General features: G+C 64.4%; 54 protein-coding genes (1 of these 54 running past the window's edge). 30 read left to right on the forward strand and 24 right to left on the reverse strand.

The genetic code is table 11. The features are described from left to right. The 3 genes from lpxA to gloA form a co-directional block, all read left to right on the forward strand. A protein-coding gene (lpxA, locus tag ACFOD4_RS06615; RefSeq protein WP_379595141.1) for an acyl-ACP--UDP-N-acetylglucosamine O-acyltransferase crosses the window boundary here: on the forward strand, positions 1-664 show its 3' portion. It extends 215 nt beyond the left edge of the window; the window shows 664 of its 879 coding nt (coding positions 216-879); its start codon lies beyond the left edge, outside the window; its stop codon occupies positions 662-664. A 63-nt stretch (positions 665-727) separates the two neighbouring features. After that, on the forward strand, positions 728-1,561 hold the full coding sequence (locus ACFOD4_RS06620; protein ID WP_379595271.1) for an LpxI family protein: 834 nt from the start codon (positions 728-730) through the stop codon (positions 1,559-1,561). Positions 1,562-1,573: 12 nt separating this feature from the next. Beyond that, positions 1,574-1,987, forward strand: coding sequence for a lactoylglutathione lyase (gloA, locus tag ACFOD4_RS06625; RefSeq protein ID WP_379595142.1), 414 nt, complete (start codon positions 1,574-1,576; stop codon positions 1,985-1,987). 236 nt (positions 1,988-2,223) lie between these two features. On the opposite strand, the gene ACFOD4_RS06630 is transcribed toward gloA, so the two are convergent. Further along, on the reverse strand, positions 2,224-2,655 hold the full coding sequence (locus tag ACFOD4_RS06630; RefSeq protein ID WP_379595143.1) for an acyl-CoA thioesterase: 432 nt from the start codon (positions 2,653-2,655) through the stop codon (positions 2,224-2,226). Positions 2,656-2,843: 188 nt separating this feature from the next. Between ACFOD4_RS06630 and minC the strand changes: the two genes are divergently transcribed. From minC to minE, 3 genes are read left to right on the forward strand one after another with little or no spacing between them, the layout of a single operon-like run. Next, the gene (gene minC / locus ACFOD4_RS06635; protein ID WP_379595144.1) at positions 2,844-3,608 is read left to right on the forward strand and encodes a septum site-determining protein MinC; all 765 of its coding nucleotides are present in this window, start codon (positions 2,844-2,846) and stop codon (positions 3,606-3,608) included. Positions 3,609-3,654: 46 nt separating this feature from the next. Further along, the gene (gene minD / locus ACFOD4_RS06640; protein ID WP_379595145.1) at positions 3,655-4,473 is read left to right on the forward strand and encodes a septum site-determining protein MinD; all 819 of its coding nucleotides are present in this window, start codon (positions 3,655-3,657) and stop codon (positions 4,471-4,473) included. Further along, a complete protein-coding gene (minE, locus tag ACFOD4_RS06645) occupies positions 4,470-4,778 on the forward strand; it encodes a cell division topological specificity factor MinE (RefSeq protein ID WP_379595146.1) in 309 nt (102 codons plus the stop codon). Before minD ends, minE begins: the two co-directional genes overlap by 4 nt. Before the next feature lie 94 nt (positions 4,779-4,872). On the opposite strand, the gene ACFOD4_RS06650 is transcribed toward minE, so the two are convergent. From ACFOD4_RS06650 to ACFOD4_RS06660, 3 genes are all read right to left on the reverse strand, one after another. After that, the gene (locus ACFOD4_RS06650) at positions 4,873-5,061 is read right to left on the reverse strand and encodes a hypothetical protein (protein WP_379595147.1); all 189 of its coding nucleotides are present in this window, start codon (positions 5,059-5,061) and stop codon (positions 4,873-4,875) included. Positions 5,062-5,129: 68 nt separating this feature from the next. Next, entirely contained in the window at positions 5,130-8,888 is a 3,759-nt protein-coding gene (locus ACFOD4_RS06655; protein ID WP_379595148.1) for a translocation/assembly module TamB domain-containing protein, read from the reverse strand. Continuing rightward, on the reverse strand, positions 8,888-10,834 hold the full coding sequence (locus tag ACFOD4_RS06660) for an autotransporter assembly complex protein TamA (RefSeq protein ID WP_379595149.1): 1,947 nt from the start codon (positions 10,832-10,834) through the stop codon (positions 8,888-8,890). Before ACFOD4_RS06660 ends, ACFOD4_RS06655 begins: the two co-directional genes overlap by 1 nt. Positions 10,835-10,859: 25 nt before the next feature. Here ACFOD4_RS06660 and ACFOD4_RS06665 point away from each other — a divergent pair, with 25 nt between their 5' ends. Further along, positions 10,860-12,014: an amidohydrolase gene (locus ACFOD4_RS06665; protein WP_379595150.1), complete on the forward strand. Its 1,155-nt coding sequence runs from the start codon at positions 10,860-10,862 to the stop codon at positions 12,012-12,014. A gap of 103 nt (positions 12,015-12,117) precedes the next feature. Next, entirely contained in the window at positions 12,118-12,948 is an 831-nt protein-coding gene (locus ACFOD4_RS06670) for an aldo/keto reductase (RefSeq protein WP_379595151.1), read from the forward strand. A 12-nt stretch (positions 12,949-12,960) separates the two neighbouring features. Here the strand turns inward: ACFOD4_RS06670 and dnaQ are convergent, their stop codons facing one another. The 3 genes from dnaQ to ACFOD4_RS06685 are packed head-to-tail and all read right to left on the reverse strand — an operon-like array spanning position 12,961 to position 15,094. Next, positions 12,961-13,674 carry a DNA polymerase III subunit epsilon gene (gene dnaQ, locus ACFOD4_RS06675; protein WP_379595152.1) on the reverse strand — a complete coding sequence of 238 codons (714 nt, stop codon included), beginning with the start codon at positions 13,672-13,674 and terminating at the stop codon, positions 12,961-12,963. Further along, a complete protein-coding gene (gene coaE / locus ACFOD4_RS06680; protein ID WP_379595153.1) occupies positions 13,671-14,255 on the reverse strand; it encodes a dephospho-CoA kinase in 585 nt (194 codons plus the stop codon). The genes dnaQ and coaE overlap by 4 nt, the downstream gene beginning before the upstream one ends. After that, positions 14,252-15,094 (reverse strand): shikimate dehydrogenase, encoded by an 843-nt coding sequence (locus tag ACFOD4_RS06685; protein ID WP_456316878.1) that lies wholly within the window; start codon positions 15,092-15,094, stop codon positions 14,252-14,254. Before ACFOD4_RS06685 ends, coaE begins: the two co-directional genes overlap by 4 nt. 174 nt (positions 15,095-15,268) lie before the next feature. Here ACFOD4_RS06685 and gshB point away from each other — a divergent pair, with 174 nt between their 5' ends. Then, positions 15,269-16,213 carry a glutathione synthase gene (gshB, locus tag ACFOD4_RS06690; protein WP_379595154.1) on the forward strand — a complete coding sequence of 315 codons (945 nt, stop codon included), beginning with the start codon at positions 15,269-15,271 and terminating at the stop codon, positions 16,211-16,213. Between the two features lie 34 nt (positions 16,214-16,247). Here the strand turns inward: gshB and ACFOD4_RS06695 are convergent, their stop codons facing one another. Next, positions 16,248-17,279, reverse strand: a complete 1,032-nt coding sequence (locus ACFOD4_RS06695; RefSeq protein WP_379595155.1) for a YeiH family protein — start codon at positions 17,277-17,279, stop codon at positions 16,248-16,250. A 77-nt stretch (positions 17,280-17,356) separates the two neighbouring features. Here ACFOD4_RS06695 and ACFOD4_RS06700 point away from each other — a divergent pair, with 77 nt between their 5' ends. Beyond that, positions 17,357-18,235: a LysR family transcriptional regulator gene (locus ACFOD4_RS06700; RefSeq protein ID WP_379595156.1), complete on the forward strand. Its 879-nt coding sequence runs from the start codon at positions 17,357-17,359 to the stop codon at positions 18,233-18,235. Positions 18,236-18,239: 4 nt separating this feature from the next. Here ACFOD4_RS06700 and ACFOD4_RS06705 read toward each other — a convergent pair whose 3' ends face one another. From ACFOD4_RS06705 to ACFOD4_RS06740, 8 genes are all read right to left on the reverse strand, one after another. After that, entirely contained in the window at positions 18,240-18,563 is a 324-nt protein-coding gene (locus ACFOD4_RS06705; protein ID WP_379595157.1) for an FtsB family cell division protein, read from the reverse strand. Positions 18,564-18,708: 145 nt separating this feature from the next. Further along, a complete protein-coding gene (gene eno / locus ACFOD4_RS06710) occupies positions 18,709-19,986 on the reverse strand; it encodes a phosphopyruvate hydratase (protein WP_379595158.1) in 1,278 nt (425 codons plus the stop codon). 135 nt (positions 19,987-20,121) lie between these two features. Next, positions 20,122-21,684 carry a diguanylate cyclase domain-containing protein gene (locus tag ACFOD4_RS06715; RefSeq protein WP_379595159.1) on the reverse strand — a complete coding sequence of 521 codons (1,563 nt, stop codon included), beginning with the start codon at positions 21,682-21,684 and terminating at the stop codon, positions 20,122-20,124. A 113-nt stretch (positions 21,685-21,797) separates the two neighbouring features. Continuing rightward, the gene (locus ACFOD4_RS06720) at positions 21,798-23,426 is read right to left on the reverse strand and encodes a CTP synthase (protein ID WP_379595160.1); all 1,629 of its coding nucleotides are present in this window, start codon (positions 23,424-23,426) and stop codon (positions 21,798-21,800) included. A 164-nt stretch (positions 23,427-23,590) separates the two neighbouring features. After that, positions 23,591-23,980, reverse strand: coding sequence for a preprotein translocase subunit SecG (secG, locus tag ACFOD4_RS06725; RefSeq protein ID WP_379595161.1), 390 nt, complete (start codon positions 23,978-23,980; stop codon positions 23,591-23,593). Between the two features lie 88 nt (positions 23,981-24,068). Beyond that, a complete protein-coding gene (locus ACFOD4_RS06730) occupies positions 24,069-24,569 on the reverse strand; it encodes a CinA family protein (protein ID WP_379595162.1) in 501 nt (166 codons plus the stop codon). Further along, entirely contained in the window at positions 24,566-25,045 is a 480-nt protein-coding gene (locus tag ACFOD4_RS06735) for a phosphatidylglycerophosphatase A family protein (protein WP_379595163.1), read from the reverse strand. The genes ACFOD4_RS06730 and ACFOD4_RS06735 overlap by 4 nt, the downstream gene beginning before the upstream one ends. Beyond that, positions 25,046-26,995 (reverse strand): lytic transglycosylase domain-containing protein, encoded by a 1,950-nt coding sequence (locus ACFOD4_RS06740; protein ID WP_379595164.1) that lies wholly within the window; start codon positions 26,993-26,995, stop codon positions 25,046-25,048. It abuts the gene before it with no gap. A 272-nt stretch (positions 26,996-27,267) separates the two neighbouring features. Here ACFOD4_RS06740 and dapA point away from each other — a divergent pair, with 272 nt between their 5' ends. Next, complete coding sequence (dapA, locus tag ACFOD4_RS06745) at positions 27,268-28,146, forward strand: 4-hydroxy-tetrahydrodipicolinate synthase (RefSeq protein ID WP_379595165.1); 879 nt, start codon at positions 27,268-27,270, stop codon at positions 28,144-28,146. Between the two features lie 65 nt (positions 28,147-28,211). Then, positions 28,212-28,697 (forward strand): SsrA-binding protein SmpB, encoded by a 486-nt coding sequence (gene smpB, locus ACFOD4_RS06750; RefSeq protein ID WP_379595166.1) that lies wholly within the window; start codon positions 28,212-28,214, stop codon positions 28,695-28,697. A gap of 7 nt (positions 28,698-28,704) precedes the next feature. On the opposite strand, the gene ACFOD4_RS06755 is transcribed toward smpB, so the two are convergent. The 3 genes from ACFOD4_RS06755 to ACFOD4_RS06765 all read right to left on the reverse strand — a co-directional run bounded on the left by ACFOD4_RS06755 (position 28,705) and on the right by ACFOD4_RS06765 (position 32,581). Continuing rightward, positions 28,705-29,643 (reverse strand): alpha/beta hydrolase, encoded by a 939-nt coding sequence (locus ACFOD4_RS06755; RefSeq protein WP_379595167.1) that lies wholly within the window; start codon positions 29,641-29,643, stop codon positions 28,705-28,707. A gap of 50 nt (positions 29,644-29,693) precedes the next feature. Next, complete coding sequence (locus ACFOD4_RS06760) at positions 29,694-30,980, reverse strand: AmpG family muropeptide MFS transporter (RefSeq protein WP_379595168.1); 1,287 nt, start codon at positions 30,978-30,980, stop codon at positions 29,694-29,696. An 89-nt stretch (positions 30,981-31,069) separates the two neighbouring features. Next, positions 31,070-32,581, reverse strand: a complete 1,512-nt coding sequence (locus ACFOD4_RS06765) for an aldehyde dehydrogenase family protein (RefSeq protein WP_379595169.1) — start codon at positions 32,579-32,581, stop codon at positions 31,070-31,072. A gap of 174 nt (positions 32,582-32,755) precedes the next feature. On the opposite strand from ACFOD4_RS06765, the gene ACFOD4_RS06770 reads away from it, so the two are divergent. The 6 genes from ACFOD4_RS06770 (at position 32,756) to ACFOD4_RS06795 (ending at position 40,010) form a co-directional block, all read left to right on the forward strand. Then, positions 32,756-33,385: a GntR family transcriptional regulator gene (locus tag ACFOD4_RS06770; RefSeq protein ID WP_379595170.1), complete on the forward strand. Its 630-nt coding sequence runs from the start codon at positions 32,756-32,758 to the stop codon at positions 33,383-33,385. Between the two features lie 119 nt (positions 33,386-33,504). After that, positions 33,505-35,007: a malonyl-CoA decarboxylase gene (locus ACFOD4_RS06775; RefSeq protein WP_379595171.1), complete on the forward strand. Its 1,503-nt coding sequence runs from the start codon at positions 33,505-33,507 to the stop codon at positions 35,005-35,007. Positions 35,008-35,114: 107 nt separating this feature from the next. Continuing rightward, entirely contained in the window at positions 35,115-36,431 is a 1,317-nt protein-coding gene (locus ACFOD4_RS06780; protein ID WP_379595172.1) for an SLC13 family permease, read from the forward strand. Positions 36,432-36,465: 34 nt separating this feature from the next. After that, on the forward strand, positions 36,466-37,668 hold the full coding sequence (locus ACFOD4_RS06785) for a CaiB/BaiF CoA transferase family protein (RefSeq protein ID WP_379595173.1): 1,203 nt from the start codon (positions 36,466-36,468) through the stop codon (positions 37,666-37,668). 261 nt (positions 37,669-37,929) lie between these two features. Beyond that, on the forward strand, positions 37,930-38,952 hold the full coding sequence (locus tag ACFOD4_RS06790; protein WP_379595174.1) for an alpha/beta hydrolase: 1,023 nt from the start codon (positions 37,930-37,932) through the stop codon (positions 38,950-38,952). A 110-nt stretch (positions 38,953-39,062) separates the two neighbouring features. Beyond that, positions 39,063-40,010, forward strand: a complete 948-nt coding sequence (locus ACFOD4_RS06795; protein ID WP_379595175.1) for an aldo/keto reductase — start codon at positions 39,063-39,065, stop codon at positions 40,008-40,010. A 38-nt stretch (positions 40,011-40,048) separates the two neighbouring features. Here the strand turns inward: ACFOD4_RS06795 and hemB are convergent, their stop codons facing one another. Continuing rightward, positions 40,049-41,047 (reverse strand): porphobilinogen synthase, encoded by a 999-nt coding sequence (hemB, locus tag ACFOD4_RS06800; RefSeq protein WP_379595273.1) that lies wholly within the window; start codon positions 41,045-41,047, stop codon positions 40,049-40,051. A gap of 293 nt (positions 41,048-41,340) precedes the next feature. Between hemB and rpiB the strand changes: the two genes are divergently transcribed. The 9 genes from rpiB to thiL all read left to right on the forward strand — a co-directional run bounded on the left by rpiB (position 41,341) and on the right by thiL (position 48,766). After that, positions 41,341-41,802 (forward strand): ribose 5-phosphate isomerase B, encoded by a 462-nt coding sequence (rpiB, locus tag ACFOD4_RS06805; protein ID WP_379595176.1) that lies wholly within the window; start codon positions 41,341-41,343, stop codon positions 41,800-41,802. A gap of 8 nt (positions 41,803-41,810) precedes the next feature. Further along, positions 41,811-43,094: a serine hydroxymethyltransferase gene (glyA, locus tag ACFOD4_RS06810; protein WP_379595177.1), complete on the forward strand. Its 1,284-nt coding sequence runs from the start codon at positions 41,811-41,813 to the stop codon at positions 43,092-43,094. Positions 43,095-43,118: 24 nt separating this feature from the next. After that, positions 43,119-43,580 (forward strand): transcriptional regulator NrdR, encoded by a 462-nt coding sequence (gene nrdR / locus ACFOD4_RS06815; RefSeq protein WP_379595178.1) that lies wholly within the window; start codon positions 43,119-43,121, stop codon positions 43,578-43,580. A 216-nt stretch (positions 43,581-43,796) separates the two neighbouring features. Continuing rightward, positions 43,797-44,969, forward strand: coding sequence for a bifunctional diaminohydroxyphosphoribosylaminopyrimidine deaminase/5-amino-6-(5-phosphoribosylamino)uracil reductase RibD (gene ribD, locus ACFOD4_RS06820; protein WP_456316879.1), 1,173 nt, complete (start codon positions 43,797-43,799; stop codon positions 44,967-44,969). Beyond that, on the forward strand, positions 44,970-45,587 hold the full coding sequence (locus tag ACFOD4_RS06825; RefSeq protein WP_379595180.1) for a riboflavin synthase: 618 nt from the start codon (positions 44,970-44,972) through the stop codon (positions 45,585-45,587). Then, a complete protein-coding gene (gene ribB, locus ACFOD4_RS06830) occupies positions 45,584-46,711 on the forward strand; it encodes a 3,4-dihydroxy-2-butanone-4-phosphate synthase (RefSeq protein ID WP_379595181.1) in 1,128 nt (375 codons plus the stop codon). The genes ACFOD4_RS06825 and ribB overlap by 4 nt, the downstream gene beginning before the upstream one ends. 24 nt (positions 46,712-46,735) lie before the next feature. Further along, the gene (gene ribH, locus ACFOD4_RS06835) at positions 46,736-47,230 is read left to right on the forward strand and encodes a 6,7-dimethyl-8-ribityllumazine synthase (RefSeq protein WP_379595182.1); all 495 of its coding nucleotides are present in this window, start codon (positions 46,736-46,738) and stop codon (positions 47,228-47,230) included. Further along, the gene (gene nusB / locus ACFOD4_RS06840; protein WP_379595183.1) at positions 47,227-47,727 is read left to right on the forward strand and encodes a transcription antitermination factor NusB; all 501 of its coding nucleotides are present in this window, start codon (positions 47,227-47,229) and stop codon (positions 47,725-47,727) included. Before ribH ends, nusB begins: the two co-directional genes overlap by 4 nt. 73 nt (positions 47,728-47,800) lie before the next feature. Further along, positions 47,801-48,766, forward strand: coding sequence for a thiamine-phosphate kinase (thiL, locus tag ACFOD4_RS06845; protein WP_379595184.1), 966 nt, complete (start codon positions 47,801-47,803; stop codon positions 48,764-48,766). Between the two features lie 63 nt (positions 48,767-48,829). Here thiL and ACFOD4_RS06850 read toward each other — a convergent pair whose 3' ends face one another. Beyond that, entirely contained in the window at positions 48,830-49,288 is a 459-nt protein-coding gene (locus ACFOD4_RS06850) for an outer membrane protein assembly factor BamE (protein ID WP_379595185.1), read from the reverse strand. 229 nt (positions 49,289-49,517) lie between these two features. Between ACFOD4_RS06850 and ACFOD4_RS06855 the strand changes: the two genes are divergently transcribed. The 3 genes from ACFOD4_RS06855 to ACFOD4_RS06865 all read left to right on the forward strand — a co-directional run bounded on the left by ACFOD4_RS06855 (position 49,518) and on the right by ACFOD4_RS06865 (position 51,419). Next, positions 49,518-50,069, forward strand: a complete 552-nt coding sequence (locus tag ACFOD4_RS06855) for a ubiquinol-cytochrome C chaperone family protein (RefSeq protein ID WP_379595186.1) — start codon at positions 49,518-49,520, stop codon at positions 50,067-50,069. Then, positions 50,066-50,590 carry a YceD family protein gene (locus tag ACFOD4_RS06860; protein ID WP_379595187.1) on the forward strand — a complete coding sequence of 175 codons (525 nt, stop codon included), beginning with the start codon at positions 50,066-50,068 and terminating at the stop codon, positions 50,588-50,590. Before ACFOD4_RS06855 ends, ACFOD4_RS06860 begins: the two co-directional genes overlap by 4 nt. Before the next feature lie 250 nt (positions 50,591-50,840). Beyond that, the gene (locus tag ACFOD4_RS06865; RefSeq protein ID WP_379595188.1) at positions 50,841-51,419 is read left to right on the forward strand and encodes a YcbK family protein; all 579 of its coding nucleotides are present in this window, start codon (positions 50,841-50,843) and stop codon (positions 51,417-51,419) included. 125 nt (positions 51,420-51,544) lie between these two features. Here the strand turns inward: ACFOD4_RS06865 and ACFOD4_RS06870 are convergent, their stop codons facing one another. The 3 genes from ACFOD4_RS06870 to ACFOD4_RS06880 form a co-directional block, all read right to left on the reverse strand. Beyond that, the gene (locus ACFOD4_RS06870) at positions 51,545-52,825 is read right to left on the reverse strand and encodes a M20 family metallo-hydrolase (protein WP_379595189.1); all 1,281 of its coding nucleotides are present in this window, start codon (positions 52,823-52,825) and stop codon (positions 51,545-51,547) included. Positions 52,826-52,941: 116 nt separating this feature from the next. Beyond that, on the reverse strand, positions 52,942-54,660 hold the full coding sequence (locus tag ACFOD4_RS06875) for a dihydroxy-acid dehydratase (RefSeq protein WP_379595190.1): 1,719 nt from the start codon (positions 54,658-54,660) through the stop codon (positions 52,942-52,944). Positions 54,661-54,695: 35 nt separating this feature from the next. Then, complete coding sequence (locus ACFOD4_RS06880) at positions 54,696-55,361, reverse strand: GntR family transcriptional regulator (RefSeq protein WP_379595191.1); 666 nt, start codon at positions 55,359-55,361, stop codon at positions 54,696-54,698. Positions 55,362-55,415: the final 54 nt, after the last annotated feature.

Here is a 55,415-nt window from a genome sequence, read left to right on the forward strand (position 1 = left end):
CGTCAGGATCAGCCCCGGCGCCTCGGTAGGCCTGCCGCCGCAAGACCTCAAGTACAAGGGCGAGCCAACACGGGTCGTGGTCGGTGCGCGCACCTTGATCCGCGAGCATGCCACCATCCATCGCGGCAGCGTTGGCGGGCATGGTGTGACCACGGTTGGCGCCGACTGCCTGATCATGGTCAATGCCCACATCGGCCATGATTGCACGCTGGATCATCATGTGATCCTGGCCAACAACGTGATGCTGGGCGGACATGTGCAGATCGCCGATACGGTGTTTGTCGGTGGCGGCGCGGCCTTGCACCAGTTCGTGCGGATCGGTCGGCAGTCGGTGATCGGCGGCATGAGCGGCGTGGAAGCCGACGTGATCCCGTTTGGCGCCGTGCTCGGTAACCGCGCACGGCTGACGGGCCTGAACCTGATTGGGCTCAAGCGGCGCGGTTTTTCTCGGGCCGAGATTCACCAGCTCCGTGCCGTTTACCGAGCCCTCTTCCGGAGTGCAGGGAACCTACAGGAGCGGGTTCAGCACGTCGCGCGCGAGCATGGCGATCATCCGGCCGTCCAGGAAATCCTCGCCTTCATCCGCGGTGACAGCAAGCGCGGGCTTTGCCGGGCCCGGCGTGTGGCTCCGCTGGAGGAGGATGAGGGCGAGGCTCAGGGCTAGGCCGTGAGCCTGTCCACCGCCTTGCCGGCCCGGCTGCAGGGCGCGGCCGGCCAGCCACTCGGCATGATTGTCGGGGCAGGAGACATGCCGCGGCGCGCCGCCGCCGCCGCCGCCGCAGCAGGCCGGTTGCCGCATGTCGTGGTGCTTGAAGGCTTCGGAGAGCCCGCCTCCTACGCATCCTATCCGCACATCGTGTGCCGGCTCGGCGCCGCCGGCCGGATGCTGGAATGGTTGCGGGGAGCGGGAGTGCGGGAAGTTGTTCTGGCCGGACGCGTGACGCGGCCGAGCTTTCTTTCGCTTCGGCCCGATGCCGGCGCTGCCCGTCTATTACCGCGCGTGGGCATGAAGGCGTTCGGCGGCGACGATTCCTTGCTGAAGGCCGTTCTGCGCGTGCTGCAGGAAGAGGGCTTCGAGCCTGTTCCGGCGCAGGCCGTGTTGGCGGAATTCCTGGTGGCGGGCCCGGAACACCTTTCCTCCGTAGAGCCGGATGAAACAGCGCGGCGAGACATCGCGCGGGGCATTGCGGTGGTGCGCGCGCTGGGCTCGGTGGATGTGGGACAGGGCTGCGTGGTGCAGCAAGGGCTTGTTCTGGCTGTTGAAGCCATTGAAGGCACGGATGCCATGCTCGCCCGGGCAGGGGAGCAGAGGCGGGAAGGCCCCGGCGGCGTACTGGTGAAAATCCTGAAGCCAGGTCAGGACCGCCGGATCGACCTACCGGCCATCGGTGATGCCACCATCCGGGCCGCTGCGGCGGCAGGGCTGCGCGGCATCGCCATTGAGGCCAATGGGACCATTGTGGTGAACCGTGCCTCAACCGTGGCGGCGGCTGAGGCCGCCGGCTTGTTTCTGGTTGCTGTTGATCCCGGCGATCCCATCTGGTCCATACCAGTTTCCTGAGGAGAGAATGCCATGAGCAGCTTCCTGCACACCATGATCCGCGTGGGCGACCTGGAACGCAGCGTCGATTTCTACACCCGCCTGCTTGGCATGAAGGAGCTTCGCCGCAATGACGTTCCGGACGGCAAGTACACGCTCGTCTTTGTCGGATACGCACCGGAAAGCAGTGGCGCCGGCGTGATCGAGCTGACCTACAATTATGGGGTGGAGAAGTACGAACTCGGCAACGCGTTCGGACATTTGGCCATCGGCGTGCCGGATGTCTATGCAACCTGCGAGACGCTGAGGCAGGCGGGCGCCAAGATCACCCGCGAGCCCGGCCCGGTGAAGTTCGGCACCACGGTGATCGCCTTCGTCGAGGACCCGGACGGCTACAAGATCGAGCTGATCGAGCGCAAATCCGCCGAGGCTGGCACCCGCGGCTGACATCAGTAGGTAGGTCGGCTCCTCCACATAGGTGTCTGTTTGTTGGCGCAGCGCATGGCGGCGCCACCGGAGCTCAGAGGCCGGGATGCAAAGCTTCGGCCTCTGGCTGCCGGCAGGCTGCTGGGAGCGACCTCTCAAGCGACTATAGGGCCTGAGGCCGGCTGCACCTTGGCCCGCACCCACCGTGCGCCCACACCTCAATTCAGGCTGTGGCTTGAGGCCGAAGACGTAGCTGGTTAGGTTGTCAGCAGCGGGACAAGGGCATTTCGAAGCCTCTCAGGAATAGCCCGCGTGCGGTGCTGGTCGGCCAGATCGACCTGGACGTGGATGAAATGCCCGTCTGCGCAGGCCGATATGTGGCCAGGGCGAAAGATGCCGATCTCGTAGCGCACCGAACTGGTGCCGATGCGGCCAGCGCGCAATGCTGCGGTCAAGGTCTCAGGGAAGAAGGCGGGCGTATGGTGGCGGCACATGGTTTCCACAACCACGCCGATCCCATCCTGTTCCGGAGCCAGGGCAAGCGAGCCAAGGAACGAGGCAACCAGAGTATCGAAGTAGGTGTAATAGACAGCGTTATTGACGTGTCTATAGGCATCCTGATCAGCCCACCGCGTCGGGATTTCCAGGAAGTACCGATAATCCTCACGTGTGGGGATGATCTTGGCCATCGGTAGGCGTATCCTCTTCGGGGGCAGCGCGGCTTCGGCTTTTACGCGAAGCCGCGGCTTCTGTAAGACGCTGCGCTTCTGTATATGTTGCGAATCGCCGCGTGCCTGCGGACATATTCGAACCGTCTGTGCCGCAACCCGGATCAGCCGAGACGTCGTCTCTTCAGCCAGGATCGCATCCGCACCCGATGTCCGTACCCGCCGCCCATGCCCGCCTAGAGCCGTTTCGGTTGCGCGGCGCGAACTTCAATCTTCTTGTGCTGCGCCTGCTCGATCCGCGGCCAGAAGCCGTGATTCCGGCCTTGGCGGATCAATTTCGCAGGGCACCGGGCTTCTTGCGTTTCGCGCCGCTGGTGATTGGCCTGGATGATCTGGAAGGAGGAGGCCAGGGCGTGGATTTCGTCACCTTGGCCGCCGAGCTCCGCCGCATCGAGATCACACCGATTGGCACGGTGGGCGGTTCACCAGAGCTTCGTGCGGCCGCGCAAGGTGCGGGGCTTCCTCCGTTGCGCACAGCCGGCGGCAAGGAGGAAGCGGTTCCGCTTGCCCCGGCGCAGAATGCTCCTCCACCGCCGGTGACCGAGCCTGCCCTTTCGGCATCGCATGCCCCTGTGGAAGGCGCACGGCCTACCATGGTGATCGACCATGCCGTGCGGGCGGGCCAGAGGATCTGGGCGCAAGGTGCCGATCTGATCGTCAATGGCACGGTGAATCCCGGTGCCGAAGTCATTGCGGACGGCAACCTTCATGTCTACGGCCACTTGCGCGGGCGGGCGATTGCCGGCGGAGCAGACAACCTGGATGCACGGGTCTTTGCTCTTAACTTCGACCCGGAATTGGTGTCCATCGCCGGTTACTACGCGGTGCGGGATGGGCTGGCGGATGCGCCGATCGGCAAGGCCGTGCAGGTGCGGCTTGTCGGCGAGAATATGAGATTTGACCGGCTGGGCTGACCCGGCTTTCTGAGGCAAGGCCGCAGCGGCGGAGAGGAGATTTTCAATGGCGCAAGTGATCGTGGTGACGTCGGGCAAGGGAGGGGTCGGCAAGACCACAAGCTCGGCTGCCTTCGCCACGGGTCTGGCGCAAGCCGGCAAGAAAACGGTTGTCATCGACTTCGATGTTGGACTGCGCAACCTTGACCTGATCATGGGCGTGGAGCGCCGCGTGGTGTTTGACATCGTCAACGTCATCACCGGCGAGGCAAAGCTCAACCAGGCTTTGATTCGTGACAAGCGAGTGGACACCCTGTCCATCCTTCCCGCCAGCCAAACACGTGACAAGGACGCCCTGACCAAGGAGGGCGTTGCGACGATCATCGAGGAATTGGCGAAGGAGTTCGACTACATCCTATGTGACAGCCCTGCCGGCATCGAGAAGGGTGCGTTGCTGGCGCTGTATTTCGCCGACCAGGCCATCATCGTGACCAATCCTGAAGTGTCCTCGGTGCGCGATTCGGATCGCATCCTCGGCGTGTTGCAGTCACGCTCGAAGCGGGCCGAGGAAAAGCGCGAGCCCGTGAAGGAGCATCTGGTGGTCACCCGCTATGATGCCGCGCGGGTCGAGAAAGGCGAGATGCTGAAGCTGGAGGATATCCGGGAGATCCTGGCCATCCCATTGCTCGGCGTAATTCCCGAGAGCGAAAGCGTGCTCAAGGCTTCCAACACCGGTAGCCCCGTGATCCTCGACGAGGGCAGCACGGCAGGTCAGGCCTACAAGGACGCCGTCGCCCGCTTTCTGGGCGAAGAACGACCGCATCGCTTCATTGAGCCCGAAAAGCGTGGTTTCCTGGCGCGCCTGTTTGGGGGGAGGGCCGCATGAGCTGGCTTGACGTCTTTCGCGGCAAAAGCAAACCGCCGCCGAGCAGCGCTGGTGCGGCCAAGGAAAGGCTGCAAATTGTCCTGGCGCATGAGCGGATCAGCCGGACCGGCAGCGACTTCCTGCCGCGGCTGCAAAAGGAACTGATCGAAGTGGTGGCGCGCTATGTCGCCATCGATCCCAAGGCAGTCAACGTCTCGCTCGATCGAGGGGGAGATATGAGCACCCTGGCGATCGAGGTAGAGCTTCCGCCACCCAACAAGCACGCCGGTTCGGAGCCGGCAGAGCCGGAAGCGCGCGCGTCCTGAGCCAGGGCGCGTAACTGTCCCGAAAGCGGGACGGGCCTGACCGCGATGCGTGCCAGGCGACGGATCGCCTGGCGTGGCCGCACAAAGTCTCAGGTCACTTCCGTGGCGCGAGTTCTGTTTCCAACGCTTTGATCTTGGCCGTAAGCGAGGCGCGGAGGCTGGCGGCCGCCTGCGGCTTTAGGGCCGCAAGTGCATCCTTAAGTTCACGCAATTGGCGCTTCTTTTCCTCGGTCGAACGAGAGATCGGTCGATTGCCGGAAATCTGCCCTTCGAAAGCACGCATACTGATCGATTCTCCTCAACGCCTGACGAAGTGACACACAGGCGGAACGGAGTGAAGCGGTTCCGGCATCAGTATTCAAACTCGTAGGACAAACCTACCCTTTCGCCGTTCTCCCCGCCCGTGCTGCTCTCCACCTTCAGCCGGGGTGTGACTTCCAGTTCCACACCTACGCGCGGTCCGCCTTCCGCGCCTTGTTCGACCCCGACATACACGCCCTGTCCGACATAACCGCCAGCCTGCACTGTCGGATTGATGTTGCCGCTGTCGGCATTGTTGCTGCCGTTATTCCCGCCACCGCCGCCAACGCCCAGTCGGTCCAGGCCCAGGCGATCGGCAATGCCACCCAGAAAGCCGCGCGACCCTCCAGGTCCTGCGCCGGCCAAGGTCGCGGCGCCACCAGCCAGCTGGGCAATCTCGAACGGAGACAGTCGATCCAATGGTCGGTTGAAGAGAAGGCGTGCCAGCACCTCGTCCTGCGGCAATTCGGGGCTGGATGTGAAGCTGATCTGCGGATCGTTGGGCGGGCCGGTAATGCTGATGGTGATGGCCAGGCTCTGCGCCCTGGTGGTGGCGTTGAAGTTCAGCGTGGGCAGCATGTTGCCGTCAAAGGAGAGGCTGCTGCCGCGGTCGAACTGGATGCGCCGGTCTATGAGCTGGAAGGTGCCACGCCGCAGAGTGAAGGCGCCGTCCGGCTGCGGATCGCTGGCGGTGCCACCGACATGAAGCTGTCCACCCAATTCCGCGTCCAAGCCACGGCCGCGAATCAAAATGGATTGGGGCGCTTGGACGGTGATATCCAATGCCACCGGAGGCGCGGCAGGGCCAGGCGGCGGGGGGGCGGGTGCGTTGGCGCCGCGCTCCCGCACGTCTCCCAGCGTGGCGACGCCGCCTCCAGGCAGCGTGTTCGGGATGTTCACGGCCACTCGCCGCATCCGAACGGTACCACCGAGGGCAGGGCTGGTCTGAAGCGGGCCGGTGAAGCGAAGATCGGCATCCAGCAGCGCGGTCAGCAACTCGCTCTGGATCGGCGTGGCATCGCGGGCCGCGATGTCGATCTGCAAGGGAATGCCCGCAGCGAAGGGCTGTGCCTGCCCTTGCATGGTGATGCGGCCATTCCCGGCCAGGGCTACGAAATTCTCCAGCAGCACTTGCTCACCCGCGGCCCGAACGCGGCCTTGGATGTTGCGCAGCCGCAGCCCATAGACCGGATTACGCACCTCGCCGCCGCTGAGCGTCGCGGTGCCGTTGAGAATGGGCTGCGCCAGGGTGCCCGAGGCTCCGCCATCCAGAACAATGCGGCCGGTGACCTGATTGGCACCCCCGCCGAGGCTGGGTGACAGCAGCGGCTGCAGGTTGGTGTTGCCCGTGACACGGGCGGAGACCGGAGCCTCGCTTCCTGGACCCTGTGGCAGCGATGCCTCGGCATCCAGGGTGAGCATGTTGCCCATTCGCAGCGCGGCGTTGGCCCGCACTGCACCGGCGCCGGTCCGCGCCGCCTGCACCTGCAGCGAAGCTGCTGGCCAGCCACGGGACCAAGGGGCATCCACCCGCAGCCCGGTGCCGTTCAGCGTCGCATTCACCTCCGGCGCGGAAGTTGGTCCGGTGATGCGGGCTTCCCCCACCACTGTGCCGGATAGCCGCGGCTCAGGTGCGAACATGTTGACCAGGGAGGCGGGAAGTGCCGCCAGCGCGACCCGCAAATCGGCATTCTGCGGTCCCCACCTGCCACTGACAGTGAAGTTGCCGGCAGGTCGGGCAGCAAGACGCATACCAGGGATCTCAATAGCACCGGAGGGTGGCATCAGGACGGCGGCCGGAGCAGCCAACCGGATCCCAAGGTCTCCCTGCATGGCGCTGAAGGCGGCAATATCCACGCGCATGCCCTGGTCCGGGCGCTGGCTGAAACGTCCACGGCCGTCAATCCGCGCCTGCGGCAATGTGGCATCCAGGCGCCACTCAGCATCCGCCTCATTCCCGGAGAAGCTTGCATCCAGCGCGTAGTCCTGGCCCGCATACCGCAGGCGCTGGGTCCGCGCCCGCATGTCGAAAACCTGCCCGCCCTCGGGCGTGGCGGTGGCCTTCGCCTCGATCCGCAGTCCGCCAGCGACAGGCTGGCCGATCAAGGGCGCGAGGGGTGCCAAGTTCTCGGATCGCAGCACGGCCTGCCCGTCAAAGCGCGTCGTGGCCATGTTGAAGGTGCCACCGGCATCGGCATGCACAGGTCCGAACTCGGCACGGGCTTCGGCCAGCCTGACCAGATCGCCTTCACGTGCTGCGGTCAGTGCCACGGAGACAGGCTGCCCTTCGGCACGCCCGGTTAGGCGCAGCTGGCCGGCCATGCCGCTGATATTGGGCGCTTCGGCGTGCAGCATCAGTGCCTCGATCCGACGCCCTGCGGCGTTCACTCCCGGGCTTTGCACCTCCAGCGCGAAGCCGGGATCGGCCCTCGGGCCAAAGATGCGGACGTGGGCGGAAAGCGGGCCTTCCACCTCCGGGCGCGCTGCCTTCAGGTCCGGAACTTCGAGATCAGCGAGCAGGGCCAGACTCTCCCCTACGTCGCCGCTCAAGCGCAGCTTGGCGCCCGCGCCCTCAACCAGAAGTTCCTCCACATGCTGCGCTGTGCCCCGGAAGGTGATGACGGGGTCGGGCCCAACCACGCCGCCCATGGGCTCAGGGCCTGTCAGGCCACGTGGCAGAACCCGCACATCGAGTCGCTCGGCGTCATGCACGGAGCCGGCCAGGGTGATCTCCTGCCAACCGACGATCTCCGGCACAAGCGCTCCCAGCGTGGCCGAGGGTGCGATTCGCGCCTGAAGGTCGAGTTTCTGCTGATTGCCGCTGGCTTCCACCGTTCCGGCTGCGGCAGCGACCCGGAGGTGGCGAAGCTGCGGATCGCCACCCGCGGGCACGCTGGCATCAACATCGAACTCGATGGAACGAACCGGCTCCGGCGCCAGCGCCGCCGGCGGCTGGAGGCGCCCCTTGAGGGCCATGGCAAAGGCGCCACCGGCGGTCAGCGCCACTCGACCATCCGCCGTCATGCCGGCCTGGCCACCAAAATCACTTCGCAGGGTCAGGTCAGCACCTTCGGGCGGACCATCCAGGGTCAGGTCCAATTCAGCCGGTGCATCAGCGATGCCGAGAGCGGTGGCCATCAAGCCGCCCGGTGGCTCCTGGGCCCGCAGCCGCCCGGCTAGCCGGCTGGACGGGTCCAGGCCGAGATCCAGCTCGAACTGGCCAGGCGCATCCAGGCGCTGCACGGACAACCGGGCCTGGAGGATGGCCTCCACAAAGCTCGCATCGCCCTCGAGCGAGAGCACCAGCCCGTTCGGGTCGCCGGACGGCAGGGTGACGACCTGATTCGCAACCTCGATGCGATCAATCGCAAGGCGGTCGAGGTGGATGGAGATGGGCAGCTCTGGAAGCTGCGGCACAACACTGCCAGGTTCCTCGGCAGGCTGCGGCTCTTGCGGCGTTTCCCCGGGTGGTGGGATGCGAAGAAGGGCAACGCGCCTCGCCGCCAGTTCCTCGATACGTAGCTCGCGACCCAGCAGCGCCATGTAGTCGAAGCTCAGCCGGGCATCCTCAATTTCAAGCCAGGGGCCATTACCGTCCGACATGCTGAGGCGTGCGAAGCCGGGGCCGCCAGGGATCGGGCCGTGCAGGCCTTCGATCGACAGGCCCGGCACGAAGCGCTCGGCGGTGGAGGCAAGCAGCCTCTGGCCAGGTCCGGTGTTCACGCCGATGACGATCCCCGCAATCAGCAGAACGGGAAGCAGGATCAGGACCGCGAGTGCGATCCCTGCCCATTTCAGAAAGCGTCCCATCAGAAAGCCTGCCCGATGCCGATATAAAAGCCGAAGGCCGCGTCGCCTTCCTCCTTGTTGAGGGGAATGGCGATGTCGGCACGGATGGGGCCGATGCCCGTCTGGTATCGTACGCCAAGCCCGGCCCCGACCTTGAGATTGTCGAAGGTGGGCGTCGGGTCCTCGGTGACGGCGCCGGCATCCACAAAGGCCGCCATGCCCCAGGGTCCGCTAACGCGCTGCCGCAGTTCCACCGAACCCTCCACCAGGGAAAGACCGCCGCGGGGCTCGTCGTTCAGAGTACGCGGTCCAATCGATTGGTAGTCGTAGCCGCGCACCGATCCGCCGCCGCCGGAATAGAAACGCTTGTCAGGCGGCACGGATCCAACCGAAGCACCGACAATGCTGCCGACGACCCCCCGCAGCGCCAGAATGCTGCCTTTGTCGCCAAGAATATCGAGGTACGTGCTGCCCTGGGCCCGCAGCCGGGTGAAGGTGTTGCTCTCGCCCAGGCTGTAGATGGGGTTGACCAGTCCGGAAACGCGGACGCCGCGGCTCGGGTTCAGCGGGTTGTCCGTTGTGTCCCAGCGCAGCTGACCCAGCAGGCCAAGCAGCTGATACTCGTTCGTGACACCATCTTGCGTCACCCGGCTGAACTCGATCTGAGGCCCAAGGCCAATGGTCAGCCGCCGGGAAATCTCGCGTTCCAGAATCGCGCTGGCGGTGAAGGCGTCGCGGTCATAGGCGTCCGGCCGCTCGCGCAGCGCCGCAATATCAAAGGTCACGGTCTGGTTGCGGCCCAGGAACCAGGGAGTTGCAAGGCTGACGCCCACCCGGCCACCCGTGTCGCTGGTGTCGCCGGTGGTGCCGAGACGGTTGACCTCGCCCTCCACCCGAAAGCGCTCGGCACCGCCGAACAGGTTCCGGTGCTCCCAATAGGCGTTGAAGGTGGGGCCGTACCGCGTCTCGTAGGCGGCGCCGAAGCCGATGGCCCGCAATGGACGCTCGATAACGGTGAAGGTGACAGGAAGGTGGCCTTCCTGGTCCAGCCGCTCGCCGGCACGTGCGCGCACCGTTGAAAAAACCCCGAGGGCCAGCAGGTCGCGGCGCGTCTCGTCCAGCGTGGCCTGATTGTAGCGCTGGTCGGCCAGCGGGGCGACCACGGTCTGAACCAGGCTGTCCCTCGTGCGCTGCTGCCCCTCCACCCGTGGCATGGCGAAGTCGGCGCGCGGGCCAGGGGCAACAATGAAAGTGACTTCCATCTGCCGGGTGTCATGATCCACCGTGACCCTTCGGCGAACGGCGGCAAAGGGATGACCGGCCTCCTTGAGAGCGGCGGCAAGGCGGCCCTCCGCGTCGAGCACTGGCTGGGCACGGGCCGGTGCGCCGGTTTCCAGCCCTGTCTCCCCCGCATCGTCAATCGGAATGCCGGCCGGTTCAGCCTGCAGGCGCACGGGCGCGAGCCTGTACTGCGCTCCCGGCTCCACCGCCACGGTCACGGCAACAGGTGTTTCCCCATCACGGGCATCGGCAGGCGGGCGCGCCCGCGATTGAAGGCGCTCGGCCAGTCCGGGCGTGTCGGGCGCCTGGCCGTCCACGAGGATGCGAGCCATGCCCCGATAATACCCCTCGGATCGCAACGCCGCCTGCATCGCATCAGCCTCGGCGATGGCCCGGCCCACAAGCCCAAACCCGTCCACCGGCGCGGCTTCCCGCAACTGCTCCAGGCCGGAAGCGCGGCGGATCGCATCGTCGAGTGCCTCGTCCCCCGTTTCCGGCAAGGTCACCGTGTAGGGCAGCACGGGTTCGGCTTCGGCTTCCGCCGCGAGCGCCGCTTCGCCAGCCGTGTCATCCGCAGCCTGGGCGAAGGCCGGGGGCATCAGAACGTGCGGTGCCGCCGCGACCAGGGTAGCGGCAAGGCCAAGGCCGGGGAGCAGCAGCAGGGAGAAGCGTTGTTTGAGGCGCATCGTTTTAAGCGGTATGCCTTCCCGTATGGATCCGACCCTTGCAGAAACGCTCACCCGTTGGCGCCGGCATCTCCACGCCAATCCCGGACTGACCCATCACGAGGGCGCAACGGCGGCTCAGGTGGTGGAGTGGCTGAAAGAGCTCGGCATCACCGATATCACCCAGCATGTCGGTGGCCATGGCGTTGTCGCAACCCTTCAACGCTCCGGCAGCAACCGCAGCGTCGGGCTGCGCGGTGACATGGACGCCCTGCCGATCGAGGAGGCGGGGCAGGACCTGCCCTGGCGTAGCACCGTGTCGGGCGTCATGCACGCCTGCGGGCATGACGGCCACACCGTGGCGCTGCTCGGCGCCGCCGCCCTCCTGATGGCCGACCAGAACTGGAGCGGCACGGTGCGGCTGGTTTTCCAACCGGCGGAAGAGGGCGGCGGCGGTGCCGCTTCCATGATCAAGGATGGCTTGTTCCACCGCTTCCCGATGGACCAGATCTATGGCTGGCACAACTGGCCAGGCTTGGCGACAGGAACCATCGCGGTGCATGAGGATGCCGTCATGGCAGCTGGAGACCGCTTCGAAATCGCCATCGAAGGCCATGCCGGGCACGCGGCATTGCCGCACCTGACAAGGGACCCGGTTGTTGCGGCGGGCCATGCCATCGTTGCCTGCCAGTCCATTGTCGCCCGGTCGCTCGATCCGATGGACACGGGCGTGGTCAGCCTGACGACCATCCATGGCGGCGAGGCCCAGAACCAGATCGCTGCCCGGGTCGATATTCTGGGCAGCATGCGCTTCCTGCGTGACGAGGTTGGCGAGCAGATCCGCAGCGGATTGCGCCGGGTGGCGGCGGGGCTGGAGGTGACGTTTGGCGTGAATGCTTCCGTGGCCTTTCGTGGCGGCGTCCCGGTGACCCGCAATCATGCAGGGCCGCGGGAGATGGCCGCCGAAGCTGCCGCGGCCGTGTCGGCGCTGCGCCGCGACATTCCCCCGGCCATGACCGGCGAGGATTTTTCCCGCTTCCTGCAGGAGGTTCCCGGCGCCTTTGTCTGGATCGGAAACGGCTCGGCCGAGGGAGGGCGGGAACTGCATAATCCCGGCTACGATTTCAACGATGACGTTCTTCCCGTCGCGAGTGGTTTCCTGGCAGAGATCGCCCGGCGCTCCCTGGGCCGCTCCGCTTAAGGCGCCGGCTGCTGCCTTGGCAACGTGATGGAGGCGAGGGGGTTGCCGCAGGGCGCCTCCTGCCTGATCCTTGGCGGCAGACAAGCGAAGAGTAACCGCTGCCATGAAGATTCCTGTTCTCGAAACCAGCCGGATCGCCATCCCGAAGCTGGGACTTGGCACGTTCAAGATGACCGGCGCGGAAGGACAGGCAGGAGTCGAGGGTGCGCTCGCGCTAGGCTACCGTCACCTCGACACCGCCGCGCGCTACGAGAACGAGGCGGAGGTTGGCGCGGCCATGGCCGCCGCCGGCTTGCCGCGGGAGCAGATCTTCCTGACCAGCAAGGTATGGTGGGACAGCCTGGAGCCCGAGGCGCTGCGCCGCTCACTGGACGCCTCGCTCGCAAAGCTCCGGACGTCCTATCTCGACCTTTTCCTGGTGCACTGGCCGGCGCCGGGGATGGATCTGCCCGGGATTATCAAGACCCTTGGCGCGGCACGGGAGGCCGGGCTGATCCGGGCCTGGGGTGTCTCCAACTTCACGCCCTCACTGATGCGTCAGCTTGAGCAGATGGGCGCGGAGCCAGCCTGTCTGCAGGTCGAGTACCACGCGCTTCTGTCCCAGAAGCCGTTGCTGGATTGGTGCCAGCCGCGAGACATTGCGCTCACCGCCTATTCACCCCTGGCTCGTGGCATCCTGGCCGAGCAGCCTGTGCTGCGCGACATTGCTTCAAGCCATGGTGTCTCGCCGCTTCAGGTGGGTCTGGCCTGGCTTCTCCGTCAACACGGTGTGGTGGCCATTCCCAAGGCGTCGCGCCGCGAGAGCCAGCAAGCCAATCTCGACGCAGTTCAGCTGATGTCCCGTCTCACAGTGGAGGAGATCGCCACGATCGACCGGCTGCCCAAGGATCAACGACAGGTTCAGCCAGACTTCGCGCCGGACTGGAATTCCTGAACCGACCTGTCTTCAGCCGGCTGCGGGTTCCGCCGCTTCCACGCTGTTCCAGAGCGGCTCCTTGAGCTTCTGGACGAAAGCGTGGTGTGCGGCGATTTCCGCTTCCGTGGGCATGATGAGCCGGGGCGACCGTGCGGTATCTGCGGTGGACTGAACGGCGACGATCACCGGGGATTGCAGGACGGGGGCGGATACGAGGCCGAGGCCCGGCTGCTTGCCGCCCATCAGTTCCAGATAGACCTGCGCCAGAAGCTGGACGTCCAGCAAAGCGTTGTGCGATGTGCGCATCGAATTGTCGATGCCATACCGCCGGCACAAAGCATCGAGGCTGTTTGGCAGGCCAGGAAAACGCTTCTTCGCGAGCACCAGGCTGTCGATCATCCGCCGACGGTCAATGGTTGGCTGACCTGCCTTCTTGAACTCGGAGTCCAGAAAGGCGAAGTCAAAGCTCGCATTGTGGGCCACGATGGGATCGTCACCAAGGAACACCAGCATCTCTGGCAGGATCTCGGCGAATTTTGGCTTGCCGCGCAGCATGTCCCAGGTGAAGCCATGCACCCGTGCGGCTTCCTCCGGAACCTCGCGCTCCGGATCGATCAGCACATGGTAGTGCCGCCCGGACGGAACCAGATTGATCAGCTCCACCACGGCGACTTCCAGGATACGGTCGCCAGTCAGCGGGTCCAGCCCGGTGGTTTCGGTGTCGAGGATCAGAGTGCGGGTCATCGAAGGCTCTGCAGCAAGCGAGTGATGGCGCGGGTGGCATGGCCGCGGGACAGGCCGGTACGGACAACAAAATCCGCACGGCGCTGCTTTTCGGCATCCGGCATCTGGCGGGCCAGAATAGCGGAAAGCCGTTCCCGCGTCATGCCGGAGCGCCGAAGCACGCGCGCGCGCTGCACCGCGGCGGGGGCGGAAACCACCACCACCACGTCGCATCGCGCATCGCCTCCTGTCTCAAACAGCAGCGGGATGTCCAGCACGACCAGCCGTCTGCCCTGCCTGCGGCATCGCTGAATGAAGCGCCGCTCCTCCGACCGGACCAGGGGGTGCACGATTCTCTCCAGGCGCTTCAGGGCAGCGGGATTTCCAAGTACCGCCTGCCGAAGGGCTTCCCGGTTCACCCCGCCATTCGCGATCGTGCCAGGAAAGGCGTCGCCGATCGGCCTGACCGCGCGACCCCGCACGGATTGCAGGCGATGAACCGTGTCGTCCGCGTCGAAGATGGGGATACCGAGGCGGCGGAACTGCGTAGCCGCATGTGACTTGCCCATGCCGATGCCGCCTGTCAGGCCCAGAACCATCATGCCGCGCGCGGCAGGTCGCCGGCGACAAACTCCCGCAAGGCCGCGTCGACCTCGGGCGAAATGCCGAACCACGCCTCGAAACCCGGCCGGGCCTGATGCAGCAGCATGCCCAGCCCATCCACCGCACGCAATCCACGCCGGCGCGCCGCTGCGAGCAAGGGCGTTTCAAGCGGAACATAGACGGCATCCGCGACCACGGCGTGCGGCGGCAGAGGAGTGAGATCGATTTCCAATGGCGGCTGACCGACCATGCCAAGGCTGGTCGAATTCACCAGAAGCGCGGCTTGGGCAAGATCCGGCTTGGAGGCCACCTCCACCGCACCGCCAATCTCGCGTGCCAGGGTTTCGGCCCGCCCGATGCTGCGATTGACGATGGTGAGGCGGGGGCAGCCAGCATCCAGCAAGGCCGCGGCGATGGCGCGGGCGGCGCCTCCGGCACCCAGCAGAATCGCCGGCCCCGCATCCGCGCGCCACCCGGGTGCCTGCTCGCGGACGCTTTCCAGAAAGCCGAACCCGTCCGTGTTGCTGCCCAGAACACGGCCTTCCCGGAACACCAGCGTGTTCACCGCTCCGGCCCGGACCGCGCTGGGTGCCACCTCGTCACAGGCGGCGAAGGCAGCTTCCTTGTGCGGGATCGTTACGTTGGCGCCCTTGAAGCCCATTCGGAGCAGGGCGCGGACCGCAGTGGGAAAATCCTCCGGGCTCACCTCAAGGGGAATATAGGTACCATCGATGTCATGCTGCCGCAGCCAATAGCCGTGCAGTCTGGGCGACCGGGAATGTGACGCAGGCCAACCGAGGACGCCGGCCAGCCTGGCCTTGCCAGAAAGGATCGTCATGGAAGCATCAATCCGTTTCCTTCCACTTCGCCGCGGCCTCTGCCGGCTCTGAACGTCACCTCGACATTGCGCGGAGATCCCGGCGCGACGCCGCCTCTGGCCTTCGGGCCCAAGCAGTGCCACCAATCGGCCTGACCGGCCGTGTCACTCGGCCCCGCCCGAATGGAGCATATCATGGTGAAGCCCTTGAAAGTGGCTGTCCAGATGGACCCGATCCAGAGCGTCAACATTGACGGGGACAGCACCTTCGTCCTGATGCTGGAAGCCCAGGCCCGTGGCCATGCCTTGTGGCATTACCATGTGAAGGACCTGACCCTGCGGTCGGGCCAGGTGCTGGCTCGCGCGCAGCCGGTGGAGGTGCGACGGGAGAAGGGCAACCACTACACACTTGGAGAAGCGCGGGAAGTCGACTTGTCCACCATGGACGTGGTGCTGATGCGGCAGGACCCGCCCTTCGACATGGCCTATATCACGGCGACGCACATCCTGGAGATGCTGCACCCCCGCACCCTTGTGGTGAATGATCCGGTGGCCGTGCGTAACGCACCGGAGAAGCTTTTCGTGATGCAGTTCCCCGATCTAATGCCAGACACGATGATCACGCATGATCCGCTGGAAGTGCGGAAGTTCCGCGAAAAGCACGGCGATATCATCGTCAAGCCACTCTTCGGCAATGGCGGAGCGGGCGTGTTCCACCTCCGCCCCGAAGACGGCAACCTGAATGCCCTGCTCGAACTTTACGCCGAACGCTCGCGCGAGCCCCTGATGATCCAGCAGTATGTTCCGGCCGTGCGGCTGGGCGACAAGCGCATCATCCTGGTGGATGGCGAGCCGATGGGCGCGATCAACCGCGTGCCCGCTACCGGCGAAAGCCGCAGCAACATGCATGTCGGTGGTCGTGCCGAGAAGGTGGCACTGACCGAGCGTGACCGCGAGATCTGTGCCCGGATCGGACCCGCCCTGAAGCAGCGGGGCCTCATCTTTGTCGGGATCGACGTGATCGGAGATTATCTTACCGAGATCAACGTCACCTCGCCGACCGGCCTTCAGGAGGTGGCTCGCTTTGACGGCGTGAATTTGGAGAAGGCGCTCTGGGAGGCCATCGAGGCGAAACGCTGATAGGCGCTGGCGGCTGGTACCGTGCCGTGCTGCCTCAGCCTGGCTGCAGAACCACGATCAAGGCCAAGCTGAGCAGGGCAAGCAGAAGCAAGGACAGCAGCACGGTCATGGTCACCGCAGTGCCGGCCTTGGCCATGGCGCGCATGTCCACGCCCAGGCCCAGGGCGGCCATGGCCAGCACGGTCAGCACTTCTGCAGCCCAGGCGATGGGATGCAACAAAGCGGCGGGCAGCCATCCCATAGCCCGGATCGCCGCCAGCACTATGAAGCCGACAATGAACCAGGGAACCAGCTTGGCCAAGCCGGGCCGCTGCCCTGGCCCGGCGCGGCGTGCCGTCAGCAGGGAGAGTCCGAGCACCACCGGCCCAAGGGCAAGCACCCGGACCAGCTTGACCAGAGTGCCCATCTGTACCGCCAACGGTCCGACCGGAGCGGCGGCCGCCAAAACCTGTGGTACGGCATAAACGGTGAGGCCAGCGAGCACGCCGTATTGAAGCGGGTCCAGCGCCAGAAGGGGGACCAGAAGGGGCAAGGCCAGCACCACGCCTACGCCGAGCGCTGCCGTAAAGGCGATGGCGGCGGCCACATCCTTGGCCTGTGCGCCAATAATGGGTGCCACCGCCGCAATGGCGGAGTTACCGCAGATGGAATTGCCGCAAGCCACCAGCACAGCCATTTTACGCGGTAGGCCGAAGCCCCGGCCGATGCTGTAGGTCAGCACGATCGACAGGGCGACGATGGCTCCAATGCCGAGGATCAGGGCGGGACCGGCTGCCAACAGGGCCGTTGTGCTGAGAGAGGCGCCGAGCAGCATCACCGCGACCTCCAGCAACGTCTTTGCACTGAAAGCGATACCCGATGCCGCCTTGGCAGGAAGGGGAACCAAGGAGCGCCAGGCGGTGCCGAGCAGGATCGCCAACACCAGGGCGTCGAGCCAGGCCCGACCCAGCAGATGCGTCTGGAAGCTGGCGAGGATGGCAGCCACGACAGCGATCACTCCGCAGAGGGCGAGGCCGGGTAACAGTTTGAATGCGGGGTGGGACAAGGCGGAAGTGTTCGGCGGCATCTCACAAGAATGAAAGGATTGAACCAATCAATCCAACATGTTGCTCTTGTCATATCGTTCGTTAAAACCGATCAGTTATGACGCTGGAGCAATTGCGGATCTTTGTGGCTGTTGCGGAGTGCGAGCACGTCACGCGCGCAGCCGGTACGCTGCACCTGACCCAGTCGGCAGTCAGTGCCGCCATCCGCTCGTTGGAAGCCCGGCATGGTATCGCCCTGTTTCACCGTGTTGGCCGTCGGATCGAGCTGACGCAGGCGGGCAGGGTGTTCAGAGCTGAGGCGGTAGCGGTGCTGGCCCGGGCCGAAGCGGCAGAGCTGGTCTTGTCGGAGCTTGGCGGCACCCTCCGCGGTACCCTGCGGATTCAGGCCAGTCAGACGGTGGCAAGTTACTGGCTGCCACCATTGCTGGTGCGGTTCGGCACCATATGTCCTGAAGTCACGGTGGAAGTTGTCGCGGGAAACACCAGCAGCGTGGCGCATGCGGTGGAAGCCGGGGCGGCCGAGTTAGGACTGGTGGAGGGTGAAGTGGATAACCCCCTCCTTGATCAGACGATTCTGGCGCGTGATCAGTTGATCGTGGTGACAGCGCCTGGTCACGTCTGGGCCGGGGGAGGTCATCTCGAAGCGGAACGGATGTTTGAGACGTCGTGGGTTCTTCGCGAATCCGGATCAGGCACTCGCGCCGCCTTTGAGGTGTGGCTTCGCGAACATGGCCTGTTGCCGGAGAGGCTCCAGGTGACGCTGGAACTGCCCTCGAACGAAGCAGTGCTGGCAGCCGTTCAGGCCAACAATGGCGCGACGGTTGTTTCGGAACGCGCCGCAGGACCGCACCTCGCAGCGGGACTGCTGGTTCGCTGCGGGGTCACCATGCCGCCCCGCAGCTTCAAGGCGTTGCGGCACCGCGAGCGTTATGCAAGCCGTGCCTCGCGCGCTCTTGTGGAACTGGCGCTGCGCTGATGGCTCAGTAGAGACGCTGATTGCTGCCGTATGGCACCACCAACTCGTCCTTGCCTACCATGTTCAGCAGCGCCCTGGCACGCTCATCAAGCACGTCGCGGTCGATAAGATCACCACGCAAGCCCGCGACTTTCCGTTCCATCGCGTCGCGCTCAGCTTCCACCTTGGTCAGTATGCCATGCGCTGAGCTGATCTCGGCGGCTTTCGCTTCCCGTGCCAGCGAGCCGACGCGCGGGCCATGAACGGCGTACCAGGCGAAGTGCCAGATGAGCCCGCCAAAGACCAGCGGCAGCCAAAGGATGTTGATTGTCCGCTTGATGGCCCGCATGGAAGGCTCCCGCCAAATCAATGCCTTGAAAGGCTGATATCAGGCGGGAGGTTAACGCTGGCTTGCTAGATTCTTGCAAGCTTTACCTTCACGCGGTAGTGAATTTTTTCTGGTCGTGGCGCAGCTGCCACGACCTGGAGCTTCCTCAGCGCTTCAGAATGGTGCGCCCCGCGTAGCGAGCGGCCGGTCCCAGCCCCTGCTCGATCCGGATGAGCTGGTTGTACTTGGCCAGGCGATCGGAGCGCGAAAGGGAGCCAGTCTTGATCTGCCCGCAATTCGTGGCCACAGCGAGATCGGCGATGGTTGAATCTTCCGTCTCGCCCGAGCGGTGGGACATCACGGCCGTGTATCCGGCGCGGTGCGCCATTTCCACCGCTTCCAGCGTTTCGGTCAGCGAACCGATCTGGTTCACTTTGACGAGGATGGAGTTGCCGGTCTTCTTCTCGATGCCCTGGCGCAGGCGCTCCGGATTGGTAACGAAAAGGTCGTCGCCCACCAGTTGCACCTTGCCGCCGAGCTTGTCGGTCAAAAACTTCCAGCCTTCCCAGTCATCCTCGGCGCAGCCATCCTCGATGGAGATGATGGGAAACTTAGCGCAAAGATCGGCCAGGTAATCGACCATGCCGGCGGCATCCAGCTTCTTGCCCTCGCCCTCCATGTCGTAGGTGCCGTTCTTGAAGAACTCGGTCGAGGCGCAGTCGAGAGCGAACATGATGTCTTCGCCGACCCGGTGACCGGCGGCCTCGCAGGCTTTGGCGATGAAGCCCAACGCTTCGTCGGCGGACTTCAGATCGGGTGCAAAGCCGCCCTCGTCACCGACATTGGTGTTGTGGCCCGCATCATGCAGTGCCTTCTTGAGGCTCATGAACACCTCGGAGCCAATACGGGCAGCCTCGGCCGAGCTGCCTGCTGCCACCGGCATGATCATGAATTCCTGGATGTCGATCGGATTGTCGGCATGCTGTCCGCCATTGATGATGTTCATCATCGGCACGGGCAGGGTACGGGCGAAAACACCACCCACATACCGGTAAAGCGGCACGTCGAAATGGTTCGCAGCCGCCTTGGCCGTGGCCAGCGACACGGCCAGAATGGCATTGGCGCCGAGGCGCGACTTGTTTGGCGTGCCGTCGAGGGAGATCATCACCTCGTCGATCTTCACCTGCTCGGTCGCATCCATGCCGGACAGGGCGTCGAAGATTTCACCTTCGACATTGGCGATGGCCTTCAGGACGCCCTTACCATGGAACCGAGCCTTGTCGCCGTCGCGCAGTTCAACGGCTTCGTGCGCGCCGGTGGAGGCTCCGGAGGGAACCGCGGCACGACCAATCGCGCCGCTCTCCAGCACAACATCGACCTCAACGGTGGGATTGCCACGGGAATCCAGGATCTCGCGGGCGATGATGTCGGCAATGGCGGTCATGGGAGGCCCCCCTTCGGCAAAATGGCGCGCAGTTCACGCCGGTCCTAGCGCGGATAGGACGGTCCGCACGGCAGGGCAAGGGCCGCGCACAACGCGGGAGACGACATTTCCGTGGCCTAATTTCGCCGCATCGCCTCAGGCGGCCGAGTCATGATCCCTTGCGGCCCGGCCGCGCTTGACACCGTACATTGCCGCATCCGCATGGCGGAGCAGGGCGGAGGCGTCCGTCCCATGCTGAGGAAACAGGGCCACGCCCAGGCTGGCGCCCACAGTGACGATGTGGGCGCCGTGGCTCATGGGCTGGGCGAGGTTGCGCTGGATTCGCGCCGCCGCCAACTGCCACAGATCCGGCGCCGGAAGGTCGGAGAGCAGCACGATGAACTCGTCCCCTCCAAGCCGCGACACCGTGTCCGTCGGCCGAACAGCGCCGCAGAGGCGGCGCGCTACTTGGCGCAGGATGGCGTCGCCGGCATCGTGACCCAGCGTGTCGTTGATGGGCTTGAAGCGATCCAAGTCGATGAAGATGACGGCCAAGCTGCGTCCGCTTGCCATGGCGTCGGTGATAGCCTCATGCACGCGCACCTCAAGCAATGTCCGATTCGGCAGGCCGGTGAGTGGATCGTGCTGAGCGGCGTGGGCCAACCGGCGGTTCATGCTGGCGGTTTGCTCGTGATGGGTGGCGATGGCGCGGAGCAGCCAGCACAGGGTGAAGGTGATGCACAAGCCAGCCAGCAGCACGGCCAGGGGCAGGGCGGAGAAGGCAAAATTCTGCGACGGCCGTGTCAGGGCGACCGCCCATTGCCTGCCGGCAACAAGAATGGTCCGTTCCAGGCGATGTCCGCTTGCACGGGGGGCCGGCGCGTTCCCCTCATCCGTATCGAGGATCAGGATTGGCTCAGCGGGCGGCTTACCCTCGATGCCTCGATCTTCGATGCGCAGCCGGTAACCATTGCGGGCATCCGGCAAGACGCCGACGAACATGTCGGGGCCCTTGATGACGCCGTTCACCAGACCCTCAAAGCCCTGCCGACGCTGGACCTCGGTCCAGGCGGGAGCGTTGCCGCGGTACAAGGCCAGCCGCACCACGATCACGGTGCCATCCTGCGTTCTGACCGGCGGTCCGGCGGTGGCTACTCCCGTGTCCCGGGCGCGTTCGATGGTGCGCAGTCTCGCGGGTTCGGCACTGGCATCGTAGCCGAAACCGGATTCATTTCCGGCCATCGGTTCCATGTACAGCACGGGCGTATAGAAGTTCCGGTCACCGGCAGGCGTAATGGCGAAGTCCGGATAGCCGTTCGGATCCAGGCTGCGATCGGCGCGAGCACTGCTCTCGAAGGAGAGTTGCTCACCATGAGGCACAAGCGGCGCGTACTGCACCGACATCATGCCGGGAAAACGCTCGCTCAGGCGTAAACCTGCGGCGTGCTCATGGAACTGCATGCGGCTAACATTGCTGCCTACACTGAAGAGCCCGCGGAAGCCGGCAAGCAGATCCAGGTTCCGCAGCATTCGCTCATCCACCAACTGCGTGACGTGCCGGAAAGCGTCGGTGAAGCTCGCATCTGCATCGTGGGCGCTGCGCTTCCAGGTGACCTGCCACAGGATCAGGGTACCGAGGAGACCCAACAAGGCCATCAGCGCTGCGGCACGGTGCAACAGCCTGACCCGGTCGGCGAGAAGCTTCGACGCAGCAAGCATGGAAAACCTCCGACGGCAGGTCCGGCCGCCGCCACGAGGGATTCCGCAGGAGGGGACAGGCCGGCGCAGGATTCCTCCGCCGCCCTTGCCAGAGTGCTAAGGCGGTGGCGTGGTCAGACCAGGCGGGCCTGCTGTACGGCCGCGCCCACGAACCCACCGAACAGAGGATGCGGCGCGAACGGCTTGGACTTCAGTTCGGGATGGTACTGAACACCAATGAACCAGGGGTGATCGGGATACTCCACGATCTCCGGCAGCAATCCGTCCGGCGAAAGGCCGGAGAACTGCAGCCCGGCTTCCTCCAGACGTTCGCGGTAGCCGATGTTGACCTCGAAGCGGTGGCGGTGACGCTCTTCGATTTGGGCCTGTCCGTAGACCTTGCGGACCAGGGAACCTTCGGACAGTTGCGCAGGATAGGCACCCAGCCGCATCGTGCCGCCGAGGTCGCCTTCGGCGCTCCGGATTTCGCGCTCATTGCCTCGGAGCCAATCGGTCATCAATCCCACAACCGGTTCCGCGCAGGGACCAAACTCGGTGGAGGACGCCGCCTCGATGCCCACGAGGTTCCGCGCTGCCTCGATCACCGCCATCTGCATACCGAAGCAGATGCCAAGGAACGGCACCTTCCGCTCCCGTGCGAAGCGTACAGCCTCGATCTTGCCCTCCGCACCGCGCTCACCGAAGCCGCCCGGCACCAGGATGCCATGCACGCCCTCCAGGCGGTCCAGCGCATCCGGGGTCTCGAATACTTGGCTGTCCACCCATTCCAGACGCACCTTCACGCCGTGCTGGATGCCGCCATGGGTCAATGCCTCTGCCAAGGACTTATAGGCATCCAGCAGCGAGATGTATTTGCCGACCACGGCGATCTTAACCTCGCCCTCGGGATTCTCGAGTCGGCGGACAATACGCTTCCAGTTGGAAAGGTCCGGGTCACCATAGATCGACAGGCCGAAATGCCGCAGCACTTCGCGATCCAGCCCCTCCGCGTGGTACTGCAAAGGCACGGCATAGATGGAGCTGGCATCCAGCGCCGGGATCACGCTCTCAGGCCGAACGTTGCAGAACAACGCGATTTTGCGGCGCTCGTTCTCGGGGATCGGCCTGTCGCAGCGGCAGAGAAGGATCTGCGGCTGGATACCAAGGCCCAACAGCTCCTTCACCGAGTGCTGAGTCGGCTTGGTCTTCAGCTCGCCAGCGGAGGGGATGTAGGGCACCAAGGTCAGGTGCATGAACAGGCTGCGCTGCGGGCCGAGCTCATTGTGCAGCTGGCGCAGCGCTTCCAGGAAGGGCAGGCTCTCGATGTCGCCAACCGTGCCGCCAACCTCGACCAGAACGAAATCCAGCCCTTCGGTGTCGGCCGTGGCGGCTTCCTTGATGGCGTCGGTGATGTGCGGGATCACCTGCACGGTCCCGCCGAGGTAGTCGCCGCGGCGCTCCTTGGCGATCACCTCGGCGTAGATGCGGCCGGAAGTGTAGCTGTCGCCCCGCGACGCATGCACGCCGGTGAAGCGCTCGTAATGGCCCAGATCAAGGTCGGCTTCCGCGCCATCGTCGGTAACGAATACCTCACCGTGCTGGTACGGGCTCATCGTGCCCGGATCAACGTTGAGGTAAGGATCAAGCTTGCGAATGCGGACCTTGTAGCCCCGTGCCTGCAGGAGGGCGCCAAGGCTGGCCGCCGCAATGCCCTTGCCGAGGGAGGAAACCACGCCGCCGGTGATGAAAACGAACCGCGTCATGGGCCACCTTTCTAACGCGCCGCATCGTCGCCGGGAAGTGGCGGGATGGCAAAGCTGCTGCCTGATGAAAGCGGAGCTGGATAGGTTCCGCCGGGGATCGAGGGGCTGACGGCACCCTCCACAAAAGAGTCGGGCGCCTGGTTGCCCGGCGCCCGTTCAGCGGATCAGTTGGTCGGCACGCTGGCCGGCGGTGGAGTCGCTGGTTGCGGCGGCGCAGAGCTTCCGGTGGTGCTGCCAGGCTGCCCGGCCGGAGCGGATGGCTGCAAAGGCTGCTCACCGGTCACGGCGGGCGGCGGCGGGGCATCCAAAATGGAACCGGCTCCCGATTGTCCGCGTCCAATCAGCGCCATGGCCATGGCCAGGGCCATGAACAGTGTGGCGAGGACCGCGGTGGAGCGGGTCAGAAGATTGGCCGTGCCGCGCCCCGTCATGAACGAACCCATGCCTTGGGAAGAGCCGATCCCAAGGCCGCCGCCTTCGGAGCGCTGCAACAAAACCACGCCGATCAGGGCGAGGGTCACGAACAGATGCAGGACGAGCAGGATGGTCATCATGGCGGTGCGCTCATAGCCGTCTTCGGCGCCGCGCGCCAGCGGCGATCGCCATGCCCGCCGGAGCTTGCGCAGTGGTTTGGCGTCCGGCTCAGGCTTTTGCGGCTTCAAGAAGCAGGTTCAGGGCCTCAACCAGACTGGCTGAGCGCACGGCGTCCCGATCGCCGGCGAAGACGTGATGGCGCGCGACGGTGTCGCCGCCTCTTTTGGCAGCGGCGAAGTGCACCAAGCCTACGGGCTTGTCCGCAGTTGCGCCTCCTGGTCCGGCAATGCCGGTGATCGCTACGGAAACATCGGCGCTGGAGCGATCCAGGGCACCTTCCGCCATGGCGCGAGCCACAGCTTCGCTGACGGCGCCGAACTCAGCCAGGACGGAGGCGGGAACGCCGAGCATGCTTTCCTTGGCCTCGTTGGAGTACGTGACGAAGCCAGCCAGAAGGGTGGATGACGAGCCTGGTACTGCCGTCAGCGCCGCGCTGACCAGCCCACCCGTGCAGCTCTCGGCGGTCGCGATGCAGAGGCCCAATCGTTGAAACCGGACCAGTACCTCGGCGGCCTGTTCCAACGCTGTCGCCGAAGGCCAATGGTTCACGGCATGAGCTCCATCGCGTGCAGCGCCATGATGATGGAGGCGGCCAGGCCCCCTGCGAAAAGATCGTCAAGCATCACACCGGCCGTGCCCTTGCGCCGGTCAGCCCATCCTACCGGGCCTGGCTTGGTGATGTCGAAGAGGCGGAAAAGAAGGAAGGCCAGAACCAAGCCAGTCATGTCACCGGCGGTGGCCATGCCGGCAAGCGCCAGGCTCTGCCCGGCCCCCTCATCGATCACGATCCAGGACGGATCAAGGTGCCGGTCGGCGACACGCTCCACCGCCCACCAGCCCAGCAGGGCCAGCAGGGCTGCCAAGGCGAGGCAAAATTCAGGGCCGAGCAACCCTGCCGGCAGAATCAGCGCGCTGCCCCATGTTCCGGGCGCAGGGCGCAAGAAGCCTACGCCGCCCATGCTGGCCAGCAGGCGCGGCAGGGTGGCGGCCGGCAGGATGGGCGGGGCGGCTAAAGGCGTGGTCATTCAGCGAGACGCCACCTCGGAGTGGCTTCTGTCAAGCCAGGGCTGCAAAGGATGCTCCAGGTCGTTCTGCCCGAGCAGCGCCCGGTAGATCACCGCGTTCTCCACCACCCGCTGTGCATAGTTGCGGGTTTCGGAGAAGGGGATCTGCTCCATCCAGTCGATCAGATCTTCCCGCGGACCGCTGGATGGTAGGCGTGGATCACCGTAGGTCACGAGCCATTCCTCCACACGGCGTGGACCGGCATTATAGGCGGCGGCAGCCATGGCGAGGTTGCCGAACCGGGCTAATTGGTCCGACAAGTAACGAGCGCCGAGTCGAAGATTGTGGTCCGGCCGGCTGATCAGCCAGGCCGTCTGGTTCGGGATGCCCATCTGACGCGCCACAAGCACGGCAGTGTCCGGCAGCAGCTGCATCAGCCCGCGGGCATTGGCCGCCGAGGTGGCGGACGGATCGAAATTGCTCTCTTGCCGAGCCACGGCATAGACGATGGCAGGCTCCGCCGGAGAATCATCCGGCAGCGCGTAGGGTGTCGGGAAGCCTTCCGGAAGCAGCACCACGCCATCGGCCCCGGCACGGCGCGCTACCCACACAGCATGGTCCTGGCGGCCGATGCTCGCCGCCAGCCTGGCTGCCAGCATCTGCTCACCGGCGCTCGGCGCAGTGCCCTGAAGGCGCAGCAGGAAGGACCGCGCGCGGTCCGTGTCGCCCAGATCCGCCAGCGTCAGGACCGCGTGCACAAGATCCTTGTCGAGGAAGGCGGCGGCTTGATCGGCGGTGGGCTGCGGCGAGGCAACAGCGCGGATCCGGCTCGCGAGCTGCGCTGGGGATTCACCAAGCGCGCGGGAGGCAAGCTGCCCGTAGAAGGCGGTGGGGAACGCTGCGGCAGCGGCATAGAAGGCAGTGGCTTCCTTGCCCCGGGCGCGGGAGGCGGCGGCGCGCCCCTGCCAGTAGGCCGCGCGGGAACGGGTGATGACGCTGTTGCTGCCCCGGTCCAGCCGGGCGAAATGTGCGGCGGCCGCAGCCGGGTCGTTCAGCTTGCGGAGCGCAACGAAGCCCGCCAGGAACTCGGCCTCGTAGAACGCCTCGCCATCGGTGGCGCCATTCCGGGACGCTAGTCGATAGGCCAGGGCTGGCTCGCCCAGGCGCATCAGCTTTCGCGCCAGGATCTGCCGCTCCGCCCAGACTGCCCGGGCGGCTTCGGAGGTGAGGTTCTGCAGCAGCGGCTCCGCCGCTTGCCAGACCGACGCCGCCTCACGGTCACGCTCCTGTCGCCGGAGGTGCCGCGCCAGCTCGAAGGACAGGGAAAGATGCCGTGCCGCGCGGGGTTGCGCACCAGCCTCCGCCGCAGCTTCGCCCTCGGCCAGTGCCAGGCGCAGCTCGGCAGCCAGACGTTCGCCGGGGGGGAGAAGGGGAACCACGCGTGCGGCGCCCTGCATCTGCCTCTGCCAACCAAGCCGTTCGTAGCGGATCTGATGATCCTCCGGCGTCAGCACACCGGCGAGACTGGTCAGGAAGCCTGCCTCCGCACCCGGGTCCGGTGGTGTGTCACGCCAAGCTGCGCGGATTGCCCGCACAGCGCCGGCCTGATCACCACTTCGTTGCAGCGCCTCGGCATATTGCCGTGCGGCCGTGAGGCCTCGTGGCGGATGATGCTGGAACAGCTGCAGGATAAGGGCATCCTCCGCCATTACAGGCAGGGCTTCCTCGCCACGCAGCGTCAGCGATGCCATAAGCGGCCAGCCAGGATTGGCCGAAGTGAAGGCCGCAATTTCCTGGGCATTGGACAGGCCACGAACCTGCATCCGCATCCAGGCGATCAGTTTCACCGCCATCGGGTCAGCGCCCGCATCGGCAATGGACTGGGCCTCGCTCCAGCGTCCGGCATTGGCTGCCGCCAAGGCGAGCCGCCCCGTTGCGCGCTCGGATTCGGACGCCCAGGGCTGTGCCATGGCCGGTGCCGGCGCGGAACCTAGCGCAGGCAGGATCAGCAGGCAGGCCAGGCCGATGGCACGGCCACGTGCTGCGGCGAAAGGGGATGTGGTTCTGCTTCGGAGGCGCGGCGAGAGCATAAGCTGCAAGGTAGAGCAGAACCCGCCCAACGTATATCTTTCGGTTGCCCGGCCGGCGCCATGCCATGCTTTCCCACGCGGCAGCGCTTGCTCACGGAAGGCCACGCGCCTAGCTTCGCGTTTTGCCGACCTGCCCGGGAAAGTCTCAGTCAATGTTCAAGGGGTCTCTTGTCGCTCTGATCACGCCAATGGCCGCGGACGGCAAGCTAGACGAGAAGGCCTTCCAGGACTTTGTGGCTTGGCAGATCGGGGAGGGCACGGAGGGTCTGGTGCCTGTCGGAACGACGGGCGAGAGCCCGACTCTCTCGCATGATGAGCATCATCGGGTGGTGGAACTCTGTGTCGAGGCGGCCGGAGGCCGGGTCCCGGTCATTGCCGGCGCCGGCTCCAACTCCACGGAAGAAGCCATTGCCCTGACCCGCCATGCGAAGCAGGCCGGCGCCGATGCCGCCCTCGTGGTGACGCCCTACTACAACAAGCCGACGCAGGAGGGGCTGTACCTCCACTTCACGGCCATTGCCGATGCGGTGGACCTGCCGATCATTATCTACAACATCCCGCCCCGGTCGGTGATCGACATGTCGGTCGAGACGATGGCGCGGCTTGCGAAGCATCCCAACATCGTCGGGGTCAAGGACGCCACCGCCAACCTGACCCGGCCGCTCCATACCCGCCTGAGCTGCGGTGCTGATTTCTGCCAGCTTTCTGGCGAGGATCACACGGCCCTGGCCTTCCGTGCCGCCGGCGGCGTAGGCTGCATCAGCGTGACCGCCAACGTCGCGCCGCGCCTTTGTGCCGAGATGCATGACGCTTGGCAAGCCGGCCGGATCGACGATGCCATGGCCCTGCAGGACCGGTTGACCCCGCTGCACGATGCCATGTTCTGCGAGACTTCGCCCGGGCCAGTGAAGTTCGCGGCCAGCCTCCTAGGCAAGTCGTCGCCTTTCTGCCGGTTGCCGATGGCGCCCGTGTCGGACATCACGGAGGGGCGTGTGCGAGCCGCCCTGGCTCAGGCCGGCCTCCTCAACTAAGCCCTTGAACTGGAAGGGAGGCGCGCCATCTCTCGCGCCTCTGCCTTCTGCCGGATGAGACACCCATGGCCGAGCCCCGAAAGAAAGCGCTGATTGCGCACGGCACCGCCGCGCAGAACCGCAAAGCGCGCTTCGACTACAAGATCGGAGATACCTTCGAGGCAGGGATGGTGCTGCTTGGTCCTGAGGTGAAGTCGCTCCGGGCTGGGCGTGCAGCGTTGGCCGATGCATGGGCGGGCGAACGCGACGGCGAGATCTGGCTGTTCAACAGCTACATCCCGGAATGGCAGGCGGGCAGCTTCATGGCGAAGTTCGAGCCACGCCGCCCGCGCAAGCTGCTCCTGAAGAAGAAGCAGGTCCAGCAGTTGACGGGCGCCGTGACGCGGGAAGGGGTCACCCTGGTTCCACTCGAGATCCTGTTCAACGAGCGTGGCATTGCCAAGGTGCTCCTCGGGCTGGGCGAGGGCAAGAACAAGGCCGACAAGCGGCAGGCCATCGCCGCCAGGGATTGGCAACGGGATAAGGCCCGTCTGATGCGCGACAAGGGTTGACCCGCGGTTAGACTTCCAGAGCGAACCGCATGGCGCGGCTCACGGCGGGTGGAACGACGGACCCGTGGTTCTCGCCATCGAATAGAACAAAATCCACGCGTGGGCCTCTCGGCCCGAGCGAGGCCATTCTCGCAGCCAGATCCTGGACCTTGCCGATCATGAGCCGTCGCCTTGCGGCCGCCTGACGTTCGGGCGACATCATGGCGATTTGCTCAGGGGTCCGCTGCTCCAGGCTGCCAACGGTCAGCAAGAGGCGCTGGCCAGCTGCCTCCGGAGGAAGGGAGGCGGCATAACGCTGTTCCTCCTGCAGGACGACCCCTTCCTGCCACCAGATGGAAGGGCTGGCGGCGATCACCGTGCCGAACATCGCCGGCCTGGTCAGGAAGCTGTGCAAGGCACAGAGACCGCCGAATGAGTGGCCGAACAGGCTCAGTTGCCGCCGATCGATCGGGAATTGGCTGGCAATCTCCGGGATCACGCGTCCCGAAATGAAATCAAGAAAGGCATCTGCCTGGCCAGTTCCGTCGGGTGCCTTAAGCCCCGTCAGCGTATAGTCCCGATCGCGGGAGAATGGTCCCCCCGGTGTCTCGAAGGCACCGTCCGGATAGGTCATCCCGATCAGCAAGGCTGGCGCCAGCCGCGCAGCGCCTTGCCTCTTCTCCTGCTGCTGGGCGAAGGCTGTGGCAATGGGAAAGGTTGTGGAGCCGTCCAGCAGGAAGACCACGGGGTAGCCGCCAGGCGGTGGAGGCGAGGAGGGGCGGGCCAGCAGGATGCGGTGCCGGTTGCCTTCGGCGCTTTCTATGTCCCAGTGGGTCGTTTCTGCCAGGGTCACGGCGGCGGCGGTGCCACGGGACAGGGCGGCGGCAAGAGACAGACTCATGACGGCGCGGCGGCCGACATGCGTGGGTGCAGCGGGGAAATCGGCATCATGGTGTCCAGCAGCCATTCCGCGTGTTTATTGCGAGCTTCTCGCAGCGGCAAGCGCAGGGCGCTGATCTACCCCTCGCCGAGGCTCCCCCGCGCATCTTCGGCCACTGTTCGGGACGGAGGAAGCCGGCGTAGGAGGAACAGCATGATGGCCATGGCGGGGAGGGCAGCGATGGTGGTCAGCAGAAAGAAATCGGTCCAGCCGAGCCAGGCCGCCAGCGTGCCGGAGCCGGCGCCCAGCGTCCGCAGTGGCAGAGCAGCCAGGGAAGACAGCAGGGCATACTGCGTCGCGGTGAAGGCCCGCCGGGTGAGGCTGGAAAGATAGGTCACGAAGGCTGCGTCGGCGAGGCCGTCGGTGAAGTTCTCGATTCCAACCTGGGCATACAGCATCGGCATGCTGTGGCCCGCCTGGGCAAGTGCCACATACATGAGGTTGGACAACATTTGCGCCATGCCAGTCAGAATGAGCGCCCGTGCCGTTCCGATGCGGAGAACCAGCCACCCTCCCGCCAAGGCCCCTGCAAGGGTGGCGAAAAGCCCGAAGACGCCGCTGGCAGCCGCCACCTCGGTGCGCGAAAAGCCCATCTCCCGGTAGAAAGGTGCCGTCATCACCCCGGCCAACGCTTCGCCCAGCTTGAACAGGGCGATGAACAGCAGCAACCAGAGCCAGTAGGGCCGGCGCGTGAAGTCCACAAAGGGCTCGACCACTGCCGCACGTAGCCGGGTGGCCCATCCCCCCGTAATGGCCCGATTGTGCTGTGGTTCCGGGCCGAGCCAGACGGCGCAGAAGCCGATCCCGATCAGCGCGGCGCAGTAGCTGAATGCAACGCTCCACCCTGCCACTTCCGCAAGGGCCAGGGTTCCCGCATTTGCTGCCAGGAGAGCGCCACGGTACCCCCAGACATAATAGGCAAGTCCCAGCCCCTGCTGTTCCTCGCCCAGGATCTCAATGCGGTACGCATCCACCACGATGTCCTGGCTAGCAGACAGAAAGGCGACCAGCACCGCTACGCAAACCGTTATTTCCGGATCAAGGGCGGGGCTGGTCAGGCCAAGCGCCAGGATGGAAAGAGCCAGCAGGGGCTGGATAGTGGCGAGCCAGCCCCTGCGGCGGCCCCAGCTGCGGAAGGCAGGAGGCATCAGGTGGTCCAGAAGCGGGGACCAAAGGAACTTCAGGGAATAGGATAGCCCAATCAGCGCAGTAAGGCCTATGGCGGCTAGCGAAATACCGCTTTCCGACATCCACTGCCGCAGGATGAAGGCAGTCAATGGCAACGGCACCCCGGCCGAGAAACCAAGGGCCAGCATGATCAGGAAGCGGCGATCGGCGAAAACCGGTGATTGAGGAAGGCGCATCGGGACGGGTCTGCCATGGCCAGGGACGGTATCGAACCGCCCCTGGACCGGCAGGAGCAGCCTCCGCTCCTTTTAGCTGAGCTTGGCCATCAGGCCATGTTCACCATGATGGTTTTCTTATGGGTGAAGTGTTCCAGCATGGATTCCAGACTGGCTTCCTTACCGAGGCCGGAGGCCTTGACGCCGCCATAGGAAAGGTTGGGTTGCACTACCAGGTTCTGGTTGATCTGCACCAAGCCGGCCTCGATGCGATGCGCGAAGCGCATGGCGATCTTCAGATTGTTGGTCCAGACACTGGCGGCAAGGCCGAACTCTGTGTCGTTGGCATCGGCCAGTACCTGATCGGCATCGTCGAACGGGAAGATCACCGTGACTGGGCCGAAGATCTCCTCGCGCACCAGGCGGCTATCCTTGGAGAGGCCTGTGAAGATATGCGGCTGGATGAAGAGACCCTTCCGCAGGGCCGCGTCCGCCGGCATGCGGGCGCACGCGCGGCCTTGAGCGCCGGCTGTGGCCTTACCTTCCTCGATGAAGCCCGCGACCTTGTCGAACTGCGCAGGGGAGATGATGGTGCCGATGTCGGTCTTTTCGTCCAACGGATCACCCATCACCATCGCATCCACCCGGCGCGCCATTTCTTCGACGAAACGGTCATGGATCGAGCGTTCCACGAAGATGCGGCTCGCTGCCGTGCAGCTCTGTCCCTGCCGCGTGAAGCGCATCGAGGTTAGGGCGCCCTGCACCGTTTTCTCGAAGTCACAATCAGCGAAGACGATCATGGGAGACTTCCCGCCCAGTTCGAGCGTAACGGGAATCAGCTTCTCGGCAGCCGCCTTGTAGATGATGCGTCCGGTCTCGACGCTGCCGGTGAAAGTCACTTTCTTGACGAGCGGGTGCTCCACCAACGGCGCACCGCATTCCGGACCCTGCCCGGACAGGATATTGAAGATGCCGGGCGGCAGCACGCGGTTCATCAGCTCGACGATGCGCAGAACGGCGAGAGGTGCTTCTTCGGCGGATTTCACGACGATGCTGTTCCCGGCAACCAGTGCCGGCGCCGCTTTCAGCGCCATCAGCATCATGGGGATGTTCCACGGGATGATCGCCCCAACCACCCCCAGCGGCTCGCGCACCGTGATGTTCAGGACATCCGGTCCGAAGGGCACAGTTTCGCCTTTGATTTCGCCGGCCAGACCGCCGAAGAATTCGAAGATGTCGGCAACGTTGCCGGCCTCTACTCGGCTTTCAGTGCGCAGCGCTTTACCGGTTTCCAAGGCGACGAGGCGCGCCAGTTCCTCGACGTGGTCGCGGATCAGCTGCGCCGCCTGATGCACCAGCATGCCACGCTTCCGCGCGGGGATCTGAGACCAGCCCTTCTGCGCCTCGGCCGCATTGGCAACCGCCAACTCGACATCGCCGGCATCGCCATCTGCCGCCTGGGCAATCTCGGCGCCGGTTGCCGGATTGACCACCGGGAAGCCCCTGCCGGAGCGCGAGGGAACTAGCCTGCCGCCAATGAAATGCGCGCCGGAGAGGGAACGAGCCAAGGTATGCGGATCAAGGCAGGGTGTTGATGGCAGCTGTTCCAGCGCGTCGGTCATCAGATATTCTCCAGCATAGGTCTGTATCGCGGCGGCAGACGATGCGCCGAGGCGGCCGCTCTCGCAAGGGAGTGCCCGGGCCTGGGGAGCACTGGCACGGTCTTCGTGGGTAAGGCAGCATCATGGATCATGAGCCACCGCACGCCGCGAATCGCCATCCCAATAGCGGCCACCTTGGCCGAAACCATCCGCAGGCAACTGGCCGACGATATCACGGCAGGCCGACTGCTCCCCGGCAGTGTCATCGAGGAGGCGGCCGTCGCTGAGCGCTTCAATGCCTCGCGCACACCGGTCAGGGAGGCCATCCGTGGACTGGCGGCGTCGGGGCTGGTTGCGATCGAGCCGCGCCGTGGCGCGCGAGTCGCCAGCACGACGCTGGAGGAAATGGCGGATTTGTTTGAACTGATGGCCGAAACCGAAGCCATGTGCGCACGCCTCGCGACCTACCGCATGTCGGCTACGGAGCGCTTCACCCTGCAGAACTTCCACACCGAGTTCGATCCCGCCACAACAACCCTGGATGGGTACGACAGCTACAATCGCGCCTTCCATGAGATGTTGTATCAGGGCACACATAACGCGGTGCTTGCCGCCCAAGCCGCGGCGCTCCGCCTGAGATTGGCGCCTTATCGCCGCGCGCAGCTGCACGAGGAACGGCGGACGGTGCGATCCTATGTGGAACATGCGGGCGTGCTTGAGCAGGTTCTCAAGGGTTCGGGAGAGGAGGCGGCGCAGCTGATGCGCGCGCACATGCTGAGCGCCAGCGCTGCCCTGGCCCTTTACATACGCCGCGGCCGCAGCTGAGGCCGAAGGTATACTTGCAGCGGGTAGAAGAAGCGGTTTGTATAATGCCGATTACTACCGGGCCGAGCCTCCCGCCGAGGCACCCACCCGGTCCGCCGTCGTTCGCCGGGAGGGTCAGTATGCCGATTTCGATCACCATGGAAGCCCGGACCTGGCTGGAGCGGCTGTGGTCCGGGATCGCCGATCGGGGACGGCCATACGCCGACGTGCCGGCCATCGCACGGCCGCCTCTGGTCCGTGCCGAGTTGCTGGCGAAGTCGCTGCTCTCGGAGCGGGGCGAGGCCTCGGGTGCTGCGGTGGCCCGCGAGTTGTTGAGCGTGCTGCATGATCTGAATGCGGAGGATAGTGCCGCGTTCCGGCTTTTCCTTGCCAACGAGTTTGTTCCCGATGAAGAGGCGCTGCGCGGCGCTGCGCAGGCTTATCTGGAAGAGCCCTCCGCCGCGCGGGCCATGGTGCTGTTCGACAAGGCGGAGCCGCCGAGGCAGGAGCTGCTGCGTCGCATGAACATGGCGCCTGGCGGCACCGCCGCGCTGGTGGCGCTTCGCAAAGCGTTGCTGGGCTCCTTGAAGAAGCAGCCGGAGCTCAAGCCGCTCGACGCGGACCTGCAGCATCTTTTCGCATCTTGGTTCAACCGCGGTTTCCTGGAACTACGCCGAATCGATTGGGACACTTCCGCGTCCGTGCTGGAAAAGCTGATCGCCTATGAAGCCGTGCACGAAATCATGGGCTGGCAAGATCTTCGCCGCCGGTTGGCGCCCGATCGCCGCTGCTTCGCCTTCTTCCACCGGGCCCTGCCGGGCGAGCCGCTGATCTTCGTTGAGGTCGCGCTTGTGAAGGGGCTGGCCCGTGCCATCCAGCCACTGCTGGCGCCGCCGGAGGCGGACATCCGCGATGAGAATGCCGATACCGCCATCTTCTATTCCATTTCCAACTGTCAGGAAGGCCTGCGTGGCGTCAGCTTTGGCAACTTCCTGATCAAGCAGGTGGTGGAGGAGCTGAAGGCCGAGCTGCCGCAGATCACAATTTTTTCCACGCTTTCGCCGGTGCCGGGGTTCTGCCGCTGGCTCAAGCGGCGCCTGGAGCGCCAACCCTCGGCACTGTTGCCGGAGGAAGCGGGCGCCTGGCACGCCTTGCAGCCTGCCGAGCCTGGGGCAGAGCCCCTGTCGACTGCCGATCTTCTGGAGGCGATCACTCAGGGCGAGTGGTGGCTGGACGAAAGGCGCTCCTCCGCCCTCCGGGGACCGCTGCTTCGGCTGACAGCGGAGTACCTGACGCGACCAAACACCGGCATGGGCGCCATCGATCCCGTGGCGCGCTTTCACCTCGGCAACGGTGCGCGGCTGGAACGGATCAATTGGCTGGGGAATGTGGCCTCACGGGGCATGACCGAGTCCTTCGGCATCATGGTCAACTACCTCTATGATCCGGACGAAATCGAAGCGAACCATGAGGCTTTCACGCGGTCTGGCGCGGTGGCCCGCTCGGCGGAGGTCGACGCGCTGGTAACCGCACCTGCGCTGCTTCTGCCGCGAAGCGGCGCAGCGAAGTCGCGCGCGGGCTACCTGCCACGGTTGCTGGGCGGCACGCCCGCGAATGGCGAAGGCTCGAAGTCAGGCAGCTGAGTCTTCGCGGCCCTGAAGGTAACAGCGTCACCTGATGATGCTTCCGGGGCCGGACCCGCTCCCGCCAGCCATTTTCGCTGTAGTTTCACCACAAGGAACGTCCGAAGATGTCGCCTGCCATAGCTTCCATTCTGGGGCTGGTCGTCCTGTTTGTTCTTGGAACGGCGCTGCCCATCAACATGGGAGCGCTTGCCTTTGCCTTGGCCTTCCTGATCGGCACCTTCGCCGTGGGCATGGGGGCCAGCGCTATTCTTGCCGGCTTCCCGGGCGACCTTTTCGTCACCCTCGTGGGCATAACCTACCTCTTCGCCATCGCGCAGAAGAACGGAACGATCGATCTTCTGGTGCACTGGGGCGTCGTTGCCGTGGGGGGGCGCATCGCCGCGATCCCGTGGGTCATGTTCGGTGTTGCCGCCGTGCTGACGGCGATCGGTGCCGTCAGTCCGGCGGCGGTGGCCATCATCGCGCCGATCGCCTTGCGCTTTGCCCGGCATTACCGGATCGATCCCTTGATGATGGGCCTGCTCGTGATCCACGGCGCGCAGGGTGGCGGGTTTTCTCCTATCTCCATCTATGGGGGCATCACCAACCAGATCGTGGAGCGATCCGGCCTGCCAGGGAACGAGATGTTTCTGTTTCTGGCCAGCCTGATCTTCAACCTTGTTGTCGCGGTGGGCGTGTTCTTCGCGTTCGGCGGCGCCCGGTTGATCGGGCAGCGTGATACCGGCAGCCATTCCGATTTCGAGGAGGGGAGTGGTGCCTCCCTGCCTGTCCGCGGCCATGGCGGCACGCCGGCGGCTGCAAATGGCCACCAGGCGCAGAAGCGCGCGACGCGGGATCAGATCCTGACCTTGGCGGGATTGCTCATTCTCGGCGTCGGCTCTCTGGTCTTCGGCCTGAATGTCGGCATGGTCGCCATTACGATCGCAGTGCTGCTGGCACTCTTCTCGCCGGAAGCCCAGAAGGGTGCCATCGACAAGGTCAGCTGGTCCACTGTGCTGCTGATCGCAGGCGTGATCACCTATGTCGGCGTTCTGCAGCAATCCGGCGCCATCGATGGCGTGTCGAACGGCGTGGCGGGCCTGGGTGCGCCGCTGCTGGCAGCGTTGCTGCTGTGCTATATCGGCGGGGTCGTCTCGGCCTTCGCTTCGTCCACAGGCGTGCTGGGCGCCATTATCCCGTTGGCCGTTCCTTTTCTGGCCGGTGGTGAGATTGGTGCGGTAGGCATGATCGCCTCGCTAGCCATCTCGGCCACCATCGTCGATGTCAGTCCTTTCTCAACCAATGGCGCGCTGGTGCTCGCAAATGCGCCGGAAGGCGAGAGGGAGAAATTGTTCCGCCGCTTCCTGATCTATAGTGGCCTTGTCGTCGCTGCCGGGCCGGCTCTGGCCTGGGCGGTTCTGATCGTGCCGAACTGGATGTGATCCTCGTGCAGCAAAGAATGAAGGAGCAAACGCCATGACCCAACCCACCGGACCGCTGAAGGGCCTGCGCGTCGTCGATCTGACCCGGGTTCTCGCTGGCCCCACCTGCACGCAGATGCTGGGCGACCTCGGTGCCGAGGTGATCAAGATCGAACGGCCGCAAGCTGGCGACGACACGCGCGGCTTCGCGCCGCCCTTCATGCCGAACACGCGGGAAAGTGCCTATTTCGTCGGCGTCAACCGCAACAAGCAATCGGTGACCCTCGACATCTCGAAGTCCGAGGGCCAGGCGGTGGTGCACCGCCTGCTCGAGAGCGCTGATATCCTGGTGGAGAACTTCAAGGTTGGTGCACTGGCCAAGTTCGGACTGGCTTACGACCAACTGAAGGAAAAATATCCCGGTCTGATCTACTGCTCCATCACTGGCTTCGGCCAGACCGGGCCCTACGCTCCGCGTCCGGGCTATGATGCCCTGATCCAGGCCATGGGGGGTGTTATGTCCCTGACGGGAGAGATCGAGGGTGAGCCGCAGAAGGTTGGCATCCCGGTGGCCGACCTGTTCGCCGGATTGTATGGCACCATCGGCGTGCTGGCCGCTCTGCGCCACAAGCAAGAGACGGGCGAGGGACAGCAGATCGACATCGGCATGTTGGATACCCATGTTGCGTGGCTAGCCAATCAGGGGATGAACTACCTGGCGACTGGGGAGAACCCGCCGCGCCTGAGCAACCAGCACCCCAACATCGTCCCCTACCAAGTGTTCCCCACCGCCGATGGATACATGGTGCTTTCGATCGGCAACGATCCCACCTTTGAGCGCTTCTGCAAGAATTTCGGGCTCGAGCATCTGCTCGCCGATGAGCGCTACGCCACCAATGCCGCACGGGTCGGCAACCGCGCGCTGGTCACCGAAACCCTGACGGCCGTGACACGCTCCATCCCGACAGATGAATGGATCGCCAAGCTGGAGGCGTTGAAGATCGGCTGCGGCCCCATCAACACACTGGACCGCGTCTTCGCCGATCCGCACGTCAAAGCACGGGATATGCTGGTGCGGATGGAACACGCTTCAGGCGAATCCATGACGGTGATCGCCAATCCGGTGAAGCTCTCCGCGACGCCGCCGGATTACCGCTCGGCCCCGCCAGTCCTGGGACAACATACCGACGCGGTCTTGAGCAGGCTCGGCTATTCCGCGGATGAGGTGGCAGCCATGCGAGGCAGCGGCATCGTCTGACGGCAGCGGCATTGGCAACGTCATGACGGAACGGCGGCGGCTTCCACCGCCGCGTGGCTGCGATATCGCAACCATTTCCGCCAAGGCCACGTTGGGCGGTTCATGCGCCCATCCAGGGAGCCAAGGAGAAGCCGGATGATTGCCCTCTCACGTCGGAGCAGTTTGCTGTTGCCGTTGGCCTTGCTGGGAGGGGCTGCCGGCTGCGCGGTGGCGCCGGCGCCGACAACGCCTGCGGATCCGACCGGCAGGGCAGATCCGCAGATGAGGGCTTTGCTGGAGAGCCTGCAGGCCCTCCGCCCGTCGCCGATCGAGAACTTGAGCCCTGCTGAAGCCCGCCTCCAGCCCAGCCTAGCCGACGCGACGCGGCACCGGCTTCGTGCGACCGGGCAATCGGACGCGCCCCGCGCGCTGGCCGTGGTCCGGGATCTGGAGATCCCCGGCCGAGGCGGCATGATGCCGGCGCGGCTTTACAGCCCGGTCGATCCGTCGGCGTCCGGCCAGGTGCCGCAGGCACCGCTGCCATTGATCGTGTACTTCCACGGTGGCGGCTTCGTCATCGCCGATCTCGATACCTATGATTCCTCGGCACGGGCGCTGGCCGCAGAAGCGCAGGCCACTGTGCTGTCGGTGCATTACCGACAGGCGCCGGAACATAAGTTCCCTGCCGCGCATGAGGACGCCTATGCGGCCTATATGTGGGCCCTAGGAAACGCCCAGTCCTTGGGCGCAGATCTGACGCGGGTGGCGGTGGCCGGAGAAAGCGCGGGCGGCAATCTGGCGCTCAACGTGGCGCTGGCGGCACGGGAGGCCAGGGCACCGCTTCCTGTCGCCATGGCGCTGATCTACCCGCTGGCGGGTACGGACATGACGACCACCTCGTATCGGGACAACGCGCAGGCAAAGCCGCTTAACGCCGCCATGATGCGCTGGTTCTTCGACCAGTATGCGGCGAGCCCTGCGGATTTGGCGGATACCCGCATGGATGTTTACGGACGAGCCGAGCTGCGCGGCTTGCCCAAAGCCATCATTGTGACGGCCGAGATCGATCCGCTGCGGGATGATGGCCAACGGCTTGCAGCCCGACTTCAGGAAAGCGGCGTCCAGGTGGTGCGGCAGGACTATGCCGGCGTTACCCATGAGTTCTTTGGGGTGAACCCGCTGGTACTTGGCCGGGCAGGGGATGCTCAGCGTTTTGTCGCCGGCGAGCTACGCTCCGCCTTTGCGCTGCCAGCTCCAGCCGTGGTCATTCCCGCTCGTACCGGGGCAGCTACCCGCATACGGTAAAGGCTACTGGAGTGGCCTCGCTGCGGTGACGCTGAACAGGGTTCGGCGGCCACCGCGGCCGCAGGTGGATACTGAGCGGGTTGACTTGCACGTGGTGACGGAGATGAAGCATGAAGATGCGGAAGCTGGGCCGTTCGGAGCTTCTTGTTTCGCCTATCTGCTTTGGTGGCAACGTGTTCGGTTGGACAACGAATGAAGCCGAGTCATTCAGGCTGCTTGATCGCTTCGCCAGTGAAGGCTTCAACTTTATCGACACGGCGGATGTGTATTCGGTCTGGGCTCCGGGGCACGAGGGTGGCGAATCCGAAACCGTGATCGGCAACTGGCTCGCACGGAGCGGTAAGCGGAACCAGGTGGTGCTGGCGACAAAGGTTGGCATGGAAATGGCGCCCAACCGCAAAGGTCTGAGCGAGGCGCATATCCGGCGCTCGGTGGAGGCTTCGCTGCAGAGACTGAGGACAGATCGGATCGACCTTTACCAGTCGCACAAGGACGATGCGGACACCCCTCTCGAGGAAACGCTGGGCACCTATGATGTCCTGATCAAGGAGGGCAAGGTCCGCGCCATCGGTGCGTCGAATTACGACGTGACCCGCCTTCGATCAGCCCTTGATACAAGCGCAAAGCACCGTCTGCCGCGGTATGAAAGTCTGCAGCCCCACTACAATCTGGTTGAGCGGAGCGGCTATGAAGACGGGCTGGAGGCGCTTTGCTCAGCTGAAGGCATCGGGGTGATCACCTACTTCTCCTTGGCGGCCGGTTTTCTGACAGGGAAGTACCGCTCCGAGGCCGATCTGTCCCAGAGTACCCGCGGCGCTGGCTTGAAGAAGTACCTGACCGACCATGGCAAGGCGGTGCTGAAAGCCCTTGATGATGTCTCAGCCCGGCACGGGGTCAAGCCGGGCCAAGTCGCCATTGCCTGGTTGATGGCCCGGCCCAGCATCACGGCCCCTATTGCCAGCGCCACCAGCTTGCAGCAGCTTGACGAGCTTCTGGCGGCTGCCCGGCTGCAGCTTAGCCGTGAGGATATTGAGGTTTTGGATAAGGCGTCGGCCTGATCGGGAGGGTGCCGCAGCCCTGCTGCGGCACTGCACGATCATGAACCGGCTCGTAGCTTCCGTGCCGCGTCCACGGCGAAGTAGGTGAGCACGCCATCGGCGCCCGCCCGCTTGAAGGCCATGAGGCTTTCCATCATGGCTTTGTCGCGGTCCAGCCATCCATGGCCAGCCGCCGCCATGATCATCGCGTACTCGCCACTCACCTGATAGGCGAAAGTCGGCACTCTGAACTGGCTTTTCACGCGCTGAACGATGTCCAGATAGGGCATGCCGGGCTTCACCATCACCATGTCGGCGCCCTCGGCCAAGTCCTGTGCTACTTCCCGCAAGGCCTCGTCAGTGTTGGCCGGATCCATCTGATAAGTCTTCTTGTCGCCTTGCAGCACACCGCCGGACCCCAGCGCATCCCGGAATGGGCCGTAAAAGGCCGAGGCATACTTGGCGGCGTAGGACATGATCCGGGTGTGGATCAGTCCCGTTCCATCCAGAGCTGTGCGGATCTTGCCGATGCGCCCGTCCATCATGTCGGACGGCGCAATGACGTCGATGCCCGCGGCAGCCTGTGCGAGGGCCTGAGCCACCAGCACCTCAACGGATTCGTCGTTTGCCACGTAGCCATGCCGGAGAACCCCATCATGCCCGTGATCGGTGTATGGGTCGAGCGCAACGTCGCCGATCAGGCCCACATCGGGAAAGCGGGCTTTCAGCAGACGTGCCGCGCGGCACATCAGGTTGTCGGGATTAGCCGCTTCGCTGCCTTCGGCATCCTTGCGATCTGATGGCACCATGGGAAACAGCGCAAGTGCGGGAATGCCCAACTCGGCCGCCGGAGCCACATGGGCTTCCAGTCGGTCGAGCGTGACTCGCAGCGCCCCCGGCATGGAAGCCACCTCCGAAGTGCGTCCTGTGCCTTCCATAATGAAGATCGGCCAGATCAGATCGTCGACAGATAGCCGGTGCTCCGCCACAAGGCGCCTGGTCCACCCGTCGCGGCGGTTACGACGGAGGCGCGTTTCGGGAAAGCGGCCGAGAGCCAAGGATGTCATGCGTTATCTCCTGCGGCAGCCAAAGCTTGGCCTGGATGGGCCAGCATGTCGCCATATTCTCCCAAGATATGCAGCGGGGACTTAAACCCCTGCGGCGCAGACCACCACCTCTGGAGCAAGTTGGAGGCCTGATCGCGGCCAAGCTGGCGCACGGGCATCCGGCCCAGCCTGGGCTGAACCTTGGGCCATGGCATAGGCATCATCCGCCGGGCACATGACGGCATTGCGCGGTTGCCTGGATGGCCCCGATTTCCCACCGGGGGGATGCGTGGTATCGAAGTTTCATGAATCCTGCCGAAACCCCGATCGCCCTTGGCGCCGACCATGCCGGCGTCGCCCTGAAGGACAGCCTCCGCGCTGCCCTGGAAGCCGCCGGGCATCCTGTCCTGGATTTCGGCACCCATGGCGACGGCAGTGTGGATTATCCAGATTTCGCTCACCGCGTGGCCCAGGCTGTGGCCGAGGGGCAGGCCGGCTTCGGTGTGCTGGTTTGCGGCTCCGGAATTGGCATGTCGATCGCCGCCAACCGCCATCCCGCTATTCGCGCCGTGGTGGTGCACAACACAACCGAGGCCCGGCTTACCCGCGCCCATAACAACGCCAACATTGCTTGCTTCGGTGCCCGCACCATGGGTCCTGAGGTAGTGCTGGACTCTCTTTCGGCCTTCCTGACCACTCCCTTTGAGGGGGGACGGCATGAGCGCCGCATTGCCAAGATCACGCCGCATTCCACGCTGGAGGCCTGAACGCTGCCATGACCCAGTCCGCCTTCTTTAGCGCCGCCCTGAACGAGGTCGATCCGGATATCGCGGGGTTGATCGGCCGTGAAATGGTCCGCCAGCAGGACGGGCTGGAGCTGATCGCCTCGGAGAACATTGTCTCCCGCGCTGTGCTCGAGGCGCAGGGTTCCATTCTCACCAACAAGTATGCCGAGGGTCTGCCGGGCAAGCGGTACTACGGCGGTTGCGAGGTTGTGGACGAGATCGAGACCCTGGCAATTGAGCGGGCAAAGAAGCTGTTCGATTGCGGCTTCGCCAATGTCCAGCCGCACAGTGGCGCGCAGGCAAACCAGGCTGTCTTCTTTGCCCTGATGCAGCCCGGCGACACCTTCATGGGGCTGGATCTCGCAGCGGGCGGGCATCTGACGCACGGTTCCTCCGCCAATCAATCCGGCAAGTGGTTCAAGGTCGCGCCCTACACAGTGGAGCGCGAATCCGGCCTGATCGACATGGAGAAGGTGGCCGGTATCGCCCGTGAAAGCCGTCCCAAGGTGATCGTGGCCGGCGGCTCCGCTTATTCCAGGGCGTGGGACTTTGCTCGCTTTCGTGCCATTGCCGACGAAGTCGGCGCTGTTTTCATGGTGGACATGGCGCATTTTGCTGGTCTGGTCGCCGGCGGTGCCCATGCTTCGCCCTTTCCGCATGCGCATGTGGTCACCACCACGACACACAAGACCTTGCGGGGCCCCCGCGGCGGCATGATTCTGACCAATGATGAAGCACTGGCGAAGAAGCTGAACAGTGCGGTGTTTCCGGGGCTGCAGGGTGGTCCGCTTGAGCATGTGATCGCGGCCAAGGCGGTGGCGTTCGGTGAAGCGCTTCGGCCTGAGTTCCGCAGCTACGCAGCCCAGGTGGTGGCGAATGCCAAGGCCCTGGCGGGCGAGCTGATGGCACAGGGGGCCGGCATCGTAACCGGTGGTACGGACAATCACCTGATGCTCGTCGACCTGCGGCCCATGAAGCTGACGGGCAAGGTGGCGGAGGCGGCGCTTGGCCGTGCACATCTGACCTGCAACAAGAACGCCATCCCGTTCGATCCCGAGAAGCCTTTCGTCACCTCCGGCATCCGCCTCGGTACTCCTGCAGCAACCACGCGCGGCATGAGCGAGGCTGAGTTCCGTGAAATTGGCCAATTGATCGGGCGGGTACTGGCCGGCCTGTCCGGCAGCAACGAGCCGTCCGGAAACGAAGATGTGGAGCGTGAGGTGGGAAAGGTGGTTCAGGCGCTTTGCGCCCGCTTCCCCATCTACCGCGGCTGACGCGGCGGGGCGGGAGGGAGAAGGATGCGCTGTCCCTTCTGCGGCAGTGAGGACACGCAGGTGAAGGATAGCCGGCCTGCCGATGACGGGGCGGCGATCCGGCGACGGCGTTCATGCCCGTCCTGCGGTGCCCGCTTCACAACCTTCGAGCGGGTAACCTTGCGCGAACTGACGGTGGTGAAGTCCGACAACCGTCGTGTTGCCTTTGACCGGGATAAACTTGCGCGCTCCATCCGCATCGCCTTGCGCAAGCGCCCGGTGGATGAAGACCGGGTGGAGCGTATCGTGAACGGCATCCAGCGCCGCCTGGAGGCCGAGGGCGAGAGCGAGATCACCTCGCGCCGGATTGGCGAGATGGTGATGGAGACACTCAAGGAACTCGATCAAGTTGCCTATGTGCGTTTTGCCTCGGTTTATCGGAACTTCGGCGAGGCGGCGGATTTTCAGGCTTTTCTGGGTGCGCTTGACCGCGGTCCGGAGGGGTGACGCTGCCGTGGCTGGCATCTCCGCATCTGTACCAGCGCACAAGCATGTTGCTCTCCTGCTCCCTGGCAGCCAAGGCGGCGGCGCGGGGAAAGCGACTACGGCGCAGTCTTCGGTCTGCCGGTGCTCTGTGCGTCGGGAAGCGCAGTGGAGCAAGGCTCCTGTAGGCTTATCCCTCTTGAGCAGACTGGTGGATCGACGGCATTACGGCGCCGCATGATGAACCTGCCTGCACCTTCGACCTTGGTTCCGGCGACCTCCGAGGATGCCGCGCATATGCGAGCGGCCTTGGCGCTCGCGGCGCGTGGTTTAGGCAGCACCTGGCCCAACCCGTCCGTGGGCTGTGTTATCGTGCGCGACGGGCAAGTTGTCGGGCGAGGTTGGACCGCTCCAGGCGGGCGGCCGCATGCAGAAACGGAGGCGCTGAAACGCGCCGGCTCTAATGCAACGGGTTCTACCGCCTACGTTACGCTGGAGCCCTGCTGCCACTGGGGACGAACACCACCCTGTACGGATGCGCTGATTGACGCGGGCATTGCCCGCGTCGTGGTGGCCCTGAGGGATCCTGATCCCAGAGTTGATGGCGCTGGGCTGGAGCGCATGGCCGCCGCCGGAATTGCTATCACCATGGGTGTGCTGGAGGAGGAGGCGCGGGCGCTCAACCAGGGCTTCCTGAAGCGCCTATCCGAGAATCTCCCGCTGGTGACGTTGAAGCTGGCAACGACGCTGGACGGACGCATCGCTACACGAACCGGCGAAAGCCAGTGGATCACCGGCCCTGCGGCGCGCCGAGCCGCCCATGTTCTGCGCGGCCGCCATGATGCGGTTCTGGTTGGCAGTGGAACGGTTGTGGCCGACGACCCGGAGCTTTCCTGCCGCATTCCAGGCTTCGCGCCCATCCCCACCGTGCGCATCGTCGCGGATGCGCGGCTGCGCACCAACCCTGCGGCGCGGATGCTGCGGGAGGGCGGACCGGTCTGGGTTGCCACCCGTCCTGGGCATTCGGACGCCAGCCTGGGCGTTCTACGCGCCGCCGGAGCCATCATCCTGGAAGTTCCGGGTGCTGAGGAGGGGGCTGGGCTGGATCTTCCATCGCTGCTCAGGGCCCTGGCCGCCCGGGGTCTGACGAGGGTGTTGGCCGAGGGCGGCGCTGCTCTCGCGGCCGGATTGCTGCGCAATGGATTGGTCGACCAGCTGGCCTGGTTCCATGCGCCCGCCATCATGGGCGGCGATGGCCGCCCGGCGGCCGACGCGCTGCCTCTGGAGTTGCTGGCATCGATGCCCAGATATCGCCGCATCGGCGTCTCGATGGTGGGGGCTGACCTGCTCAGCGAGTTCGTCAGCACAGCCCCGTCCGCCAGCAAGGCCCCGTCACCCAGGAGACTTGCCTGAATGTTTACCGGTATCATCACCGCGACCGGCACCGTATCGGCCATTGAACCGATGGGCGGAAGTCATGACATGCGGCTTGAGATCGGGACGCCGGATGGCTGGCTCGAAGGTGCTGCGATCGGTGCTTCGATCTGCTGCTCCGGCTGCTGTCTCACTGTGACCGACATGGCGGCCACCCGGTTCACAGTCGATGTGTCGGGAGAAACCCTGAAGCTGACCACGCTCCGCGCATGGCGACAGGGCAGCCGTATCAACCTGGAGCGTGCGCTTCGCGTCGGAGACGAAATGGGAGGCCACGTGGTTTCGGGCCATGTCGACGGTGTGGCGCAGATGCTATCCTCCACGCCGGAGCATGGATCGCTGCGGTGCGTGTTCCGCCTTCCGCCGCAGCTGGCACCCTTTGTCGCGCCCAAGGGATCCATCACGATCGAGGGCGTGTCGCTGACGGTGAACGAGGTCGACGGGTTCGAGTTCGGCGTCAACATCATTCCTCATACAGCCGCCGCCACCACTCTGGGCGGCCTGGTTGCGGGCGACCACGTGAATATCGAGATCGACATGCTGGCGCGCTATGTGGCCCGGCTGCGGCAGTTCAATCCCGAGGACATCAAGGCATGAGCAGCGCGTTGCACACCCGGACCTCTTACGCCGAATTCCTCAGTCCAACCGAGGAGTTGCTCGAGGAAGCCCGCCGTGGCCGCATGTTCATCCTTGTTGATGATGAAGACCGTGAGAATGAGGGCGACCTCGTCATTCCTGCTCAGTTCGCCACCCCTGATGTCATCAACTTCATGGCCCGCCATGCCCGGGGGTTGATCTGCCTGGCGATGACCAAGACGCGGGTTGAGCAGATCGGCCTTCCCTTGATGGCACAGAGCAATGGAACCCGGCACCAGACGGCCTTCACTGTCTCGATCGAGGCGCGAGATGGTGTCACCACCGGCATTTCCGCTGCTGATCGGGCGCGCACTGTTGCTGTTGCGATCAATCCGGAAGCCAAGCGGGACGAGATTGTGACCCCCGGACACGTCTTTCCTCTGGTTGCGAGGGAAGGCGGGACCCTGGTCCGGGCCGGCCATACGGAAGCGGCAGTCGATTTTGCAAGGCTCGCCGGTCTCAACCCCGCCGGAGTGATCTGCGAGATCATGAATGAAGACGGCACTATGGCGCGTATGCCAGACTTGGTGGCCTTCGCGCAGCATCATGGCCTGAAGCTTGGCACCATCGCTGACCTTATCGCCCATCGTCGGCGCACCGAGCGTGTGGTCAAACGGGTCGAGGAAGGAAAGATCGAGATTGCCGGAGCGGAATGGCGGGTCATCGTCTACGCCAACGCCCTCGAATACGGAGAGCATGTCGCTCTGGTCCGGGGAGACTTGCACCGCCCCGGTTCCGTGCTGGCCCGGATGCATGCCGTCAACATCTTCTCCGACATCATCGGCACCGAAGGACCGCGTGAGTTGCAGGGCTGCCTGCGGCAGATTGAAGCCCAGGGCAGGGGCGTCATCGTGTTGATCCGCGACGTCAAGGCGACTGCCTTGTCCGAACGCGTCCGGGCCGGCCGCCAACGCACAGCACCGCCCGAGCTGCGTGATTACGGTATCGGCGCCCAGATCCTTGCCGATCTCGGCGTTCGTGACATGACCCTTCTCACCAATCACCCTAAAGCCATTGTCGGGTTGGAAGGTTACGGGCTGACGGTTGTGGAAACACAGCCTATCCCGGACGAGCCCCAACGCTGACGCCTTCCTTGTGAGCACCTCCAGATGAGCACCATTGACGCGCCTGAACGCGCCACATTACCGCTGGCCGGGCCTGCGCCACGCATTCTCTTGATCCAGGCGCCCTACTACGAGGCCGTGGTGTCCGGTATGCGCCGGGGAGCGGAGGCCGTGCTTTCCGCGATCGGGGCCGAACTTCAGGTTGTCGATGTGGCGGGAGCCTTCGAACTGCCGGCTGCCCTTCGCATGGCCATCCGAAACGGCGGGTGGGACGGGTACCTGCTGCATGGTTGCGTCGTGAAGGGGGAAACCGACCATTATCAGTTCATTTGCGAAGCGGTGTGCCAGGGTGTCATGGACATCAGCGCGGAAACCGGCGTTCCGCTAGGCTTCGGCCTGCTGACAGTGGAAACCTTGGCGCAAGCCGAGGCGCGTTCGGCCGCCGATCGGCATAACAAGGGTGGCGAGGCAGCCCATGCCCTGGTGCAGCAGATCCGGCTTGCTCGTGCCTGGGACCAGGGAAACGGGATCACCGCATGACGACTCAACCGAGACGGCCGCAACCTGCAGGGCGAGCCCGCACCGGCTCCCGCGTTGCCGCCATTCAGGCCCTTTTTCAGAGCGATCTGTCGGGTGAATCCACTGAGACGGTGATCGACCAGTTCGTGCGGCACCGGATCGGGCCGGATGGCGGGGGCTTTGAAGATGGGCGTGTGCCGCTGGCCGATGTGCCGCTTTTCACGCATGTGGTCCGAGGCGTGGCCCGCCAAACTGAGGGAATGGATTCCATCCTCGCTGGCCATTTGGCCGAAAGCTGGACAGTGGAGCGGCTGGACCCTGTGCTTCGGGCACTGTTGCGCGCCGCAGCTTATGAGCTTTCCTCAGGCAGCGAGCCGCCGGCACGGGTGGTGATCAACGAGTATATGGACATCGCTCATGGCTTCTTCGGCGGCGATGAACCTCGCTTTGCAAACGGTGTCCTGGATGCCATGGCCAGATCCCTTCGGGCGGAAGAGTTCCAACGCTCATCCAGATAGTCGCGGCGGTCCCTGTGGAAGCGAAAGCCTGGGTATTCTGCAGCTTGGCTGATGACGGGACGTAGCTGACACGATGAATTATCCGTCCGAGTTTTCCTTGATCGATCGTTGTTTCAGGCCATTGGCCGGAGATGGCGCCCTGGATCTTGCCGACGACGCTGCCGTGTTGACGCCGCCTCAAGGCCGCGAATTGGTGATCGCTGCCGATGCCCTTGTGGAAACCGTGCACTTCCTGCCGGATGACCCTGCCGGTAGCGTCGGACGCAAGCTTCTGCGAACCAACCTGTCGGATCTAGCGGCCATGGGCGCTGTGCCTCTGGGCTACCTGATGACCGTGGCCGTGCCGAAGGAACGCGGCGAGGCTTGGTTACAGGATTTCGCCGAGGGCTTGGCGGCGGATCAACGTGAGTTCGGGCTGAGCCTGTTAGGGGGCGACACGGTTTCCACTCCGGGCCCGATCAGCCTGTCGCTGACCGTGCTAGGTCATGTTGCACCCAGCGCGGCCTTGCGCCGAAGCGGAGGAAGGCCGGGCCATGACCTATGGGTTTCTGGGACGGTCGGGGACGGAATTCTTGGGCTTCGTGCCAGGCGGGGGGCGATCGGCGATGAGGATGGCTATCTGACTAGCCGCTACCGCCTGCCGCAGCCCCGGTTGATGCTGGGGCAAAGCTTGGTGGGTTTTGCGGCGTGCGCCATGGATGTGTCAGACGGATTGGTTCAGGATCTTGGGCATATCTGCCGTGCATCAGGATGCGGGGCCGAAATCTTCTCCGGCTCCATCCCGCTTTCCCTGCCAGCAAAAGAATGGCTACGCACCAAGCCCGGAGGGTTGATCGAACTTCTTGCGGGTGGAGATGATTACGAGTTGCTGTTTTCGGCACCGGCTGAGGCCGCGGTCGAGATACAGCACCGCGCCAAGGCATGCGATACGTTGGTGACACGCATTGGCCGGCTGGTGAGTGGCGAGATGCGCGTCAGCCTGGTGGATATCTTCGGCAATCCTATGCCAGTTCAAGCAGGAGGCTGGAGCCACTTTTGATTGTTCCCCCCGCTACGGGACCGCGGCAGGCATCAGCTGTGATCCGGTGGCGCATTTGCCTCCTTAGCGGCCTGGTCCTCCGCCTGGCCCAGGATCGTTGCTCATGCTGTTTGCTCCAACACGGCCGATGTTGCCAAACAGCGCTTGCAGCAGGGTGCGGTCGGTGCCCGGGACAGGCGTGGTGCGTTCAACCACGGCCACGTCCTGCATGGTATCCGAGCCACGCTGCTCGATGGTTCGCAGCACTCCGGCATCATCAAAGTGGACAACCACAACGCGTTGATTTTCCTTGGAGGGATTGCCTGCGGGCTGCATGCGCGACATCGAGCTGATGTAGTACCAGGTATTGCGGTCGAAGGTGCCGGTGGCGGAGGGAGAGCCAAGAAGGGCCTGAACGTCCGTTTGCGTCTGCACTCCCGGAGCGAGCTGCGCGAGTAAGTCAGGATCGGCCCTGTTGCCATGCTGAACCGGCGTTGCCTGAAAGAACGAACAGCCAGCCAGTGGAACTGCCAGCAACGCCAAGGCAAGCAGAGGCGCGGCAGCAGAGCGACACGGTTGCCTGAAGCTCACGAAACCCCATTCCTTCAAAAAAATGCCGGGCCTTATCGACCCGGACTATGCCAAGCCTGACGCAGATTGACCGGGATCAGCATTGCGGTCCATTTGCTGGTCGATTGCCACCCGGACATCGCCGGGTCAACCGCTGACTGCCCGCGGGCGCGATCTTGCGGCATAAGGAACCTTTCCACCTATGGGATTGTTGAGGCTTTTCCGTCGCGCGCCGCTGGAGCGGCAAGGCTTCCAACTGTACACGGCAGCCGTGGGCGCTGCCCGACACCCGGCCTTCTTTGCGCGGATCGGGGTGGCCGATAGCTTAGATGGCCGGTTCGATCTAGTTGGTCTGCATGTGGCGCTGCTCATCCGGCGCCTGAGGCAGGAGGCAGATCCACGCGGAGGTCAGCTCGCACAGGCGGTCTTCGACGCCATGTTCGCCGACATGGACCACAACCTCCGCGAAATGGGTGTGGGCGACATGTCGATCGCTCGCAGGGTCAAGGCGATGTGGGAAGCGTTTCACGGCCGCGCAAAGGCCTACGACGCTTCGCTCGATGCGGGGGATGCGGCAGCCCTCTCCGAGGCGCTTCTACGCAACGTGTGGCGGGGCAGCCTTCCTACCGATGGGTCGGGCCCAGCACGGCTGGCGCAGTTTGTCCTGAGAACCGAAACGGAATTGACCCAGCAGAGCTTTGAAGACCTTTTGCGAGGCAAAATTACCTTCTATCCGCCTGAGGACCTCCCATGACGCCGGAATTTTCTCGCCCTCTGACGTGGGCCGCAGTGCCCGAGAACGGTCGGCAATACCGACTGGCAGCTACGGCAACGGAATGTGCTGCGTTGGCACACCGGTTTCGCATTCTCGGGATTGCCTTCTTACAGGCTGAACTGAACCTTAAGCCCGAAGTTGGTGGCACGATACGGGTCACAGGGGTGATGGAAGCCGAGGTGACACAATCCTGCGTCGTAACGCTTGAACCTGTGAATCAACACGTTAAAGAAGCTGTCGATGCGCGCTTCTTGCCGGAAGGCCGGCCACCCAGCGAGGATCCCGATGGGCCGGACGAACTTTTTGCCGATAAAGGAAGCGTCGACCTTGGCGAGGCGGTAGCGGAGCAGTTGGCCCTTGCCATGGACCCTTACCCACGGTCACCCGGAGCAACGGTGCCAACCTCGCTTGAGGAGATCGATCTCCCCATGCGAGATGGCGATAAGTCTCAACAGCGTCCCAGCCCTTTCGCTGTGCTGAAGGGTGGAAAGTCCTCCTGACCAATAATCCTTTGGAAACAATGTGCTGAATTGGCTGGTGTCTATGTGGGTTCAAGACTGGTGAAGATGCTTGAGGCTTCGTAGACTCAGTCCCATGTTCCGCAGCCTGGTTCAGCACCTAACCGTCTCCCAACCGCAACTGCGATGGCACAGTCCGTGAAGTCTCGGCCGTGAGAAGCTCCCCCAGCAAGTGCTTGCAGCTCAATTATCTGGAAGCTCAGCGTCGCCAACCTCAGGATCCGTACAACCCATGTTTCCACGGTCGTTGAAGCATAGCTGCCCCTGCTGCGATCCGACGCAGTTTGGGCGGAGAGAGGTGATCGCGGCCGGGTTAGGATTGCTGGCCTGCGCTGGGGCCAGCACCAAAGCGACAGCTCAGCCTCCGCTTCCCTCGATCAGGCGACTGCGCGTCCAGCGCGCACTCACCGAGGATGGGTTCGACGGCGTTTATTTTCGAGAGGGACGATATGACCGGGAGGCTCTGCACAAGCTGGACTGGGTGTTCCGTGACCTTTCCGCCGCGGAGGTGACCCCGATGGACCCCCGTCTCTTCGACGTGCTTCATGCTGTGGCGGAAAGGCTGGATAGCAGCGAGGCGTATGTCATCTCCAGCGGCTATCGGACACCTGAGCGGAACAGTGCGTTGCGGACGAGCCGGGTTTCCTCAGTCAGCCTGCATATGTCAGGCATGGCGGCTGATTTCCGGCTTCCTGGGTTCAATGCTTATGGAGTAGCACGTCTGGCAGCGGAGATGCAGGTAGGAGGTGTGGGGCTTTACCGGCGTGACGGCTTCGTGCACCTGGATTGTGGACCTCCTCGCCGCTGGTAAGCGCTAACGGGAGCCGCAGTCAGCTTCCCAAACCTGATCGGCTGAGAGAAGGGGTCGAGTTTCATCGTCCCCCTAGGGGCCCTGCCTACCGGCGAGGTCAACTGCCAACCCGAAGCCGGCTTCCTTCAACGTGAAGCGAGATCGAGAAGTGTGGATGCCAACACCTGGGTGCCGCGGGCCAGTTGCTCAGGCGACGAGTACTCCGCAGGATGGTGGCTGATCCCGGCGCGAGAGGGAGCAAAAATCATCCCTGTCGGGCAAACGGATGCGAGGAACTGGGCATCATGGAATGCCCCCGACATCAGGTGTCTGTAGCGTGCTTCGTTGAGCTGCGCTGCGCGAGCTATGGCGTCTAGAACGTCATGCTGGAACTGGCGCGGAGCCGCATTGAATGTTTCGCTCACCGAGGCGCTGCAGTCCTGTAATGCGGCCTCGACCGTTTGCGGGATCGCATCGCCTTTGCTCAACAGGATCGCCGCGTCCGGGTGTCGCAGATCGATGGTGAATCTTGCCGTGTCGGCAACTGTGTTTGAGCTGCCTGGCAAGACTTCGATCCTGCCAACAGTGAAGCGGAGGATATCCTCCGGGTCATGGGTCAGGGTGTTCAGCGCGTTGATGGCGCGGATCATGTCCTGAACCGCATCATGCCTCAGACCGAGCGGGGTGGTGCCGGCATGATCCGTCTTTCCCCTGATCTCAACGTTGAACCAGCGGCTGCCTTGGATGCCGGTGACAATGCCGATGTCCAACTGCTCCGCTTCCAGAATCGGTCCCTGCTCGATGTGGGCCTCGATGTAGGCGACGGGCTTCGCCTTACCAACCGGACCGAGCGGACGGCGCGGCAAGTCGGCCTCTTCCGCCAGATGCTGTTCCAGGGCGGCTCGGAAGGATACGCCATCGCTGTCTATCACGGCATCCCACCGATTAGCGGGTTCCGACCCAGACCATGCCATGCTGCCCATGCACCCGGGAGCAAAGCGCCCGCCTTCTTCATTGGTCCAAGCTACGATCTCGATCGGCCGCCGAGGCCAAATGCTGCCCTCACGGATGGCCTGTACGGCTTCGAGTCCAGCCAGCACGCCCCAAATGCCGTCGAAACGGCCGCCTCGGGGCTGAGTGTCCATATGGCTGCCGGTCAGGACCGGTTCTGCCTCCGTGTCCTGGCCTTCCAGACGTAGAAAAAGGTTGGCCATGCTGTCCACGGAGACCGAAAGGCCGATGTCGCGAGCCCAGCCGATCAGCAGGCGGCGGGCTTCACGATCCAGTCGCGTCAAGCAGGCGCGATTGACGCCTCGGTCAGCATCTGTGGGGCCAGGGATGGCACCGATCTCTGCCATTTCCATCAAGCGGGCCCAGTGCCGAGCCTGGTTCACCTTGATCATACGGCTGGCGAAAGGCTCGGTCATGGCTGTGCTCCGGGATGTTTCTGGATGCAGCGGTACAGGCATTCGCGGACCTTCTTCCAATCCGCGGTGCCCCCTGGCGTTACGCCTTCATGGCGACAGGTGCCAGATTTCCCTCATCACTCCGGAGGATCGGCGCGAAGAAAATCGAGGTCGCAACCTTCGTCGGCCTGCAACACGTGATCGCGGTAAAGTTTGGCGTAGCCGCGCGTAGCTTGGGCCGAGGTGTCGGGCCGGTCCTGCCTCCGCCGCATCAACTCCGCCTCCTCGACCAGAAGATCAATGCGGCGTTCGCTGACCGACAGCCGGATGCGGTCGCCGTCGCGAACCAGTGCCAGAGGTCCACCGGCCGCGGCTTCAGGCGTGACATGCAGGACGATGGTTCCGTAAGCCGTTCCCGACATGCGAGCATCGGAAATGCGTACCATGTCCTTTACTCCGGCCCGGGCCAGCTTCGATGGAATAGGCAGGTACCCTGCTTCCGGCATTCCTGATGGAGAAAGCGGACCTGCATTCTGAAGGACCAGGAAGTCGTCAGCTTGGACGTCCAGATCAGGATTGTCGATCCGCGCCGCCAAGTCCTCAAGAGAGGTGAAGACCACCGCACGGCCTTCCTTCTCGAACAGCTGGGGATCCGCGGCCGCGCGCTTCAGGATAGCGCCCCTTGGTGCAAGGGATCCAAACAGAGAAACCAGCCCGCCGACCGGTTGCAGTGGCTGCTCCCGTGATTTGACAACCGCGCGATCGACATAGCCGGGCTCGGATGCCAGCCGTTCTCCCAAGGTCTCGCCCGTGACGGTCAAAGCATCAAGATGCAGCATCGGCTTCAGCTCGCGCAGGACTGCGCCTATGCCACCTGCCGCATGCAGATCCTCCATGTAGAAGGGTCCGGTCGGCTTGAGGTCGACCAGCACCGGCGTCTCATCCGACAGCGTGTTCAGCCGTTGGAGATCGACCTTGACCCCGGCGCGGCCGGCGATGGCGGTTAGGTGGATAATGGCATTGGTCGAACCGCCAATGGCCAGCAGAACCCGCAGTGCATTCTCGACTGATTTCTCCGTCACGATCATGCGCGGCGTCAGGCGCTTGGCTGCCAACATCATGGCGGCCGCACCGGATGCTTCGGCAGCGCGGAGGCGATCGGCATGCACGGCCGGTATGGCAGCGGTGCCTGGCAGCATCATGCCCAGAGCTTCGGTCAACGAGGCCATGGTGGAAGCGGTGCCCATCACCGCGCAGGTGCCCTGCGTCGTCGCCAGGTTGCCTTCGATTTCCTCAACCGTTTCCGTATCGATCTCCCCCGCCCGGAACTTTGCCCAGAAGCGGCGGCAATCGGTGCAGGCGCCCAGGCGCTCACCCCGCCAGCGCCCTGTCGACATTGGGCCGGTGACCACCTGGATGGCGGGAATGTTGGCCGATAAGGCGCCCATCAGCTGCGCCGGCACCGTCTTGTCGCAGCCCCCCACCAGGACCACGGCGTCCATAGGCTGGCCGCGCACCATCTCCTCGGTGTCCATCGCCATGAGGTTGCGGAAGAACAACGCCGTAGGATTGAGGAATGGCTCGCCCAGGGAGATCGTTGGAAACTCCCGGGGGAGGCCCCCCGCCGCCAACACGCCGCGCTTCACGGCCTCCACCAAGTCGGGAACGCCGCGGTGGCAGTTGTTGAACTCGGAGTAGGTGGTAGCGATACCGATAACTGGCTTCTTCAGCAGATCGGAGGATAGACCCATGGAGCGTGCCATGGACAGTCGGAGGTAGCGCGCAAAATCCGTGTCACCATAGTTGGTGAGTCCGCGCGTGAGGCCGGTGACCGGTTCAGAGGGATCATCGTTCATCGATAAGGGTTCCTGGGTTTCTGGAAGGGGATGGCTCAGCGGAGCATGTCATGATGCTGACGCAGATAGGCGGAACGGGCAGGCTGGAAATGGGCGAGGCAAAGTGAGACCAGAGCCGAACGGTCTGCTTGGCGCAACGCCTGGAGCATGCCGTGATGCTGATCCCGGGCCTGTTCCATGCTGGTCCGGCTACGGAGCGTGGCATAGCGGATGACCTGCGCCCGTTGTCCCAGAGCATCGATCGTCTCCGTCAGGAAAATGTTGCCGCACAGAGCATAAAGTGCCCGGTGGAACGCGATGTCGGCCCGAAACACAGCCCGCGCGTCGCCTTGTGCCACGGCCTCATCATGCTGATCTTGCAAGGCCGCCAGCGCTGCGAGCAGATCGGCCTGAACAGGCAGGGGGATGAGCTGCGCCGCCTGCACCTCCAGCATTTCTCGGAGTGCATAGAGTTGCTGCACTTCCTCCGCCGTGTAGGCCTTGACCTGTGCGCCACGGTTCGGGATGCGGTCAATCAGCCCTGCTCGCTCCAAATCAGTGAGCGCTTGCCGGATCACATGCCGGGTCGAGGCAAATCGCTCGACAAGGTCTTCTTCGATCAGGCGCTCTCTGGGAAGAAGCCGCCCGAAGACGATGTCTTCCTCAAGCACGCTGAGAATGGCGGGCAGGAGAGTGGTTGGGGTACGTGAAGCTTCTGACATCCGGATCGGCTCCGGGGCCTACCTTTGGCAGACCCCCATGCAGCGTTCTTCTGA

The sequence above is a fragment of the Teichococcus globiformis genome (genome assembly GCF_042646265.1).
GTDB lineage: Bacteria > Pseudomonadota > Alphaproteobacteria > Acetobacterales > Acetobacteraceae > Pseudoroseomonas > Pseudoroseomonas globiformis.

Excerpts from the sequence above, each read along its gene's own strand:
- ACFOD4_RS06620 (WP_379595271.1), top strand. The coding sequence starts at position 728 with ATGATTGTCGGGGCAGGAGACATGCCGCGGCGCGCCGCCGCCGCCGCC.
- gloA (WP_379595142.1), top strand. The coding sequence starts at position 1,574 with ATGAGCAGCTTCCTGCACACCATGATCCGCGTGGGCGACCTGGAACGC.
- ACFOD4_RS06630 (WP_379595143.1), bottom strand. The coding sequence starts at position 2,655 with ATGGCCAAGATCATCCCCACACGTGAGGATTATCGGTACTTCCTGGAA.
- minC (WP_379595144.1), top strand. The coding sequence starts at position 2,844 with ATGTCCGTACCCGCCGCCCATGCCCGCCTAGAGCCGTTTCGGTTGCGC.
- minD (WP_379595145.1), top strand. The coding sequence starts at position 3,655 with ATGGCGCAAGTGATCGTGGTGACGTCGGGCAAGGGAGGGGTCGGCAAG.
- minE (WP_379595146.1), top strand. The coding sequence starts at position 4,470 with ATGAGCTGGCTTGACGTCTTTCGCGGCAAAAGCAAACCGCCGCCGAGC.
- ACFOD4_RS06650 (WP_379595147.1), bottom strand. The coding sequence starts at position 5,061 with ATGCGTGCTTTCGAAGGGCAGATTTCCGGCAATCGACCGATCTCTCGT.
- ACFOD4_RS06655 (WP_379595148.1), bottom strand. The coding sequence starts at position 8,888 with ATGGGACGCTTTCTGAAATGGGCAGGGATCGCACTCGCGGTCCTGATC.
- ACFOD4_RS06660 (WP_379595149.1), bottom strand. The coding sequence starts at position 10,834 with ATGCGCCTCAAACAACGCTTCTCCCTGCTGCTGCTCCCCGGCCTTGGC.
- ACFOD4_RS06665 (WP_379595150.1), top strand. The coding sequence starts at position 10,860 with ATGGATCCGACCCTTGCAGAAACGCTCACCCGTTGGCGCCGGCATCTC.
- ACFOD4_RS06670 (WP_379595151.1), top strand. The coding sequence starts at position 12,118 with ATGAAGATTCCTGTTCTCGAAACCAGCCGGATCGCCATCCCGAAGCTG.
- dnaQ (WP_379595152.1), bottom strand. The coding sequence starts at position 13,674 with ATGACCCGCACTCTGATCCTCGACACCGAAACCACCGGGCTGGACCCG.
- coaE (WP_379595153.1), bottom strand. The coding sequence starts at position 14,255 with ATGATGGTTCTGGGCCTGACAGGCGGCATCGGCATGGGCAAGTCACAT.
- ACFOD4_RS06685 (WP_456316878.1), bottom strand. The coding sequence starts at position 15,094 with ATGACGATCCTTTCTGGCAAGGCCAGGCTGGCCGGCGTCCTCGGTTGG.
- gshB (WP_379595154.1), top strand. The coding sequence starts at position 15,269 with ATGGTGAAGCCCTTGAAAGTGGCTGTCCAGATGGACCCGATCCAGAGC.
- ACFOD4_RS06695 (WP_379595155.1), bottom strand. The coding sequence starts at position 17,279 with ATGCCGCCGAACACTTCCGCCTTGTCCCACCCCGCATTCAAACTGTTA.
- ACFOD4_RS06700 (WP_379595156.1), top strand. The coding sequence starts at position 17,357 with ATGACGCTGGAGCAATTGCGGATCTTTGTGGCTGTTGCGGAGTGCGAG.
- ACFOD4_RS06705 (WP_379595157.1), bottom strand. The coding sequence starts at position 18,563 with ATGCGGGCCATCAAGCGGACAATCAACATCCTTTGGCTGCCGCTGGTC.
- eno (WP_379595158.1), bottom strand. The coding sequence starts at position 19,986 with ATGACCGCCATTGCCGACATCATCGCCCGCGAGATCCTGGATTCCCGT.
- ACFOD4_RS06715 (WP_379595159.1), bottom strand. The coding sequence starts at position 21,684 with ATGCTTGCTGCGTCGAAGCTTCTCGCCGACCGGGTCAGGCTGTTGCAC.
- ACFOD4_RS06720 (WP_379595160.1), bottom strand. The coding sequence starts at position 23,426 with ATGACGCGGTTCGTTTTCATCACCGGCGGCGTGGTTTCCTCCCTCGGC.
- secG (WP_379595161.1), bottom strand. The coding sequence starts at position 23,980 with ATGATGACCATCCTGCTCGTCCTGCATCTGTTCGTGACCCTCGCCCTG.
- ACFOD4_RS06735 (WP_379595163.1), bottom strand. The coding sequence starts at position 25,045 with ATGACCACGCCTTTAGCCGCCCCGCCCATCCTGCCGGCCGCCACCCTG.
- ACFOD4_RS06740 (WP_379595164.1), bottom strand. The coding sequence starts at position 26,995 with ATGGCACAGCCCTGGGCGTCCGAATCCGAGCGCGCAACGGGGCGGCTC.
- dapA (WP_379595165.1), top strand. The coding sequence starts at position 27,268 with ATGTTCAAGGGGTCTCTTGTCGCTCTGATCACGCCAATGGCCGCGGAC.
- smpB (WP_379595166.1), top strand. The coding sequence starts at position 28,212 with ATGGCCGAGCCCCGAAAGAAAGCGCTGATTGCGCACGGCACCGCCGCG.
- ACFOD4_RS06755 (WP_379595167.1), bottom strand. The coding sequence starts at position 29,643 with ATGGCTGCTGGACACCATGATGCCGATTTCCCCGCTGCACCCACGCAT.
- ACFOD4_RS06760 (WP_379595168.1), bottom strand. The coding sequence starts at position 30,980 with ATGCGCCTTCCTCAATCACCGGTTTTCGCCGATCGCCGCTTCCTGATC.
- ACFOD4_RS06765 (WP_379595169.1), bottom strand. The coding sequence starts at position 32,581 with ATGACCGACGCGCTGGAACAGCTGCCATCAACACCCTGCCTTGATCCG.
- ACFOD4_RS06775 (WP_379595171.1), top strand. The coding sequence starts at position 33,505 with ATGCCGATTTCGATCACCATGGAAGCCCGGACCTGGCTGGAGCGGCTG.
- ACFOD4_RS06780 (WP_379595172.1), top strand. The coding sequence starts at position 35,115 with ATGTCGCCTGCCATAGCTTCCATTCTGGGGCTGGTCGTCCTGTTTGTT.
- ACFOD4_RS06785 (WP_379595173.1), top strand. The coding sequence starts at position 36,466 with ATGACCCAACCCACCGGACCGCTGAAGGGCCTGCGCGTCGTCGATCTG.
- ACFOD4_RS06790 (WP_379595174.1), top strand. The coding sequence starts at position 37,930 with ATGAGGGCTTTGCTGGAGAGCCTGCAGGCCCTCCGCCCGTCGCCGATC.
- ACFOD4_RS06795 (WP_379595175.1), top strand. The coding sequence starts at position 39,063 with ATGAAGATGCGGAAGCTGGGCCGTTCGGAGCTTCTTGTTTCGCCTATC.
- rpiB (WP_379595176.1), top strand. The coding sequence starts at position 41,341 with ATGAATCCTGCCGAAACCCCGATCGCCCTTGGCGCCGACCATGCCGGC.
- glyA (WP_379595177.1), top strand. The coding sequence starts at position 41,811 with ATGACCCAGTCCGCCTTCTTTAGCGCCGCCCTGAACGAGGTCGATCCG.
- nrdR (WP_379595178.1), top strand. The coding sequence starts at position 43,119 with ATGCGCTGTCCCTTCTGCGGCAGTGAGGACACGCAGGTGAAGGATAGC.
- ribD (WP_456316879.1), top strand. The coding sequence starts at position 43,797 with ATGAACCTGCCTGCACCTTCGACCTTGGTTCCGGCGACCTCCGAGGAT.
- ACFOD4_RS06825 (WP_379595180.1), top strand. The coding sequence starts at position 44,970 with ATGTTTACCGGTATCATCACCGCGACCGGCACCGTATCGGCCATTGAA.
- ribB (WP_379595181.1), top strand. The coding sequence starts at position 45,584 with ATGAGCAGCGCGTTGCACACCCGGACCTCTTACGCCGAATTCCTCAGT.
- ribH (WP_379595182.1), top strand. The coding sequence starts at position 46,736 with ATGAGCACCATTGACGCGCCTGAACGCGCCACATTACCGCTGGCCGGG.
- nusB (WP_379595183.1), top strand. The coding sequence starts at position 47,227 with ATGACGACTCAACCGAGACGGCCGCAACCTGCAGGGCGAGCCCGCACC.
- thiL (WP_379595184.1), top strand. The coding sequence starts at position 47,801 with ATGAATTATCCGTCCGAGTTTTCCTTGATCGATCGTTGTTTCAGGCCA.
- ACFOD4_RS06855 (WP_379595186.1), top strand. The coding sequence starts at position 49,518 with ATGGGATTGTTGAGGCTTTTCCGTCGCGCGCCGCTGGAGCGGCAAGGC.
- ACFOD4_RS06860 (WP_379595187.1), top strand. The coding sequence starts at position 50,066 with ATGACGCCGGAATTTTCTCGCCCTCTGACGTGGGCCGCAGTGCCCGAG.
- ACFOD4_RS06865 (WP_379595188.1), top strand. The coding sequence starts at position 50,841 with ATGTTTCCACGGTCGTTGAAGCATAGCTGCCCCTGCTGCGATCCGACG.
- ACFOD4_RS06870 (WP_379595189.1), bottom strand. The coding sequence starts at position 52,825 with ATGACCGAGCCTTTCGCCAGCCGTATGATCAAGGTGAACCAGGCTCGG.
- ACFOD4_RS06875 (WP_379595190.1), bottom strand. The coding sequence starts at position 54,660 with ATGAACGATGATCCCTCTGAACCGGTCACCGGCCTCACGCGCGGACTC.
- ACFOD4_RS06880 (WP_379595191.1), bottom strand. The coding sequence starts at position 55,361 with ATGTCAGAAGCTTCACGTACCCCAACCACTCTCCTGCCCGCCATTCTC.